This is a genomic window from Butyricicoccus pullicaecorum DSM 23266 (assembly GCF_900167005.1).
Lineage (GTDB): Bacteria > Bacillota > Clostridia > Oscillospirales > Butyricicoccaceae > Butyricicoccus > Butyricicoccus pullicaecorum.
Genome location: NZ_FUXW01000001.1, coordinates 461,374 through 516,659, shown reverse-complemented (window position 1 = coordinate 516,659; position 55,286 = coordinate 461,374). Strand labels below are relative to the sequence as shown.

Sequence of the window (55,286 nt, the reverse complement as noted above, 5' to 3'; positions counted from 1 at the left end):
GAGCCGAACCGTCGCCGCCGGCTGGATCTGGACCGGCAGCATCAGGTATTACTCACCATGCGCGCCGATCTGGCCTACGGGATCAACAGCATGAGGAGGTGTCTGCCGGATGCAGGACTGGGCAAGTAAGTTTTACCACTCACAGGCCTGGCTTGCCTGCCGGCGCTCGTATATCGCGTCGCGCATCCAGATCGATGGCGGTCTGTGCGAGCACTGCCATCGAAAACCAGGCAAGATCGTCCATCACAAGATCTACCTCACCCGGCGCAACGTGAATGACCCGACGATCACACTCAACCACCGCAATCTGGAGTACGTTTGCCAGGATTGCCACAACGATGAGCACCTGGGCGATCACTCACCGCTGCGTTATCGACTGGATGCTTGGGGTAATCCACTGCCCCTATCCGAGCCCTGAGGCCGAGGCTTTCCTGACCGTATCAGCCACCCATTTTACACTGAGTGGTTCCCACAGGAGGGGTGTAGTTTGACAGAGAGGAGGCCGAACGATGGGACGGCCAATGACCAACCCGAAAACAAGATTAAAACACGCACGCGAGGAGCTTTCTGCCGTTTTCAAGGGACTGGACGAAAAACGGCGCAAAACCGTTGACAAATTGCTGGACAATGCCGCATTTATGGCCGTCCAGCTGGAGGACTTACGGGCGGTTATTCAGGAAAACGGCGTCACGAGCGAATACCAGAATGGTGAGAACCAGTTTGGCACCAAGAAGAGTCCCGAAGTCGAGGTCTACCTCGCGATGATTAAAAATTACACGGCAATTATCAACAGCCTGTGCGCAATGCTGCCGACCGACAACCCGGCAGCCAGCAAGTTGCTGGAATTTGTCACGACTGGAGGCCGCCGAAAATGCTGATGTGTCCCAAGATGTGCCCGATGCTCAACCAGTATGGCTACTGCCGGGACACCATGCGCACGCCTGAGCGCTCGCGCGTCTGCCCTCATCAGGCAATCGATCGGGTCGTGCGCAAGCCGCAAGCATCACAATCCGAAGTGTGTCCAAATTGGACACCGGAAAGGAGGCGCACAGATGGCAACTGATCCGCGCCGAAAACGGCAAGCGCTGCTGCGGCGCATGGTGCGGGAGGCAAAAAAACAGGCTGCGCCAGAGGGCCCGCACTATCTTGAGCAATACTGTGTACTGGTGCTAACCGGCAAGCTGATCGCCTGCCAAAAGATCAAGCTGCTGTGCGCGATGCTGCTGGATAAGATCCGGCACCCAGAAAAATACACCCCTTACGTCTTTGATCTGGAGGAGGCCAACCGGCATATCACCTTTGTCGAGACCTTCTGCCGGCAGCCGCAGGGACGGCTCGGCGAGCCGATCCGGCTGGAGCTATTCCAAAAGGCGCGCTGGCAGGCGATCTTTGGTTTTGTCCATCAGGCGACCGGCCTGCGGCAGTACAAGGAGTGCATGATCGTCGAGGGTCGTAAAAACGGCAAAACGACCGAGATCGCCGCGATGGAGATCGATCTGCTGGTTAACGACGGCGAGGGGGCGCCCGAGATCTACAACATTGCGACCAAGCGCGAGCAGGCGGGCAAGGCGTTTGAGGCGTGCTGCAATATGCGGCAGCAGTCCCCTGAGCTTGCCGGTGCTATCCGCAAACGGCAAAGCGACCTGTATTTTGCTCCCAACATGGGATTTATCCGCGTGCTGGCCAGCTCGACCAACAGTCTGGATGGTCTTAACGCGCACGGCATCCTAATTGACGAGCTGGCGGCGATCAAAAACCGCCAGATCTACGACGACATGAAACAGTCGCAATCTGCGCGGCAGCAGCCGTTACTGTTTTCGATCTCGACCAATGGCTTTGTGCGCGAGGGCATTTTTGATGCCCAATACGAATACGCCGCCGGCGTGCTCGATGGCAGCATTGACGACGACACATTTTTACCGTGGATCTACGAGCTGGACAAGCGTGAAGAGTACCCCAAAGAAAAATACTGGATCAAATCCAATCCTGGCATTGACACGATCAAAAGCCGCGAATTTTTGCGGCAGATGGTCAAAAAGGCAAAACATGACCAATCATTTTTGCCAACGGTATTGGTCAAGGATTTTAACCTGAAAGAAAATGCACAGAGTGCATGGCTGACCTGGGCAGAGTGCTCCAATCCTGCAACCTTTGACATTGCGTTTGACTACTGCATCGGCGGCTTTGATGCGTCCGAAAGCATCGATCTAACCGCGGCGACCGCACTCTGTATGCGCCTAGGTGATCCGCATATCTACCGCCGGTCTATGTACTGGATCCCACAGGCCGTGCTTGACCTGGATGCCGCCAGCGGCAACCGGCGCGAGCGCGACAGCCTGGCATACTCGCAATATGTCAAGCGTGGTCTCATGCGTGCGGTGCCTGGCAACAAGATCGACAAGCAGGTAATCCTGGACTGGTTTTGTGAGCTGCGCGACGAGGGACTGTATACGCTGTACATCGGCTACGACCCTTGGCACGTTGATGACAGTCTACTCGCCAGATTTAAGGGCGAGTTTGGCGAGCGCTGCATGATCCCCGTACGGCAAGGTACCTACTCCCTGTCGCAGCCCATGAAAGACCTCAAGGCCGATCTGGGTGCCGGTCATGTGGTTGACAACAACAACCCGATCGACAAGATCTGTCTGCTCAACACCGAAGTGAAGAGCGACATCAACGGCAATATCCAACCAGTCAAGTCCAACGATCCCCGCCGCCGTATCGACGGTACAGTCGCTCTGATCTGTGCCTACAAGGTGTTGCAGGACAAAATGGACGACTACATCAGACTCAACAAGGAGGCACCTATAAATGATTGATATGCCAAAATCTGAGTTCACCCCTCCGCATCTGCGTGCATGGGCACTTCCCGGAGAGCGCATCGTTGTGCGCCTGAACAGTATAATGCGCACGGATGATCGTCGTGCGCTTGCCGCAACGCTCAGCGAGGAGTTTGGCTGTCCGGTTGTTGTTGTATGTGCAAACGTCGCCGGAGTAGATGTGTATAGGAGATAATCATGGGACTGTTTGAAAAGCTCTTTCCGCCCAAGGCACGCACGCCGACCGAACGGGAGGTACAGAGTTACTTTAAGACGCTCACCGCATACCAGCCGGTGTACACAACGTACGAGGGCGGTCTGTATGAAATGGCGCTGACACGCGCCGCGATCGCGACCTTTGCCCGGCACGCGAGCAAGCTGCACTTGGAAATCGTCGGAGATCGCCGCCCCGATCTGGCCTATACCCTCGCCCACCAGCCCAACCCTTGGCAGGATGCGAGCAAATTTCTGGCGCGGCTGGCGACCATCTACGAGATCCAAAACAACGCCTTTGTCGTCCCGTTGGAGGACGCAAACGGGCGGCTGCTCGGTTATTACCCCGTCCTGCCGCAGCAGGCCGAGGTACGTGAGTATGGCGGCGTGCCATACCTTCGGTACCGCTTTATGGGCGGCCAGACAGCGGCAGTCGAGTTCGAGCGGGCGGGCCTGCTGGTACAGCACCAGTATGAGCACGATTTTTTCGGCGAGACCAATCGCCCGCTTGTTCCCACCATGCAGGTCGCGCACACGCAGGATGAGGGCATCATCAACGGCATCAAAAATGCCACGACCATCCGATTTTTGGCGCGTCTGGCCAATCAGTTTAAGCAAAAGGACATCGACGAGGCCAGAGATCAGCTCGCAGATCACAATCTGCGCCAAAACGCTACCGGCATTTTTGTGGTTGATGCAAAATTTGCCGATGTCAAACAGCTCGAGAGCGTGGCGCAGGTTGTCAATCCCCGGCAGCAGGAGTACATCCGCGAGAGTGTGTATGAGTACTTCGGCACCAATGGCAAGATTTTGACCAACACCTACACCGAGGACGAGTGGGATGCGTACTACGAGGGCAAGATCGAGCCGTTTGCAATCCAAGTCTCTCAGGTGCTCAGTCACATGACCTTTGCGCCGTCCGATCTGGCTGCCGGCAACATGATCCTCGCTACCACCAACCGGCTGCAGTATGCCAGCAACTCAACCAAGCTACAGATCGTGACTGATCTGTTTGACCGGGGATTTCTCACCCACAATATGGGCCTTGAGATTTTCAATCTCCCGCCCGTAGAGGGCGGCGACAGATATTTTATCCGCCGCGAGTATACTGAGATTGACAAACTGGATGCGGACAAGCAGCAGCCTGTCCCGCTGGATGATAGTCAGGAGGACTGACACCATGGCAATTACACCTGAGACGCGCAACTATCGCACATTCGAGGTGCGGGCGCTGCCGGCAGAGTCCGGCAGTGAGGGCGCGAAAACCTACCGCGTAGAGGGCTACGCGGCAAAATTTGATGAGGAGACCGTCCTCTACGAGTATGACGGCATCCAGTACAAGGAAGTCATCGACCGACAGGCATTTTCGGGAGCGGAAATGTCCGATGTCGTGATGAATTTTAACCATGGCGGCAAACCTGTCGCCCGCACGCGAAACAACACGCTGTCACTGTCCGTTGACACGATCGGTCTGCGGATCAGCGCCGACTTGGGCGGCACCGAGGAGGGGCGGAGGCTCTACGAGGAGATCCAAGGCGGCTACATTGACAAGATGAGTTTCGCGTTTACCGTCAAACGGTCTGAGTACGATCGGCAGGAGCATCTGCGCCGAATCACTGCATTCCAGCGCATCTTTGATGTGGCCGCGGTCGACTTCCCCGCCTATGACGGTACCGAGATTGCAGCCAGATCCTGGGCAGCGGCGGAGGCCGCGCGGGAGCACGCACAGGCGGAGGCCATGCGGCGCAAGCTCGAGCTCAAACTCAAATTATGCGGCATCCAAAAGGAGGACAATGCCAATGCGTAAGCGTACAAACACCAGAGACTTTATCGGTCTCCAGTTTTTTGCAGCCCCGCCCGCAGGCGATCGCCTGAGTCAGATCGAGGCGCGTCTGTCGCAGATCCGTACCGAGATGGATCAGGAGGGCGCAGACCTCGAGGCGCTGAGCAACGAGGTGGACAACCTGATCGCCGAGCGTGGTCAGCTCAAGCAGGGTGCGGAAACCCGCGCCGCACTGCTGCGTAAGATCGGTACCGGCGCTGTCGGCAATCCGCTGCCGGGTATGCAGCTGCCCAGCGATCCCGAGCAGCGCAGCGAGACGTATACCATCGACTCCCCCGAATACCGCACGGCTTGGATCAAGCATCTGCGCCGTACGGTCGGTATCTCGGATCAGCTTAATCAGATGACCGAGGCCGAGCAGCGTGCATTTACGACCGTGACCGGCTCGGCAGGCGCTGTAATTCCGACTCAGACCGCCAACACCATCCTCGAAAAGGTCACCCAGTACGCTCCCTTGCTGAGCAAGATCAACCTGCTGCGTGTGCCTGGTATGGTTACCTTTGCCGTTGAGGACACCGTAAACGCCGCCGAAAAGCATACCCAGAATGCGACGATCTCGGGCAAGGAGGACAAGCTCAAGTCGATCACCCTGAGTGCGTACGAGATCACCAAGCTGGTGCAGATCTCCAAGTCGGTTGCTATGATGTCCATCCCGGCGTTCGAGACTTGGTTGACCGATATGCTGGCGCGTAAGATCGCGGACAAGATCAGCGAGACCATCCTGTTGGGTACCGGCAGCGATGAGGGTACTGGTATCGATAAGGCTGCAGTTTGGGATCAGAGCACCAACTCGGTACAGGTCGCCAACTCTGCGAGTCTGACCACGCAGGACGTTCTCAATTTGATTGCCCTGCTTCCCGGCGGCTACGATGCACGCGCAGAGTTCGTGATGAGCAAAAAGACGCTTTATATGGATTTTATGCCGCTGCAGGACAAGAGCAAAAATGACATCGTCACCATGTCCGGCTCCAATTACTATGTATTTGGCTATCCGGTACAGCTCGACGAGCGTGTCAAGCTGCATGAGGCATACCTTGGCGACCTGTACACGGTGATCGGCAATATGCCCGAGGATGTCACGGTCACCAGTGCGTTTGACATCGACACCAACTCTTACAAGTTCCTGGGCTGCGCGATGTTTGACTGCAAGCCGTCCATGTCGGATGCCATCGTGAAACTCGAAAAGGCGGATGCCATCGTGAAACTCGAAAAGGCGGATGCGTAATGGTAACGCTCGACGACTTTTGTGCCTATGCACGCATTGATGTGCAGGATGACGCTGCCACGCTGGAGGCGCTGATCGCCTCCAGTGAGCAGTACGTTATCGGCGCAACCGGCAAGGCCAGACCGCCGACCGACGATAAGCTGTACGACATTGCCGTTATGATGCTTGCCGCGCACTGGTACGACAACCGCACGCCGACCGGCAGCGATACCCGCGAGATCCCGTATACACTGACGCTGCTGCTCCATCACATTGCACTGTGCAGCCAATACCCGGAGGTGAGCACGGATGAGTCTGACCAATGACCTAACCTGCCGCGTGACGCTGTATGCAAGGCAGCAGGTAACCACTGCGCTGGGGGACACAGATTTTGACTATGTCCCCCAAGGGCAGGTCTGGGCAAAGATTTTGCCCACGGGCGGCAAGGTCGCCAATCTGTCCGGCGATATGCAGCAGGCGCAACTCTCGCACACGGTCACCATCCGCGCAAATGCCCTGCCCCACCCCGCCGAGGATATGTACCTGACATACAAAGGCCACCGGTATAACGTCGAGTACTGGCAGCCGCACTACAAACATCCCGATCGTGTGGAGCTAATCTGCATGATGGAGACCAAACCCGTGGAGGTGACAAACGATGGTATCTGACGGACTTGACCTTTCGGAGTTGTATGCATTTGCCGATGAGTTGGAAGCCGCAGCCAAACGAAACCCTAAACGAGCTAAGAAGCTTCTGCAAAAGCAAGGCAATAAATTGCGCAGCAAGACAAAGTCTCGCGCTATGCAGGTTTATGGCCGCAAACATAAAAAGCCTAAGAAGTACGCAGGCAGCGATCATTATGTTGATACCATCAAACGCGGAAAGCCCTATAATTTTCGCGCCGAGAATGTTCAGGCGATTCGAGTTTATTCTTCATCACCTCATGCGCACCTTCTGGAGAAAGGACATAACATGGTAACTCACCAACCGGGAAAAGAGCGAGTCAAGTTTGTTCCCGGTGACCACATTTTTGAGAATACAGCAAATCAATTTCGTCCTGAATTCGAGCGGGCGTGCGAGGGCTTTCTGGACGAGGTCGCGCGGGAGGTAGAGTCTTGATTGGTATTACTGACATTTACATCGCCCTGCGCGAGACGATCGAGCAGGCGTGCGCCGACGCTGGCATCACAGCGCCGGTCATTGCCGGCGATCTGACCGAGCCGATCGTGCGGCCATCCATCAAAATCGAACTGGCGAACGATCAAGCGAGCCGGGACACGACCCACATGGACGCGCGTTCCCTGACTGCGCGCATATATTATTTTGCCCCGGACGCTCACAAATGGCGCGATGCCAATTATGCCATGCAGGACGCGCTGCGCAGTGCGCTGCATGACAGTCTGATGGTTGGCACCTTTGAGATCATCAGCGAGGACGGCATTGATTTTGACACGACCGACGGCGTGCTGATCGGCACAATCCAATACGATTGGCTGGAGGAGCGCCCCAGCCATGATGATGGCGAGCTCATTGAGGAGCTGTCCGTCACAATCAACACCTGACAAGGAGGACATGATATGGCATCTATCCCCAGCATCCTTGTGGAGTTTATCCAGCGTGCAACCAGCCTGATTGCACGCAGCGAGCGCGGCATTGCCACGCTCATCATCCGGGATGACACCAACGAGGAGTTTGACATCAAAAAATATACCAGCATCCCCGAGGCCGATGCAGACAGCGCCCTGTACACCTCGGACAACCTCCAGCAGATCCGCGATGTGCTGACTTTTGCCCCGTACATGACCTATGTCGTGCGCATCGGCACCGAGGGCACGCTGGCAGACGCGCTGGCCATCATTGAGCGCAACGTCAAGACCGGCTGGATCGGCGTAGCCAACGCCAAGTCCGAGGACGCGGCGGCGCTGGTGAGCTGGATCAAGGCCAAGGAGCAACGGCAGATCTACTATCGTGCTGTCGTCTACAACGGCGCAGCACCGGACAACAAGCAGATCGTGAACTTTGCAAGCCCCAAGGTCACGTTTGCCGACGCACGCGGCGAAAAGGCCGGCGACTGGTATGTCGCCAGCCTGATCGGCATTCTGGCGAGCTGCAATATCAAGCGCGGCTCGACCAACTATCGGTGCTCCAACCTTGTCCACGTTGAAGAAATTGAAGACAGTGAGGCGGCAGTAAAGGCTGGCAAGCTCGTCCTGTACAATGCGGACGTTGACGAGGTGCGAATCCTGTCGGGCTGCAACAGCCTGACCACGACCAACGGCACGACCGCGACCGAGGATATGCAGTACATCGAGACGGTCGAGGCCATGAACCTGATCGCGGACGATATCCGTGCGGTGTTCCGCGATGTCTATCTGGGCAACTACCGCAATAATCTGGACAACCAGATGCTCTTTATCGCCTCGGTGAATGCTTACTTCCGCGAACTGGCTCAGCCGGGCACCGATGTGCTCGACCGGGAGTATGACAATCTGGCAGACATTGACGTTGAGGCGCAGCGCTCGGCATGGCTCGGCACCGGTAAGGACGAGGCTGCCGAGTGGGACGATGACAAGGTCAAAAAGATGGCCTTTAAGCGATCGGTCTTTATTGCGGCCAACATCAAGATCCTCGGCAGCATGGAAAACCTCAAATTTACGGTCAACATGGCATAAGGAGGACATTACCTATGGCAAACAACAAACTGACGCAGCAGGCGCTGAACCGCATTCTGCGCGGCTCGCACGGTCACGTCTGGTGGAGGGGCAAGGAGCTCGCCACCGTACAGAAAATCGAAAACAAAATGACCGGCGATTTTGAGGATGTAAACGTCTGCGGTGACCCTGCGACTTATGCCGTGTATAACGGCTGGTCGGGCGAGGGCACGCTGGAATACCTCAAGGTTGATACTGAGATCGCGCACGAGATCGTACAGGCGATGCTGTCTGGCGATTTCCCCGAGTGCGAGATCATCACGCTGCTGGAAAACCCGTCCACCGGCAAAAGAGAACGCTGCCGCATCGGCATGGTTACCTTTACCGAGGCAAATATTGCCAATTTCGAGAAGAAATCTATCATTACCGAGAGTATCCCCTATAAATTCTCGGATTTTGAGTTTCTGGAAGTCATTACATACTAAGGAGGACAAGCACTTATGGCACAAATCAGTTTTGACGCGCTGGTCGCAAAGCGCGCGCAGCGCGAAGCGGATCGCCTGAAGGTTGGAAAAATTCCGGTGCCCGGCACAGAAGATTATCTGCTGTGCCGCAAGCCGACCGAGGGTAAGATGATGGATCTGTATGGACGATTTCAGGCCGCTCGCAGCGGCACGGGTGATATCCTGCAGGTCGTAGACGATGGTCTGTATCACTGCTGTGAGCAGCTTCAGGACCCCAAGCTGCGCGAGGCGATCGGTGTCAAGGATCCGTTGGACACTGTCCCGGCGCTTTTTGATATTCCCACCCGCGACACGATGGGCGGCGATCTGTTCCGATTCCTCGGTTTCATCCCCTCCTCGGAGAGCGCAGAGGGTGACGCTGGAGAGGACGCAAAGGATGACTCTGGCGAGGACGTAGCACCCGAAAATCCGGCAAAAAACTGATCGCGCGTGACTGGGTGATGAACCTCGCGGCGTTTTACGCACCGCGAGGCCTCGCCCCTGCCTATGTGCTCGGCGCGTCTCCTGCCGAGCAGGCGTTTTTGCAGGCAGCACGCGAGATCTATTACAAGGAGACGTACACGCTCACACACAATGCAGTAATCGCGGCACTGTCTCCGGACGCAGCAAAGGAGGCTGGTAAACTTTATGGCTAAAGTTATCAACACAATCCTAAACCTGCGCGACAATATGTCCAAGGGACTTGTGAAGGCTGCTAAAGAAGCGCAAAAAAGCGGTGCGAATATTTCAACTGAAATGATTCGTGCTACTAGAAATGTCACAAGCTTTAAGAATAAAGCTACCAAAGCGGTTACGGATACTGTCAAAAAGCTAGGTGTGCTCAGTGTTGCTGCGGCCGGTGCATTTGGTGCGTTTGCCATTAAGTCCGGTATGGATTTTGAAGCACAAATGTCCAAAGTGCAAGCTATCAGCGGTGCAACCGCAACCGAGATTGCGACCCTCACAGCCAAAGCCAAGGAGATGGGCGCGAAAACTAAATTTTCCGCGACCGAGAGCGCACAAGCGCTCGAATACATGGCGATGGCCGGCTGGAAAGCCGACCAGATGGTCAGCGGTCTGCCCGGCATCATGAATCTAGCGGCGGCATCAGGCGAGGATCTGGCCGAAGTCTCTGACATTGTTACCGACGCGCTGACCGCATTCGGACTCAAAGCGAGCGACTCAGCACATTTTGCCGACGTGCTGGCAAAGGCGTCCTCAAGCTCCAACACCAACGTGTCCCTCATGGGCAATACGTTTCAGTATGTGGCCCCGGTCGCGGGCGCATTGGGGTATAGTATCGAAGATACTGCGGTTGCAATCGGTCTGATGGCCAACGCTGGCATCAAGGGCGAGAAAGCCGGTACCGCGCTACGTGGCGCACTGACCAACCTGGCAAAACCCAGTGACACCGTTGCTGGATACATGGATGCGCTCGGTGTATCCCTAACCGATACACGGGGCAACGTCAAGCCGCTGTCTGCGCTGATGGTCGATCTGCGACAAAAGTTTGCCGGGTTGACCGATGCACAAAAGGCCGAGTATGCTGCCGGTATTGCGGGTAAGGAAGCCATGAGCGGTCTGCTCGCAATCGTTAATGCCAGCGACGCAGATTTTAATAATCTGACGCAGGCGATTGCCGACTCGGATGGCACCGCGCAGAAGATGGCAGACACCATGAACAACAACCTCAGCGGTCAGCTGACGCTGCTCAAATCGGCTGTTGAAGGTGCCGGCATTACGTTTTATGAAGCCATTGCAGGCAAGGCGACCGGCGCGGTCACTGCGCTATCCAACAAAATCAGCCAGTGGCAGAGTGACGGCACGATCGATGCATTGGCATCCCAATTTGGAACTGTTTTTTCCGCAGCACTTGATACTGCATCCACGGCAATGCAATGGATGTTTACTCATAGTGATACGCTAAAAAACGGACTTATTGCGTTAGGTATCACATTTGGTGCTATCAAAGTGCTAGAGTTCGCCGGCAACGTGGCACGTGCAGTCAATGACCTTAGACTATTTAAGGAGACTGTGATCGCGGTTGCTGGCCCGCTGCGCACCAAGGCGGCAGCACTCGCTACCTCAACCGCTGCATGGATCAAAAACACAGCAGCGGCAGGTGCAAACCGTGCCAGCTTGATTGCACACAAGGCCGTAGGCGGTGCGACATGGCTGGCAGGTCAGACGGTTGCCCTGGCAAAATCTACGGCTGCGTGGATTAAAAACACTGCGGTCGCAACTGCCAATAAAACGGCGCTCTTGGCGCACAAGGCCGCTGCCGGTGCGGCATGGCTTGCAGGACAAACTGCTGCCTTGGCAGTATCCAGTGCCGCCTGGGTCAAAAACACCGCTGTGATGGCTGCCAACAAAATCGGCATGGCGGCTTCTACCATTGCAACCGGTGCGGTGACGGCAGCCACAACCGCTGCCACGGCTGCCCAGTGGGCGCTTAATGCTGCATTTGTCGCCACCCCGATCGGCTGGATCGTACTGGGTTTGGGTGCTCTGGTCGCTGCCGGTGTGGCTCTGTACCAAAACTGGGATACCGTCAAAGCCAAGGCAAGCGAGCTATGGGCCAAGGCGACCGAGGTATTTACCGGTATCAAAGACAGCATCGTTGGTGCATTTGACGCCGCCAAAGAAAAGGTGTCCGGATTTTTCTCATGGCTCGACAATAAAATCAGCAGCATCCCTGTCATCGGTAATATCTATGAGGGCGGTAAGGGCGCGATCAGTTGGGTTGCCGGAAAGCTCGCCGGCAATGCACTGGGCACGAGCTACTGGCGCGGTGGTCTGACCCGCGTAAACGAGCGCGGCGGCGAGATCATCAACCTGCCCAGCGGCACCCAGATCATCCCGCATGATGTCAGCACCCGTATGGTGCAGGGCGGCGGCGTGACGGTCAATGTAACGGTCATGGGCAACATGATCGGCAACGAACAGTACGCGGACGAAATGGGCGAGATCATCGTCGGCAAGATCCTGGCCGCGCACGGAAATATGTAAGGAGGGCAGCAATATGGACATGACGTTTTCGGCGGACAACCGGGCAGAAATCCTAGTGCTGCCCTTTGTCTCGGTCGATACCAGTGTAGACGAGCCGCAAAACAACGACACGTTTACGGGGCTATCACGTGACATTAACCTCATCGGCCCGATGAGGCTGCGCACGCTGACCATCAATTCCTGGTTTCCTGACCGTCGGCTGCGGTTTGGCAACCAGTCTGCGCCAATCGGCGCGCAGACCTATATCCAGTTTTTCCGGCGCTGGCGGGAGGCAAGAGTCCCGCTGCGCGTAGTCTGGACAGCCACAGACGGCAGCGAGATCCTCAATATGCCGTGTACGATCGATTCCTTCAGCTGGCAGCCTGCCAGCCGCATGGGGCGCATCAGTTACAGTCTGACCGCCCGCGAGTACAATCTGGTGACGGGGTGACGCCGCATGGATGATTACAAGGTAATTTGCAACGGCTACGATGTCACCGCACGCATCGGAGACCTGACCAGCACGGACGATATTGCGCAGCTGTCCATGTCGATCAGCTGCAAGGCCGTGCGCAATCCGCACGACAAGCTGATGCCCGCGTTTACATTTACGTCAGGCGATAAATGGCAGCTGTTTAACGGCAGTACCATGATTTTCCGGGGCATCATCACCAAAACCGGGCTGGATGGCAGCATCACCGCCAATGATTTTGGTGTTTACCTCAACAAGAGCAAGATCATTTTCCAGTGCAACGGCGTAGCGGCAGATGACGCCATCCGGCAGCTGTGCCAAAAAGCGGGTGTCAGCGTGGGCAGCGTGCCCAGTATGCCGACCACTATCACCGAGGTATACATTGCTCAGGAGCCCAGCACGATCCTGTCGGACATCCTGGACAAGGTCACCGCCGAGCGGGGCATCAAATATTTTAGCCGTGTCGAACCCGATCGCGGGCTGTGCATCTACCCCTACCCTACCACGCCGATCGCGCTCAGCGTGCAGCTGGCGCGCAATCTGCGCCCGTTTGATCCGACATGGAGTCTGGGCGCAGTCAGCGGTGAGGACAGCATGGACGATCTGCGCAATCAGGTATCGGTCTACCGCGAGGAGGGCGACACCGCCCGCATTCTGGCAACCGCGACTGACAGCGGCAGCATCAGCAAATACGGCTGGCTGCAGCACATGGAATCAGCCGACGAGGGCACGACAGCGGCGCAGGCGCAGCAGCTTGCGTCGCAAAAGCTCCGAGAGCTCAACCGGCTCACACGGACCCGCAAGGTTGATAATCTGCTGGGCGCGGACGTACGCGCCGGCACGATGCTGCGCTTTTCCAGTGACGCATTCGGTCTGACCGGTGACTGGATCATCAAACAGGTCACCCACACCTATGCGCCGCAGCACACCATGAGTCTGGAGGTAATCGCACCATGAGTTACGACAGTGATTTTGCCGACATGCTGCGACGCATGGGGCGCAAAGAGCCGCCCGCCGGGTACTATATCGGCCCGGTGGTTAGTCTGTCGCCGCTGACCATCGCGCTGATGGACGGCGAGGTTATGGCGACCGGCCCGTTTTTGCGCGTGTCTGAGACCGTGCAGCGGCTGCTCTCTCCCCTGCCCACCTGTGTTTTTAATGGCTGCGACTGCGGCGGAAACTGCGATCACCCCTGTTTTCCGTCGCCGCTCAAGGTCGGCGATCAGATGATCGTGGTCGGACAGCGCACCTTTTGCGCGATCGACCGATTAGGAGGTTGAGAGTATGCCACAAATGTTCCCGGATGACACCGGTTTTATCGCGGTCATCCCAGCAGATGATACGAGCCAGGATGCCCAAATCGGCGACACTCTGGCATTTGATTCCGACAAAAAACAATTTGTCATCGTGGACGGCACCCCAGTCCTGCGCAGCCGCGCCGCTGCGGTCAGGCAATGGATTCACCTGATGCTGATTACCCATCTGGATCGGTTTACGGTCTACGAGGGTACGGCCTTTGGGCACACCGGCGAGCAGCTCATCGGTATGCGGCAGGTGCCGCCCGGTTTTATTCATTCCGAGCTCGCCCGCGAGATCCGCGAGGCATGCGCACTCTGTCCGGCCATCGACCGGGCAGATAATTTTACATTTGATCGCCGCGATCGCCTGCTGCACATCACGTTTACCGTGACGCTCAAGACGACCGGCGAAATCTTGGAGGTGAGCGAGATTGTCGGTTGACACGCTACACAAACAGATGTTGGACGACATCCCAAACAACTACCAAAAGACTGTTGGCTTCCCGACCTATGACCTGACCCGCGCGTTTGCGATTGGCGCTGCCGATCTTGAGGACGCTATCCAGCAGGAGGCGCGCAAGCTGGATGTTGACAACCTGGTCGGTGATGAGCTGACCCGGTTTTGCCGCCAGTATCGCAATATCATCCGGCGCGCAGCGACCTATGCGCAGGGTGTGCTGACCGTCACCGGCAGCGGCACGGTACCCACTGGCGTACTATTTGCGACCGAGGGAGGCGTACAGTTTGTTGCGACCGATACGGTCAAAATCGTGGGCTCTGGCAGTGTGCCGGTGCAGGCGGTACTCCCCGGCCCTGCCGGCAACGTGCCGCAGGGGACGGTGACGCAGATCCCGGTCACCATACAGGGTATCGTGTCCGTGACCAATCCGGACGACATGACCGGCGGCTATGACGAAGAAGACGACGACACGCTGCGTGCGCGGTACTATCTGGATATCCAGCAGCCGTCCACCAGCGCCAATCGGGCAGACTATCGCAAGTGGGCGCTGGAAATCGCCGGTGTCGGCGCGGTCAAGACCTTTCCCCTCGCCCAAGGCAACTGGACGGTCGATGTCGTGATCGTCAACGACAAACACCAGCCGGCAGACGAGGAGTTGGTTGCTGCCGTGCAGGCGCACATTGATCCGGGCAGTACCGGTCTGGGCGATGGGCGCACCGCCATCGGTGCGCACTGCTATGTGTCATCGGCAACCGCGCAGACAATCACAGTCACGGCAACGCTCACGCTGGCCGCCCCGGACACGCTGGAGGCGGTCAAGGCCGCAGCGACCGATGCGCTGACTGCATATCTGTACGCTCTGCCCTTTGCGGACAAACAGACGGCGGTTGTCAGCTATGCCCGGATTGGCGCACTGCTTCTCGACATTCCGGGCGTGATCGACTACACCGGCCTCCTGCTGGGCGGCGGCACGGCCAATATCCAGATCGGCGACCGTGCAGTTGCCGTACTTGGGGAGGTGACGCTGGATGTGGCGGGATAAGCTGCTTAATATGCTGCACCGCGACTATCGCGGTGACCCGTGGCTGGGCGTACTGTATCAGGCCGCCGGCGGCTCGCTCGATCAGCTGGAGGCCGACCTGCAGGCGCTGCACGAAAACAGGTACTTTGACGGCCTGACATGGGCGCTGCCCATCTGGGAGCGTGCGCTGGGACTGATTCCGCGCAGTGGTCAGACGCTGGATGAGCGCCGTGCGGCTGTGCGCAGCAAGTGGCTGATGTCCCGTAAGGCCGACCGCAGCTTACTGCAAGAGATCTGCGACACATACAGCCTCGGCAGCGTTGCGGTCGGTTTTGCCAATGGCTATATCACGATGACGATCAACCGTGAGGACGGACTATCTAAATGGCGGATAATTGCAGACGCGATCGACGAAGCCAAGCCGGCGCATTTGCCTATTCTTCAGGCTATCCCGGTCAACACAACCCTGTACCTCGGCAGCGCACTGATTCCGTCGCCGGTGACCACCCAGCTGCCGCAATACCTGCCAGCCTATGGCGTTGTCCCGGCTTATCCGGGCGGCGTGATGTGCAGCGTAACAACCCTCAGACTACCACCGATGGAGGTGACCACTTAATATGTATGGATTTATCATTCCGGCCAAGGGTATGGAACTTTTGACCGGCCTGCTCGCCGGGGACACGCTGACCATTACCCGGTGCATGGTCGGCACCGGTCAAGTTCCGGCAGAAACCCAGCCGACAGCCTTGACCGATCTGGTCGCACCGATTGCCCAGGCCACAAGCACCCAGCCGCTTGTGCACGGCAAACAGGTTGATTTTACGATTCAATATCGCAACGACCTGCACGGCGGTTTGGAAAACGGCTTTTATTTGCGTGAGTTCGGCGTTTTTGCTCGCGATAAGAGCGGTACAGAGGTCATGATCTACTATGGAAACCTGGGCGACTATCCCCAGTGGGTGCAGCCCTACACCCAGGGCGCGGTCGAGGTCAGAAGTTTCCCAGTCGCCATTGGCGTCAGCAACGCGCCCACCGTCATCCTGGAATACAACGCAGATGCCTTTATGACCGCTGAGGACGTGGCCGATTATTGCACTGTTGTCATTCTGCCACAGTTTTTGGACGAGGCGCGACGGCTCATTGCCGAGCACAACGCCGATCCGGCAGCGCATCCATACCTGTTGGGCGTGGCCGATCAGTTAGACAGCCGCGTGTCTCTCATAGAATTGCAGTACAGCACCGATGTAAACGGAAATCCGTTTAGAGTCACGTTCGAGAATCTGGACAGCGTGGACGTTGCGGGTGTCTGGAATCAGAATGCCAAGCGGATCGAGTTTTAAGGGGGTGAACAGGTATGGCTACAAGAAAATTGGGTGATGTGGCAGTCGGTGAGATCGTCAAGTTGAAAGAAAATGGTATAGCGATCAACTATATTGTCGTGCATCAGGGAAAACCATCAAGTATTTATGATAATAGCTGTGACGGTACATGGCTTTTAAGACAAAACATTGTTGAAAAACATGTTTGGAGTGATGACAACTACAATATACTCGAGGACTCTGCCATCCATCTGTGGCTTAGTCGTAATATTTTGGGCAGATATGATACAAGAATCCAGGCTGCAATTAAACAAGTAAAGATTCCCTACATAGCAAATGGCGGAAACGGTGGAGGACAAAATGGCGCCAATGGTCTCAGTTGTAAGATATTCTTGCTGTCTGGTCAGGAAGTCGGTTTTTCCAGTTCTCATCCCCATTTTCCAGAGGACGGAGCGAAACTGAATTATTTTGACTTAGGGACTGGAACAACTGCTAATAACAAACGTATCGCGAGCCTGAATGATGAGCCTCTCGAGTGGTGGTTACGCTCGCCGTATGCAGGTGATCGCTACGCTGTGTGGTGCGTTTACCACAACGGAAACTATTCTAATATGGATTCGAGTAATTCTACTGGTATACGTCCTGCGTTAATCTTGCCCGCAACGCTCTATGCCATAGATGATGGCACTATCACCACAAATGCATCGCCTAACTCGCCAGCTACTATTACTATTCCAGAAACTATTCATGGCGGTGCAGATGCAAAGATCAGCTGGCCGGCCTCTACTGATCCCGATGGAAATCTTGACGGCTACATCGTTGAGCGTTCGTACAACGGCGGATCATCCTGGGCACAGATCTATCAGGGAAGATCGACCAGCACGACGACCACTATTCCGTTCGGCACCGAAACGGTCATGTTCCGCGTTTGCGCCTACGATACTTATGGTGAGAAGTCTGGCTGGCGGACGAGTGCCAACAAGACGGTTGTCAACAACCGCGCACCGGCGGCACCACCGTCGATCTCTGTGCCGCTCAGTCCGGCAGGTGGAGACAAACTGACTATCACTTGGACGGCTTCAACTGATGTCGACGGAAACCTTGAAGGCTACGAGCTGGAGCGCCAGTGGGACGACGCGGGCGCATTTACCCAGATTTACAAGGGCGCGGGCTTGTCCTATCAGGACAGCATTCCCAAGGGCGAGCACACCAGCGTCGCCTATCGTGTCCGGGCCTACGACTCTTTTGCAGCGTATTCGAGCTATACGACCAGCCCCAGTCGTACCATCGACAACAACACCGCGCCGGTCATTGCGTGCGATTTGTCGGGTGATCTGGGCGAGAAATCCGAGGGGTTCAGTATCCAGTATACAATTAAGGATGCTGAAAAACAGGAGGTAACGGTCGTAGAGCGCGTGGGTGATCTGGTCAAGCGTACCTACAAACCGACGCTCGATCAGCAGAACACCTTCGAGGTCACGGGCGAATACTTCCAGCGCATCTTGAACGGGCAGCAGACCGTACAGATTGTGGCCACGGATTCGGCGGGCAAGTCCTCTACGCTCGAGCTGACCTTTACGAAAAAGGTGCACAAGGCGGTCATTACGCTTTCCGAGCCGCTGGCAGTCGAGGAACAGATCACGGTCGCCGTGCTGGCCATCACTGGCAAAATCCCAGCAGATGCAACCCAGCTCGTCGAGCTGACCAACAACGGCAACGATGCCGAACCAGTCTGGGAGGACGCGACAGCCGACGTTAAGGCTGGCCGCAATCATCCGTTTACCAACAAGACCCAGACCAACGGCTGGGCTTTTAACTTCCGCGTCACCGTCGAGCGCGGTGAGAGCGGAGAGGACGGCAACATCGTATCTATCCAAGGAGGTTTTCAGTAATGGCGTTATGGTATGATGAGACAAAACAGACCCGACCCAAACCGGGCGAGAAGGACAAGACCAAGCTGGAGGAGCTTGCCGACGCTTGCAGTGCTGCGATCGACGCGGGCACGTCGGTTGATTTGCCCAGCGGCAGCCGGGAATCGTTTACCTACACCGTGGCTGACCAGGCGAACGTCTCGGAGATGTTTACCGCCTGTCTGGCTGGTGCGACTGGCTACATCTACCACGCCAACAACGGCCCCTGCAAGACCTATCCGGTCGCGGACATCGTAGCGATCTACTCTACGCTGTCCATGTACAAGACCAGCCAGCTGACCTACCATAACCAGCTCAAGCAGTATGTGCTGACGCTGGACCCGGAGGCGGCCGAGGCTGTCACCTATGGTCAGCCGTTGACCGGCACCTATTTGGAGCAGTACAACACGCTCATGGCTGAGGCACAAGAGCAGATGCAGGCGGTGCTCAGCAAGTTAGGAGACAGCGATGCAGTGCGCAGCTAAGTACATCTACCTTGCCTGGTTCGGCGGCAGCTGCTATGTCACTTTCGAGGTGTTTTGGAGAGGGCGCAGCCATTGGACCATGTTCCTACTCGCGGCGCTCCTATTCCTCATTATTGGTGGACTCAACGAAATTTGGACAAGCTGGCGGTTGTTTCCGCAGGCGGTCGCCGGTGCGCTGATCGCTACTGCTGCCGAGCTGATTACCGGCTGCATCGTTAATATCTGGCTTGGGTGGGGCATCTGGGATTACTCAGATATGCCCGGCAACCTGCTGGGGCAAATCTGCCCGCAGTTTGCGCTTCTGTGGGTGGCACTGAGCACCCTTGCCATCGTGTTGGATGATGTCATCCGCTGGAAGTTCTTCCATGAAGAGCGCCCACACTATACGATTTAGGGAGGTACATATATGATTCATTTGACGGAGACCAAGGCCGCAATCATGACTGGCGCAGGTGTGATCGGTGGTATGATTAGCCAGGCGTTTGGTGGCTGGGATGCTGCGCTCATCACGCTGCTGCTTTTTATGGCAGTAGATTACCTGTCCGGCCTGATTGTCGCAGGAGTGTTCCAGGCATCGGATAAGAGTGCATCTGGTAGTCTGAGCAGCATTGCATGTTGGCAAGGGCTCTTAAAAAAAGGTATGACGCTGATCATCGTCTTGGTGGCTGCGCGTCTGGATATCGTGCTGGGCACAGCATTTGTGCGCGACGCGGTCGTGATTGCGTACATCGTCAATGAGACTATCTCAATCATCGAGAATGCTGGACTCATGGGGCTGCCGGTGCCTGATGTGATTATGAGCGCGATCGAGCAGTTACAGGGCAAAAACGAGCAAAAATAAAACGTGTCCAATTTGGACACGAGAAAGGAGCGATGTATAGGTGAAAGGAATTGACGTCAGTAAACACAACGGCGCGGTGAACTGGACAAGTGCCGCCACCGCAATCGACTTCGCGATCATCCGCGCCGGATATGGCAAGACCTACGTTGACCCGTGGTTTGAGCGCCATCTGGCGGGCGCACAGGCAGCAGGGCTGCGCGTGGGCGTGTATCATTACAGCTACGCGCTCACGGTCGAGGATGCCCGTGTAGAGGCGCGGCACCTGCTGGATGTCATCAACGGCCGCAAGTTTGATATGCCTCTCTGGTTTGACATGGAGGACGCAGACGGCTACAAGGCAAAGCACAACTTTAAGTTTACACGTGCCAATATCTCGGCGATTACCCAAGCGTTTGTCGATGTGATCCGCGCAGCGGGCTACCAGTGCGGCGTGTACGCTTCCAAAAGCTGGTTTGATGATTACATCAATGTTGATGCCGACGCGATCTGGTTGGCACAGTGGGCGAGCAAGCCGACCTATGCAGGCCGGTTTGATGTCTGGCAGAACAGCGATAGCGGCACCGTGCCGGGCGTGACCGGTAAGGTGGACACCAATGTACTGTACACGGAATTCTGGAAAGAACAGGAGGAAGAAGAGGAAATGAAAGTGTATACCCACACCGATCAGATGCCCGACTGGGCGCAGAGCACGTTCCGGCGTCTGATCGACGCTGAGATCGTCAAGGTGGATGCCAAGGGCGAGATCGCTGTGCAGGAATGCAGCGTACAGCCGATGGTTTATCTGGACCGGCTGTGTGGCGGCCAGATCGAGCAGCTGCCCGAGGCGATCAAGGCGCTGCAGGCCAACGAATAAGCATAAAAGAAGGGCGACCGAAATGGTCGCCCTTTTCTCTTACTTATTCATCCTGCGCAGGTCCTTTTCCGAAAATATAACCAAGATACAGCGTAATCACAGGAATAATAATATCAACCAAATCCATATTGATATCTTTATCTGCACAGTAGGCATGCATACAATCCATAACCAACACTAGTACCAAAATAATGCATATAATCAATCCGATATGTATAACGGCATTACGAGTGTTCGTTCCTAGTATTTTTCCTAACCATCCACCTCCTTGCTCTTGCTGCTTTTGCTGCATTATACTATTAACGATTTCCAAGCGAGATTTCCTGTCAAGACTCAAAAAACCATCATTTCTGAGTAGCGTATTTAATTCGCTTTCTTTTCCAATCTCTGAATTTATACGGTTCGCCATACTGATTTATTTCTCCATATAAAAAGTATATGAAACTTGTTTAAGAGACTGCTGACCTAATTCAAATACCCAAAAATTAAAATACACTTTCTTATCATTAAAAGTCGCTAACTCCATAGCTTTAGGAAGCCCTGTTCCAATCGGATTATTAAAATTTGTACAGGTAAAGGTTATTATATTCTCGACTACGCTCGTCTCCAGCTTCTGCAATTTATTTTCTGCTTCCACAAAACTTAAAATAACTGTAAACCCAAATGTATCATCCATCTTAACATCAAAAGATATTTCAGAAGCATTATTATACGCAATCACTGTCCCAGAATCTAAAATCGTATGATTACCTGATGATAGCTTCAACTCCATATAATCCTCCAAATACCATAATAATTCATTCTTAATGAAATAAGACCCACAGAATACTCTGTGGGTCTTATTAACCACTATTCATCAATAGGAACAACCAAGATAAATACCGCATTTGCAATATAAAGCGTTGTTCGTACGGATGTATTTTGGTACGCCGGAAGGGATTCGAACCCCCGACCTTTTGGTTCGTAGCCAAACACTCTATCCAGCTGAGCTACCGGCGCATTTCGCAGTGCTGTTCGCTGACTGCTTATATATAATAGCACGGCAGGATAGGGTTTGTCAACAAGTTTTTTCTGCAAACTTCAAAAATTTTTTTGAGTCCATCTTAACCGATTAGGCTGCGGTAATATGCCTCGTCTCCGGTATTGCCGACCGCACAGATCGAAGCCTGATCGAAACGGAACACTTCATTTGCTAGTGCACGCACCTGATCGGCCGTGACCGCATCATAGGCTGCGACCAGTTCGTCCGAGCTGACCACATGGTCGGTGAACAGCTCATAGCGTCCCAGATGATGCATGCGAGCGTTGGTGCTCTCAAGACCCATGAGCAGGTTGCTCTTGAGCTGTTCACGGCAGCGGCTAAGCTCCTCGCGGGTCGGCCCCTCTGCACAGAAGTCACGCAGCACATTACAGATGAGCTTGGCTGCCTTGGCCTCGTCCTCCTGTCCCAATCCGACATAGATCGAGAACATGCCGGTGTCCACATGGCTAGACGGGAAAGAATAGATCGAATAGCACATGCCGTTGCGCTCACGCACGGTCTGGAACAGGCGCGAAGACATACCGCCACCGATGATTGCATTCATAAGCTGGTATGCGTAGCGCTTATCGTCCAGCAGCGGCAAGCCCGGAAATCCCAGGCACAGGTGATTCTGCTCAATCTCCTTGGAGCGGATTACGACGCGCGGTTGGTAGTGCGCAGGCTCGATCTGGTTGCGTCCACTTCCCTGCATCTCACCAAACAGCTCACAGATATAGTCCAAATCGGCATCGCTGAAGCTGCCCGACAGGGCGACGACCGTATCTTCAGGATGATAATTCTTTCTGACGTAATCGTGCAGCGCCTTGGAATCCATGCGTGCAAGGGTTTCCTCGGTGCCCAGAATGGGTCGACCAAGTGCAGTTCCCTCGTAGCAAGCCTCGAACAGCTTCTCAGTTGCGACATCCTCAGGAGTATCCTCGTACATATCGATTTCTTCCAGAACGACACCGCGCTCAAGTTCAATGTCCTCATCGGCAAAGCTGGAGCACAGGAACATATCAGCCAGCAACTCAGCTGCCGTATGTAAGTGGGTATCGAGCACCTTCATATAGTAACAGGTGCAATCCTTGGTCGTAAATGCGTTGGACTGACCACCCATCGCGTCCATCATGGACGCGATATGCCGCGCGGTGCGCTTCTCTGTGCCCTTAAAAATCATGTGCTCAATGAAGTGCGAGATGCCATTCTGCTCGGCGCTCTCAAACCGGCTGCCGTTTCCAATCCACACGCCGATCGCAGCTGACCGGACATGGCCAATGCGCTCGGCGACCACACGCACGCCGTTGCGCAGGGTAATTTTCTGATACATAATTTAAACTCCACCGTTCCAAACATCCGACCGATTCGAATGTTTTCATCTATTTTCTGTTTTTATTATAGCATATCGCACCGTAAGACGGAACAGGAATTTGTATCAGGCCTGTGCACAAACTGGTCAGAATGGAAAAGCGGCCATCCCGCAAAGGACAGCCGCTTGCAATATTGGGTCTATGCTTTACTGCGCAGTCACTGGCAGCGTAACATCGCCTACCGTCACCGATTCCACATCGTCAAGGTTATAAATGGCACTCTCATAGCATCCGCTGAGGGTGAACGACCGGTCGGACATATTAGCCGATCCGCCGGCATAGGTGCCCAGATCAACGGTCTCGCCGCTCTTCAGTGTCATCACGACCGGGACATCACGCATCCGACGGAACGGAGAATCATCCGGCTCACGTCCGCTTGCCGCTTCGTAATTGTCTGCCATCTGCTGGGTTTCCGCATTGAATGCTTCGTAATATCCGCTCACACGGAAGCCAACCGGCGACAGTCTGACCTCAGTCACAGTTGCCGTACCAGCATCGGTCACAACCTGCACAGAGTCTGTCAGCAATTCCACGCTGCTGTCTTCATACTGGACATCAAAGCGCAAGTTCCAGCTTCCCTCAATCACCTGCTGTACGTCGCCGGTCTGGCTATCGTACACGGTCAGGTCGGACATGCTCGCCTTTGCAGAGCCCATGGGAATGCTTCCATCGTCCACCGTGATCTGTTCTACGTACTGAATCTGATTGTCGTTCGGGTCTTCATCGACGAACCACGCGCCGCCATGGCTGCCGCCCAGATGGTTCAGTCTCACCGTCGCCTCACCAAACGACAACAGCTTAGCGTCCGTGACATCCCAGCTGCTACCGTCGTCCTTGGTCAAGGTAAACACAACGTTCAAATTGTGTTCATCACCCAAAATCGCATCAGCGGTGACCGTAATACCCGCATCGGTATCCGAAACGCCCAGCGGCTTGCCGATCTTATCGATGATCTCGGTCTGTTCGGTGCCAAAAATCGCAGAAAATGCATCACTCGCCAGACCACTGTACACAGCGCCTGCGCCCATGGACATCACAGCCGCAACCGCTGCGATTGCAGCAACCGTACGTCCAATCGGACGGCGGCGCTTTTTGGGCTGCACCGGCTCGAGCTGAGCGCGCATCAGACGGTCTACCATGTTTTCTTTCTGTTCTTCGGAAAAATGCAGCTTACTCAGCATGTCTTTATACTCCTTGTTCACAGGTCTTCCCTCCCAGTATGGTTCTCAGTTTGCCGCGTGCGCGGTCAATGCGGGTGTTGATGGTCGCCGGACGTTCTCCCAGCATTTCGGCAATCTCGTGGGTCTTATAGCCCTCGTAATAATGCAGATACAGTGGAATGCGGTACTTATCCGGCAAGGACTGCACCGCAGTCATCAAGCTGTCGTCCTGCATTTCGGGTGCTGCAACCTCGGCACAGGCTTCCATGTTGCACGTTCGCGTGCGCCAGCCGCTCTTGAGCACGTCCTTGCAGGCGTTGACAGCGGTGCGGATGATCCATGCCTTTTCGTGCTCCCGATCGCTGAATTTCTGCCCTGCGGTCAGGTATTTGAGAAAGACCGTCTGGCAGATATCCTCCGCGTCATGTGTGGATTTGAGGTAAGTATAACTGAGTCGCAAAATCAAGTCGGAATAGGTATAAACCAGATATTCCGCCTGCGTGCGGTCGAATGACTCCATAGGATTTGTCTCCTTCCCAGCGTGCCCGTTTGACCTAGGATCGGGCTTTTGATCGCTTTCACCTACAATACGAGCCGGAAGCGGGAATTCTCTCACAAGGAAAATAAAAATTTTGCTGCGTGTATTGGGACAAAAAAAGACCACGCGCGAAGCGTGGTCTTTGATAAACGGAATTAGAGCTTTTCCTCTTCCTTAACGTCCTTCATGGACAGGTTGATACGACCCTTGTCGTCGATCTCCATGACCTTAACATAGACCATGTCGCCGACCTGTACAGCGTCCTCAACCTTCTCGATGCGATGGTCAGCCATCTTGGAGATGTGAACCATACCATCCTTGTTTGCAGTCAGGTTAACGAATGCGCCGAAGTTCATCAGGCGAACAACCTTACCATAGTAGATCTCGCCGACCTCGGGCTCCTTAACGATCGCCTCGATCATGGACTTTGCAGCCTCACCGTCGGATGCCTTAACAGCAGCAATGGTGATCACGCCATCGTCGTTGATGTCAACCTGTGCGCCGGACTCTGCAACGATCTTCTGGATCACGCTGCCGCCCTTACCGATAACCTCACGGATCTTATCCGGATGAATCTGCATGGTGATCATCTTGGGAGCCCAAGCGGATACGTCGTCACGCGGACGGTCGATTGCCTTGAGCATGATCTCGTCGAGGATGCCCAGACGTGCAACGCGGCACTTGCGGAATGCTTCCTTGATGACTGCCGGGGACAGACCGTCAACCTTGATATCAACCTGAATTGCAGTGATACCCTTCTTGGTACCTGCTACCTTGAAGTCCATATCGCCGTAGAAGTCTTCCAGGCCCTGAATATCGGTGAAGGTGGTCTCCTGACCGTCGTCGGTGATCAGACCGCAGGAAATACCAGCAACCGGTGCCTTGATCGGAACACCAGCGTCCATCAGTGCCAGAGTCGAACCGCAGACAGAGCCCTGAGAAGTCGAACCGTTGGAGGAAACGACCTCAGAAACCAGACGCAGTGCGTAGGGGAACTCTTCCTCAGACGGGATAACCGGCAGCAGTGCGCGCTCTGCGAGTGCGCCGTGGCCGATCTCACGACGGCCGGGGCCGCGGGACGGACGGGTCTCACCGACCGAGAAGGACGGGAAGTTATAGTGATGGATATAACGCTTGGTCTTTTCGTCGAAAATAGTGTCGAGCTCCTGTGCATCGCCCAGGGTGCCCAGGGTGCAGATGGTCAGAACCTGAGTCTGGCCACGGGTGAACAGGCCGGAACCGTGTGCACGCGGCAGAACGCCAACCTCAGCAGCCAGCGGACGAACCTCTTCCATACCACGGCCGTCAACGCGCTTGCCCTGAACCAGCCAGTTACGAACGATCTTCTTCTGCAGCTTGTCGAAGCACTCGGAGATCTCTGCGCCGTGCTCAGCGACGTACTCCTCGCCCAGCTCAGCCTCGAACTCGTCGCGAACGACCTTGATGCGTGCGTCGCGAACGGTCTTGTCGTCGGTATCCAGGCAGTACTCCAGCTTGCCGCGGCACTCAGCCTCGAGCTTGTCGAAGATCTCATGGTTGAGGTCGTGGTGCTCGTACTCGAACTTGGGCTTGCCGATCTGTGCCTTGATGTCAGCGATGAAGGCAACAACCTTCTTGATCTCCTCATGTGCAACCATCAGAGCGTTGAACATGTCGTCCTCAGGTACTTCGTTTGCGCCTGCCTCGATCATAACGATCTTATCAGCGGTTGCGCAGACGGTAACGTCCATTTCGGAGCGCTTGCGCTGCTCAGCGGTCGGGTTGATGACAACCTCGCCGTCAACGATGCCGACGTTTGCGCCGCCGATGACGTAGTCGAACGGGATATCAGAGATAGAAACCGCGATAGACGCGCCCAGCAGAGCGGTTACCTCGGGAGAGTTATCAGAATCGTTCTCCAGAACGGTGCAGACGATGGAAACGTCATTGCGCAGGTCCTTGGGGAACAGCGGACGCATGGGGCGGTCGATCTGGCGGGAAGCCAGGATTGCCTTCTCAGAGGGACGGCCCTCGCGGCGCATGAAGGAACCAGGGATACGGCCAACTGCGTACAGACGCTCCTCGAAGTCAACCGAGAGCGGGAAGAAGTCGATGCCGTCGCGGGGCTTTGCCGAGGCGGTCGCGGTGACCAGAACAACGGTCTCGCCGTAGCGAACCAGGCAGGAGCCGTTTGCCAGCTGTGCCAGCTTGCCGGTCTCAACAACCAGCGGACGGCCAGCATAAGTGGTCTCAAACACGCGGTGGTCCTTAAATTCAAAGTGGTTGATGTTGCTCATTTAAGAATGCCTCCTTAATGATGGAAATTGCAGGCGGCATTGCAGCATTAGCACTTGAAGCGCATGCCAAAAATCAGCGTTTGGCCTGTCCTCCAATTGCTAAAGCCGCGGCGTTGCCGCCCTTGGGTTACATGGGAACAAGTAGCAAGCAAGGGGGGCACGGATGCCCCCCTCGATTTTGATACTTACTTACGGATGCCCAGCTTAGCGATGAGTGCACGGTAACGGTTAACGTCCTTCTTCATCAGGTAGTTGAGCATGCTGCGGCGCTGACCAACCATCTTCAGCAGACCACGGCGGGAGTGGTTGTCCTTCGGATGCTGCTTCAGGTGCTCGGTGAGCTCGCCGATGCGTGCAGTCAGGATTGCAACCTGTACTTCCGGAGAACCGGTATCGGTCGGATGGGTGCGGTTAGCTTCGATTACAGCGTTCTTGTCTTCCTTACGGATCATGGTACTTTCACCTCATAAAAAATTTTAATAGTCCCCGCAGGCTGAGTATTGGACGGTGAAACGGCACGCTCTGACGTGTCCTGTGCCCGAAATACTAAGCAAGGGGCAAACAAATTACATTTATAATACCATGAACAAGTCGATTTGTAAAGAGGTTTCCGACAAACAGCCTTCAGCAGGAAGCAACATATCCCGACAAAAAATTCACAGAAAATTTATGAATTTTTCACATTGCATCCACACAAACTTTTTTCTATAATAGAGTACATCAGTTGAGCAAGGGCGCTCAGGTAAAGCGCAGCTTATCAATTGACGGTTTACTTTGTTAGATACGCGGTGGGGGTTGTGCAAAAGCGTGGCCTGAAACCGCGTTTTCTTTTTTATCCGGTGTTTTTCGGCATTTTTGTACGCAGTCGTACAGGATGCCGTTTTTTATTTCCTCTTTTTCAAAAAAAAGCAAAGCCACGCCTGACGGCGCGGCTTTTTTCATACCTATTTTGAGCTTTCTGTGCAGTTGTTATTCCCGCGGCTGCACCATGCACGCGCCGACACCGGCGGCGAGGGTCAAAAACGCGGCAAAGAATCCGATCACGGCATAGATGGCAAAACTGCCCATGCCCAGGAAGTTTTCAAAGTAAAACAGTCCATGGAACGGTGCCAGCATAGCATTGCCCAGCGTATCGACCAGTGTATGCTTCATGTTCAGGAAGATGGCAATGTCCATCACACCCAGCACAAGCGCATACAGCATGAGCAATACTTCAAGCAAACGGCTGTGCATCGGCAGTCCCACCGGAATGATCACGAGCAGCAGCACCATATAGACGATCGAGACAATCAGATTGGTCTGAGAATTGTCCGGGTTCATCGTGAACCACACATTCAGACCGATTGTCAGTGCAGCCCACAACAGCAAAACAGTGATCGGGCCAATAAATCTCCGCATATTCGCCTCCTTATCTCTCTATACAGGACAAGAGGGCGCGGCAATGGCGCTGCGCCCCCCTTGTCCGAACATACGGAATGTTAATTTTTTACTTTACGATTTCCTTTGCAGCGTCAGCCAGTGCAGCGACCTTTGCGTCAGACTCTGCCTTGCTGTCTGCCTTAGCCATGATGTAAACCTTGACCTTGGGCTCGGTGCCGGACGGACGGATGATGAACGAAGTGCCGCCTGCCAGCTCATAGTACAGTACATTCTGGCCGGACAGCTCCATCTCCTCGGTCTTACCGCAGGAAACGCAGGTGCGCACGCCCGACTGATAATCACGGATGTACTCGACCTTATGGCCTGCAACCTCGGTCAGCGGGGTTGCACGCAGTTCAGCCATCAGTTCCTTCATGCGCTCCAGACCTGCAACACCCGGCATGGTGATCGAGATGGTCTGCTCGGTGTAATAACCGTACTTCTCGTACATGGTCTGCATTGCATCGTACAGGGTCATGCCCTTGGTGCGATAGTATGCTGCCATCTCGGCAATCAGCATGGATGCAGTGACGGCATCCTTATCGCGTGCGTAGTCGCCTGCCAGATATCCGTAAGACTCCTCGAATGCAAACAGGTACTCGTGCGAACCGGTGGTCTCGAACTGCTTGATCTTCTCAGCCAGGAACTTAAAGCCGGTGAAGGTATCGAAGCAGTCAACGCCGTTCTTCTCTGCTGCAGCGCGTGCCATCTCGGTGGTAACCAGAGACTTGAGCACAGCCGGATGCTCGGGCATAGTGCCGGTCAGCTTCTTAGCCGTGATGACATAGTCGATGAGCAGGACGCCAACCTGGTTGCCCGACAGAGTCACATACTCGCCTTCGCCGTTCTTGAGCACGATACCAGTACGGTCTGCGTCGGGATCGGTGCCGATGATGAGGTCAACGCCGTTGGCCTTTGCCAGATCGATCGCCAGATGGAAGCCTTCCTTGTTCTCCGGGTTGGGGGACTTTACGGTCGGGAAGTCGCCGTCAATGACCATCTGCTCGGGCACACAGATAATGTGCTTGTAGCCGATGCGCTTCAAAATCTCGGGTACCAGACGGTAGCCTGCGCCGTGGAACGGGGTGTAGACCAGCTTAAAGTCGTCGGCAACCTGCTTTACGCAGTCGGGATTGATGGCAACCTTGAGCACTTCCTTGAGGTATGCTTCGTCGGTCTGCCAGTCCATCATCTTGACCAGGCCCTGTGCCTTCGCCTCTTCAAAGTCCATGGTCTTGACATCAGCAAAGAAATCCAGTGCGCCCATTTCCTTGGCAACAACGTCGGCTTCCTTGGGCGGCAGCTGTGCGCCGTCTTCCCAGTATACCTTATAACCGTTGTACTCCTTGGGGTTGTGGGACGCAGTGATGTTGATGCCGGCGATGGTGCCATAGTAACGGATGGCAAAGGACAGCTCAGGGGTCGGGCGCAGCTCGTCGTAGAGCTTGACGCTGATACCGTTGGCAGCCAGGATGCAGGCAGCCAGCTGTGCGAACTCGGGCGAGAAGTGACGGGAATCATAGGCGATTGCCACGCCGCGTGCACAGGCTTCCGGACCGTTCTGGACGATCAGATTGGCCAGACCCTGAGTTGCCGCACCGACCGTAAAGCGGTTCATGCGATACAGACCAACGCCCAGTACGCCGCGCAGACCAGCCGTACCAAAGGACAGCGGAGCAAAGAAACGATCCTTGATCGCATCCTCATCGCCGCGGATTGCCTCCAGCTCAGCGCGCTCATCTGCGGTCAGTGCCGGAGATGCAAGCCAGCGCTCATACTCAGCCATATAATTCATAATCCATTCACCTCATAAACGTTTTGTATCAAAATCCTTGTGGGAAATACTCCCTTATATAAATTATACAATAAACTTGGTCGTTTGCAAGGTAGTTTTTTGTAAATTTTGATACTGTTCGGTTTTCTCCTGCCAAAATGGTGCGTGGATTTTCTCACAAAATGCACAAAAGCGCGTCCCGGAATTCACATTCCGAAACGCGCTTGTTTCATTCTTGCATCAACGCTCGTCGATTTTCAGAAACCGTTCGGCTTACAGATTTTCGATCGAACGTACACGAATCATGCCGTCAACCGCACGGATTGCATCCAGCACTGCGTCGGTCGGTACGCCGTTTACATCCACGATGGTGTATGCGTAATCGCCGCGCGAACGGTTGCCCATGTTCTCGATGTTCATGCCCTGTGCGGACAGCGTCGAGGTGATCTGTGCGATCATGTTGGGTACGTTCTTATGAATCAGGCACAGACGGTGACCGCCCTCATAGGGTACCTTGAGGTTGGGGAAGTTGACCGAATTGCGGATGGTGCCGTACTCGAGGAACTCGCGGATCTCGGCTGCTGCCATCTTTGCACAGTTGTCCTCGCTCTCCGGGGTAGAAGCGCCGAGGTGGGGCATGATGACTGCATTCTTCTGTGCCAGCATAGCATCGGAAGCGAAGTCGGATACGTAGCGTGCAACCTTACCGCATGCCAGTGCTGCCGCCATGACATCCTCGTCAACCAGCTCGCCGCGTGCGATGTTGATGATGCGCACGCCGTCCTTCATCTTGGCAACTGCGTCCTCGTTAATGATGTACTTGGTGTCCGGGGTGAGCGGTACATGCAGGGTGATGTAATCGCAGTTTGCGAAGATCTCATTGACATCGGTGATGTGCTTGACTGCACGGGACAGCTTGAGTGCGCCGTCAACCGACAGGTAGGGGTCGTAGCCCCAGACTTCCATATCCAGACCGACCGCAGCGTTTGCAACCTGTACGCCGATGGCACCCAGACCGATAACGCCCAGACGCTTGCCCATGATCTCCGGGCCTGCGAACTTGGACTTGCCCTTCTCGGCAGCCGGACCGATGTCCGGGGTACCTGCCAGGGACTTGGTCCACTCGATGCCGCCCACGATATCACGAGAAGCCAGCATCAGACCGCAGACAACCAGTTCCTTAACTGCGTTTGCGTTTGCGCCGGGGGTATTGAATACGACAATACCTTCCTCTGCGCAGCGGTCGAGCGGAATGTTGTTGACACCAGCGCCTGCACGTGCGATGCACTTGAGGTTCTCCGGGAACTTGGTGTCATGCAGCTTGGCCGAGCGCACCAGCACGGCGTCGTACTGGTCGAAGTCCTCGCTGCACGTATAGTTAGCCGGGTCCAGACGATCCAGACCGACCTTGGAAATCTTGTTAAACAGTTTGACCTGATACATTGTCCTGATTCTCCCTTAGCCGTTTTCCTTGGCAAACTTCTGCATGAAGTCAACCAGCTTTTCGACACCCTCGTAGGGCATTGCATTGTAGATGGAAGCACGCATACCGCCAACCGAACGGTGACCCTTCAGGTTGGACATACCGTTCTCGATCGAAGCCTTGACAAACTTCGCGTCCAGATCGGCGTCGCCAGTGCGGAAGGTTACGTTCATCATGGAACGGGAATCGGCACGTGCTGCCGGCTGATAGAAGGACTGGCTGTCCAGATAGTCATAGAGCAGCTTTGCCTTGACCTCGTTGCGCTTCTGCATCTCGGTCAGACCGCCGATCTCGTTCTCGATCCAGTCAAGTACCAGACCCAGAACATAGATTGCGTAGGTCGGAGGCGTATTGTACATGCTCTCCTTGTCAGCCATCAGCTTCCAATCGAGCAGTACCGGCATCTTGTCCTGCGGGTAGTAGCCCAGCAGATCGTCGCGCACGATGACGACGGTCAGGCCGGCCGGTCCCATGTTCTTCTGCGCGCCAGCCATGATGACACCGTACTTAGATACATCAATGGGCTTAGACAGAATGTTCGAGGACATATCGGCTACAACCGGTACAGAACCGGTCTCGGGGCAATACTTCCACTCGGTGCCGAAGATGGTGTTGTTGGCACAGTGGTAGAAATAGTCTGCGTCCGGGGACAGATCGAGTTCTGCCTGGGACGGGATGTAAGAGAAGTTATCCGCCTCGGAGGATGCCGCGACATGGATCTCGCCAAACTTCTTGGCCTCCTTGTACGCGTTCTTCGCGAAGTTACCGGTCAGCGCATAGTCTGCCTTACCGGTACGCATCAGGTTGAGCGGAATGGCGGAGAACTGCATGGTTGCACCGCCCTGTAAAAAGAGGACCTTATAGTTGTCCGGAATACCCATCACGCGACGCAGAGAGGCTTCCGTAGACTTGATAATGGAGTCGTACACCTTAGATCGGTGACTCATCTCCATCACTGACATGCCGGAACCCTGATAGTTGAGCATCTCAGCGGCTGCGCGCTCCAGCACGGGAACGGGCAGCATCGAAGGGCCTGCGGAAAAGTTGAAGATTCTTTCTGTCATCGCTTGTGACCTGCCTTTCATTACGTAATACTTTATAGGGATAAAGTATGAATGAGTCTATTATAGTCCCCCGCCGTGCCGCACGCAAGTGTTTCTTTGGCAAAACCTTTATGCTATAATGTAGAAAAACCCGTCGAAGGAGAAGGAATTTTGAACATTGTCGATAGATTGTCCGTGTCAGGCGGACTCTGTGCATGTGGTGTGTGTGCGATGGGCACTCTGCTTTCCCACATGGACGACCGGCAGCGGCTCGGTCTGTCCCGTCTGATCGACTCTCCCCGCAGCGTCCTCGTTGCCCTCTTCCCCTACCTCACCGGCGCACCTTCCGGCAACCTGTCGCTGTACGCCCGAGGCCGGGACTATCACGCGGTCATTGCCGACCGGTTAGGTGCAGTCGCCAAGGCGTTCCAAGCCGAATACCCAGACAACCACTTTGTCGTGCTGGCCGACGACTCCCCCTTGCCCGAGGTCTACGCCGCCGCCTGCGCCGGTCTGGGCTGTATCGGGGATAACGGACTGCTCATCCATCCCGACTACGGCAGCTATGTCTTTATCGGCACCATTGTGACCGATCTCGACCTGCCGGCAACCGAACAAACACCCCAAGGCTGTCTGCACTGCGGCGCGTGCCGCCGTGCCTGCCCGGTCGAACTGGACAAAGAACGCTGTCTGTCCGCACTCACCCAGCAGGGCGGCACCCTGACCGAAGAGCAGGCCGCGCTCGTGCGCGAGCACCCGCTCGTGTGGGGCTGTGATACCTGCCAGCTGGTCTGCCCGATGAACAAACACGCCAAACAGACCGACATCCCGGATTTCAGACAGTCCCCGATTGATACGCTGACGCTGGCCGATGTGGACGGTCTGACCCGCCGCCAATTCTGTGAAAAATACCCCGACCGCGCATTCACCTGGCGCGGCCCCGCGCCGCTCCGGCGCAATCTGAGCCTCAAAGAAGGAGACAATCCATGAATACCCCTCTGTATCATGCGCTGCGCGCCCTGTCGCAAAAGCATACCGCACGCTTTCACATGCCCGGGCACAAGGGCAAGGATGTTCTGCCCGATTTCGGTCCCATTCTGCCGCTGGACTTCACCGAGGTCTACGAGACCGGCAACCTGTACACGGGAGAAGGTCCCATCCGGCAGGCCGAGGAACAGGCCGCACGCTTCTACCACGCTCCCGACTGCCATTTTCTGACCGGCGGTTCGACTCAGGGCATCCACACCATGCTGTACGCGGCTGCCGGTGCCGGTGCCGACGTGCTGTTTGACCGCAACTGCCACAAATCCGCCGCGCACGCGGCCGCCATGCTCGATCTGTCCCCGGCTTTCGTCTTTCCCAAAACCATCGAGCCGTTCGGCATTCCCGGTCTGCTCTGTCCGGACGACATTGACCGGGCACTGAGTCAAAATCCATCCATCCGTGCCGTACTCGTCACCTCCCCCAACTATTACGGCGTGCGGCAGGATATCCCGGCGATCGCAGCGGTCTGCCATGCGCACGGCGCCAAGTTACTGGTCGACGCCGCGCACGGTGCGCACTTTCCCGCGGTCGGCCTGCCCTCGCCCATCCAGGAGGGTGCAGACCTCGCGACGCTGAGTGCGCACAAGACACTCTATGCGCTCGGCCAGTCGGCTATGCTGCTGTCGAGCGGCACAATAGACAGCGACCGCCTGCGTGAGGGTGCGTCCCTGTTCGGCACGTCCAGCCCGTCCTATGCCATGATGGTCAGTCTGGATCTGGCACGCGATGCGCTCGAGCAGGATGACAGCTATCAGAAAGCAGCCGAGGCCGTTCACGCCCTGCGCCTGCATCTGGCCGAGCACACCAAGTTCCGACCGCTGACCGGAAACGATCTCGATCCCTGCCGTCTGACCGTCTCGACCGCCGGTACCGACTGGACGGGGGATCAGCTGGCCGACACGCTGTATGAGCGGTTTGGGGTGGCATGCGAGATGAGCGACGCGCGTAATATGGTATGTATCGTCACGCCAGCCGATCTGGACGACAATCTGGATCGCCTGCGCGAGGCGTTGGACACCCTATCGCGTGAAGTACAGCAGACCGCGCTGCCCGCACCCTTGCCGCCCTTACCCGTTCCCCGTCCGGCTCTATCCGTGCGCCGCGCTCTGCTCGGCAATGCCTCCACGCTGTTTCTGGACGATGTACAGCCCGGTATGGTCTGCGCCCGTCCGGTTACCCCGTATCCGCCCGGCGTTCCCGTGCTCTGGCCGGGTGAAGAAATCACCGCCGAACACATTGTATTTCTCAGAAATCAATGTTATAATACGATTGACCGCATCTCTGTATATCAGCCGTGATTTTTTTACGGTGAGAGGCGGAAAAGGAGGGTTTCCCTATGAAAATGCTGCTTGCAATCATCAATTCCGATGACGCGCATAGTGTAATGAATCACCTCATGGAGGCCGGATTCCAGATCACCAAGCTCGCCACCACCGGCGGCTTTCTGCGTGCCGGTAACGTCACCATCCTGATCGGTCTGGAAGACTCCCGCCTGGACGAGGCGATGGATCTCATCCGCAAATATTCCAACACCCGCAAACAGATCATCCCGACGACGGCAAATCTGGGCGTTGGCTTCCATCCGGCAATGCCGGTCGAGGTCACGGTCGGCGGTGCGACCGTATTCGTGCTGAACGTCGAGCAGTTTGAGAAACTGTAATGCCTGGATTTGACGCTCTGCCCGGCAATACCGCACTCAAAGCTAGCCTGCGGACTGCGCTTGATCGCCGTTTTCCGCAGGCTGTTCTGTTATCCGGCCCGGATGGCAGCGGAAAAACCGATTTCGCTCAAACCATCGCAGCTGCACTCCTGTGCACCGGTGCTTCGCCCCGTCCGTGCGGCGCGTGCGCCTCGTGCCACAAGGTCGCGCACGGTACGCATCCCGATTTAATTGTCATTGATGAGGGAGATGGCGAAATCAAGGTCGAGACCGCACGCAATATCCGTGATGAGGCGGCTATTCTGCCGAACGACGGTGACCGCAAGGTCTTCATCATCCACAACGCCGACCGCATGAATCTGAGTGCACAGAATGCCCTGCTCAAGGTGCTCGAAGAGCCGCCGCGCTATGTCTTTTTTATCCTGCTCTCGTCCCAACCCGGTGTCCTGCTCCAGACCATCCGCTCGCGCTGCGCCATCTACCAGCTCGAGCCGCCGCATGTGTCCGCTGACCAGAACCCCGAGCTGCTCGAGCCATCCCGCGCGTTCCTGCGCGCCATGGCCAAGGGAGACGAATACGGCATGCTGCTGGGTGCAAATGGATTTGCCAAACTGAACAAGGCCGCTTTTCAGCAGGCCATGACCCTGCTCGGGACTGCGCTGCGCGATGCCGCTCTGGTATCGGTCGGTGCTGCCCCGCTCGTCCCGGCACTCTCCGCCGAGACCCGCGCCCTCGCCGGCGCACTGACCGCGGAAAAAATCCTCGCGGTCTACAATCACCTCACGCTGCTGTCCCGCCGCGCTGAGGTCAACGCAAGCGCACCCATCCAGTGCGCTGTCCTTGCGGCAGGTGCTTACGCCATCTGCCATCCGCCGCAATCATCCAAATAATATCCGCGGCATACTGAAACGGAGGAACATTTAGATTGCTGACTGTCATTGGTGTCCGATTCAAACGAGTCGGCAAAGTATACTATTTTGACCCCTGCGGCATCACGGTCAAGCGCGGACAAAGCGTTATCGTGGAGACCGCACGCGGTGTCGAGTGCGGCGAGTGCGCCATGGGCAACACCGAAGTGTCCGAGCGTGAAGTCGTCTCGCCGCTCAAGAAAATCATCCGCATCGCGACCGAACGCGATCTGGAAGTCGCCCGCGAAAACGAGCGTCAGGCCAAGGAAGCCTACCAGATCGCACGGCGCAAGATCGAGGAACACAAGCTGGACATGCGTCTGGTCGCTGTCGAGTGCACCTTCGATCTCAACAAGATCCTGTTCTACTTCACGGCAGATGGCCGTGTAGACTTCCGCGGCTTGGTCAAGGATCTGGCTGCCATCTTCCGCACCCGCATCGAGCTGCGCCAGATCGGCGTACGCGATGAGGCCAAGATGATCGGTGGTCTGGGCATCTGTGGCCGCGAACTGTGCTGCGCGTCCTATCTGGGCGACTTTCAGCCGGTGTCCATCAACATGGCAAAGGAACAGAACCTGTCACTCAACCCGGCTAAAATTTCGGGTACCTGCGGCCGCCTGATGTGCTGCCTCAAGTACGAGCACGAGGTCTATTCCGAGCTGCAAAAGGTCACGCCCAAGACCGACAGTCTGGTTGAGACCCCGGAGGGTCGCGGCACTGTCCTGTCTACCCAGATGCTGCGCGGTACATGCAAGGTGCAGCTCGAGGATGCACCGGACGAGCCTCGCGTTTTCGCGTGCACCGACTGCCAGATGATTCGTTCGGGTCGCGCCAAGAAGAACAACAACAATAATAATAACGGCAATAATCACGGCGGCGAGTGCTGCCAGAACTGCGCAAAACAGCAAAAGCAGCCCGAGATCGACCCCATGCAGGAGCAGGAGCCGGTCGCAGTCGCACAGCCGCCCGTCCGTCCGCGTAACGAAAAGCCGCGCCGTGTCAAGGCTGCGCCGCAAAGCACCGAGGACAAGCCCGCAGCGCCCGCGCGCAAGCCGCGCCGTGAAGCGCCCGACGGTTCTGACCGTCCCCGTCTGGTCAAGGCTGCACCGCCCAAGGATGCCGTCGAACAGCCCGCGCAGGAGACTGGCGAGAACACTGAGTCCGGTGAGGTGGTACGCCGTCGCCGTCGCCGCCGCGGTGGTGCCAAGCGCCGCCGTTCGTCCGGTGAGGGTAACGCTACGCCGTCCGCTGAATAAGGGTTCTTCAAGAGGCCGTCTGTCAGACGGTCTCTTTTTTCGTCCTCTTTTCGACAAAAATCCGTTTTTTTCACCTTCATCTTGTCTTTCCCACAGGGGTATGCTATACTTAGTTTGCCAAATTAACTATTTTTGCAGATTGGAGGGTCTCATGTCGGACTTTGATTCCATCAATAATTTTCTGGTCGATATTTGGAGTCGCATCAACAAAATCGAGGAGCGCACCCTGACAGCCGGCATCGGCGATAATATCTCGCTGACCGAGATCCATATTATCGAAAAGATCGCTGCCGAGCAACCCAGCCGTATGTCCACCATTGCAAAGTCTGTCGGTGTCACGCTGGCCACCTTCACGGTTGCCTGTGACAAACTCGAGAGCAAGGGACTGATTCAGCGCACACGTGATACTGCGGACAAACGCGTGGTCAATATCTCACTGACACCGCGCGGCGAAGCCATCCATGCGTACCACAAGGAGTTTCATGAGCGCATGATCTCGGCCGCACTGAGCGAGCTGTCGGACAGTGAAACCGCGCTTTTGGCGAGCAGTCTGCAAAAGCTGCAATCCTTCTTTGAACAGCAAGACCAATAACGACCATACCGGGGCACCGATCACGCACGATCGGTGCCTTTTTGACTTGACTTTACCGCGCAAAACGGCTATTCTGAACTCATATTATCTGCGGAGGCTGGATGTATGCTGACCTATCACCTCGATCACACTGCAAAAATGCCGCTCTACGAGCAGCTATACCGCGCCATCCGCGCCGACATTATGAACGGCGTGCTCGCTGGCGGCGACCGGCTGCCCGCCAAGCGTCCACTCGCTGAGCACCTCAAGGTCAGTCAGATCACGGTCGAGACCGCCTATGGCCAGCTGACCGCCGAGGGTTATCTGCGTGCCGTGCCCAGAAGCGGATATTTCGTGCAGCAGCTCGATGCCCTGCCGCGCACGGCTTGTGCACAGGCTGCACCGGAAAAGCAGCAGGAAAAGACCGAACAGACCGCGGATTTTGATTTTAAAACCAACGTCGTTGATACCGATTGCTTTCCGTTTTCCACCTGGGCAAAGCTTTCCCGCGCGGTACTGACCGATTACGACCGCAGTCTGCTGCTGGCCGCTGCACCGCAAGGTGTACCCGCACTGCGCAAGCAGATTCGGCAATATCTGTACGCCTTTCGCGGTATCTCGGTGGACACCGACCAGATTGTCGTCGGTGCAGGTTCGGAATATCTGGTCACCCTGCTTATCCAGCTTTTAGGACGCACACGCACCTATGCCATCGAAACCCCAGGTTATCCCAAATTGACCCAGATTTTTCGGGCAAACGATGCGGAGACTGCACCCATTCCGCTGGATGATGAGGGTTTGTCCATAGAAGCACTGCGGCAGAGTGCGGCATCGGTTGCCTACCTGACCCCATCCCATCACTTTCCCCTCGGCATTGTCACCCCGGCTGCCCGCCGCGCTTCCCTGCTGCGCTGGGCAAGCGAGGGCGAAGACCGGTATTTGATCGAGGACGATTACGATTCCGAGTTTCGCTTTACTTCCCGTCCCATTCCGGCACTCAAAGAGCTTGACCACGAAGATCGAGTCATCTACCTCAACACCTTCGCCAAGAGTCTGGCACCCTCGCTGCGTATCGGCTATCTGGTTCTTCCGCGCCGTCTGCTGCCCGCCTATCAGGCAAAGTTCGGCGGCTATGCCTCCACCGTCCCGGTGTTTGAACAATACACGCTCGCGCGGTTTCTCGAGACCGGCAGCTTTGAACGGCATGTCAACCGCATTCGTATTCAATATAAAGCCCGTCTGGAAAGTCTGCTGGATGCACTGTCACAGTCTGAACTGCGCGGAATGTATACGGTATCGGGTGCGGAGGCCGGTCTGCATATCCTGCTGCATGTGGAAAATGGTATGGATGAAAAGGAATTGATCGCATCGGCGGCGAAACGGGGCGTTCGAGTGTATGGATTGTCTGGGTATTATGTGGATACCGCAGTAGCCTGTCCACCCGCAACGGTGATTTTGGGCTATGCCGGTATTCCGTCGGAAAAATTACCTGATGCGGTGAACGCTTTGGGAAAGGCCTGGAAAAAATAAAGCCGCACTCTTTTCCCGCCCGCAGGCGTAATAAAAGTTTCGCCAGCCTTTTCAAAGGCTGCAGGTTCTCAGGGCGGCGCCCTGAGTCGCGGCTCGCAAGCCGCGAAATCCCCTTTTTGATTCCGGTCAAAGACCGGAATCAACCAAAATAAAAATAAAAGCGCACTCCGCAGAGTGCGCAATCTCCCTGCGTGCAAAGCACGCTCATAAGAAAGACCACCCAAACGGGTGGTCTTTCCCTTTTTGTTTGTTTCAGTTGAAACCCGGGTCGGACACCGGGTTTCAATCAGAGCATTTCGAGCCTGCGGGCTCGACCAGGTTCCACCTGGACGGGCTCAAGGGACTCGTCCCTTGAGAATCCCGATTGTCGCCTGCGGGCGGGCTTGTCTTACTTCTTATAGTAGACTGTTTGTACCAATCCATCCACAACCGACACTGCGCCAGCCTTATACTCATCGCCAGTCGAGCACAGACCAGCTGTGCGCTTGGAATACATATCCACCGCAATGGCCTCGCAATCGGCTGCGACCTGCATGACCTCGCCGTTAACGCTCAAATTGGTGCCATCCCAGACGATCTGATCGTCGATCGACTGCGACTGTCCCAAAGTGATCGAATAGCCATCTTCGTCCTTTGTCATCTGCGTCAGCTCATACAGACCGGCATAGAACGTACCCGACTGATAATTCTCGATCTCAACGTCAGGATAAATGGTACTGCCGACGCAGACCAGACGAACAGCTGGGCGGGTCTCATAGAACGCCACGCCATCTACTGTCTGCAAGTGCAGCGCACGGTACAGCATAACCGCCATTTCCGCACGGGTCACCGGCGCGGTCGGGTTAAGTTTACCATCCGAGCCGCCGATGATACCGGCCTTGACCAGCGCGCCAACCGAATCGACCGCATAATCTGCAACCTGTGCCGCGTCCGTAAAGCCGGACAGATCACCTTCCGCAAATTGCAGTCCGGTGCGGTCCAGGGTACGCTTGAGCAGAACCATTGCGTCCTGACGAGTCAGTGTCTGGGACGGGTTAAAGTTGTTGTTCTCATCGCCTGCGGCAATGCCGATTGCACGCGCGGCAAGTACAGCGTCGGCATAGTAAGCGTCAGCCGATACATCGGCGAAGTTTTCGCCCTCGGCATACTTTTCCATATCGTATGCACGGTACAGCATGAGTACAAAGTCCGCACGGGACAGCGACTTACCCGGGCTGTAAATCAGATTGCCTGTACCCGACACCACGCCGGTGTTGGCGAGGTAATCAATGGCATGAAAGCCCCAGCTGTAATTTGTATCGACATCGGCAAAATAGACCGATCGTTCCGGGATGAACGCCATGCCGCCTTCGCGCACAACTTCAGCCTGTGCGGCGATGTCTTCGGACTGCTCGCTCATGTCCGCGGCGCATGCCGAGCTCATGAGCACAGCCGCGCTCATGAGTGCGGCCAACACGGTACGAATCCATTTTTTTCGCATGTAAAAACCTCCTATTTTCAAAAATATCAGATTTTCCAAACAATTATAGCACATTGCACGGAAAATGTATATCTGTATTTTGCTGGTTCATTCGCCAGAAACAACAAATATCTGTAAGATTTCTACAAAAAATATGCAAAAAAACACCGTCAAACCACAATGGTCTGACGGTGTTGTGTTCTCAAAACGGATTACTGTGCGTTGTTGAGCTTGAGGGTCATCGCGCTCTTCTTGTGAGCAGCGTTGTTCTTGTGCATCAGATGCTTTGCAGCAGCCTGATCAACAGCCTTTACAGCAACCTTGTAAGCAGCCTCAGCGGCAGACTTATCGCCAGCAGCCACAGCCGCGTCAAACTTCTTCAGAACGGTCTTCAGCGCGGACTTAGCCATCTGGTTCTGCAGATTCTTGGTCTTGGTTACCTTTACGCGCTTCTTAGCGGACTTGATATTCGGCATTGGGTTCCACCTCCTTCGGCTTCTAGTCATCAGTAGTTTTACTATACCACTAGTTCCACGAAATTGCAAGCTTTTTTTTTATTTTTTCGCATATCGGCTAAATTTTTTTCACAGTCTAGGAGCAATGCACAAATGCAAAAGAAAGGAACGATGTACACATGGCATTTCGCACAGATTTGGCGCGTGAGGCGCTCAACCACAGCAAAAATTTACGGAATACTGCCGGGATTCGGCAGACGCAGCGCACGATCGACGGGTTTACGGTCGACTGCGTGGAGGTTTTGAGCCGTGAGGCTGCCGAGGAGCTGGGCAAGCCGTGCGGGGCGTACTGTACCATGACGCTCGCACCGCTCACCCGACGGGAATCCGAGGCGTTTCCGCACGCGGTCGAGGTGCTGTCCGGTCTGCTGACCGAGCTGTTGCCAAACATGGACGATGACGCATCTGTGCTGGTCATCGGTCTGGGCAACCGTGCGATTACGCCCGACGCAGTCGGGCCGCTATGCATCGAGCACATTCTTGCCACCCGTCACCTACGCAGCGCACTGCCCGAACAGTTCGGTTCGTGGCGTGCAGTCTCAGCGGCAGCCGTCGGCGTCCTGGGACAGACCGGTGTAGAGGCCGCCGAGTTCACCCGTGGCCTGTGCGATACCGTCAAACCCTGTGCTGTCATCGTGGTCGATGCGCTGGCTGCCGGTTCCCTCCCCCATCTGGCGCGCACCATTCAGGTGACCGATGCGGGTATCGTACCCGGTTCGGGCGTTGAGAATGCACGGCAGGCGTTCAACCGTGAGGCGTTCGGGGTTCCGGTGATTGCAGTCGGTCTGCCCACGGTTGTAGACGGTGCCAGCCTGCTCTGGCACGCCAAACAGCAGGGCGCGGTATGTCCCGAACTGGAAGAGCTATCCGGTCCGGTCTTTGTGACCCCGCGCGAGATCGATCAGCAAGTGCACGACGCGGCCAAGGTGATCGGCTACGCGATCAACCGCGCACTTCAGCCCCATCTGTCCATCGGTGACCTGGATTTGCTGCTCAGTTAAACTTGTCTGCATACCTTTCCCTTTGGGCACATAGGTTAGACCGAGATCGAAAAAAGGAGTGACTGCCCTATGTCCCGTCGTCCATCCCGCAAGTCGACCGGCATCTTTGTGCCCGCAGCCGTCGCCCTGCTGTGCGCCGCCCTGCTGCTCATCGGTCACCGCATGGGTGGGGATGCGCAGGTGGACGCACTGCTCGATGCGATTGCGAACAATCGCACCTTTATCACCTCGTCGATCGCACTCGAGACCGGCGTCTCCGTCCCGGAAGCTGCCGCACCTGCGGCACAACCGCAGGCGGAGACCCCGGCGGTCGCGGTCGAGAGTGCTCCGCCCCCTGTGGACGAAGCGGACACCGCACAAACGAATACCGACACGCTTCCGTCCCCGCAGGACAAGCGTGATACTAGCATCAGCGTGCGCAATGATGCTGGATTGTCGGTCGATGTCGATGCCATGCTCAATGACCCGATTGACATTTCGGTGACTGCCGACGGCAGCCCGCAAGTGCTCATCTATCACACCCACTCGACCGAAGCGTACACGCCGGAAGGCAGCGATACATACACGGCATCGGGCGACTACCGCACGCGCGACACCAACCAGAATGTCGTGCGTGTAGGCACCGAGCTGACCAAGGTACTGGAATCACGCGGGATTGGTGTCATTCACATCACCGATATCTTTGACGATCCGGCATACAATGGCTCGTATGGACGCTCACTGACTGCCGCCGAGCAGGTACTTGAACAGTATCCCGACATTGCGGTCACCATCGACCTGCACCGCGATGCGATTTTGAACAACGACGGGTCGCAGTACCGCGTCGCTACCACCTTAGACGGTCAGGAAGTTGCTCAGCTCATGCTGGTCATCGGCACCGACGCGAGCGGTCTGGCACATCCCAACTGGTGGGACAACATGAACTTTGCCGTCAATCTGCAAGCCGATCTGAACGGCGCGTATCCAGACCTCATGCGCGATGTCAATCTGCGTTCCCAGCGATTCAACACCCATTTGCGATCGGGTTCCATCCTGCTCGAGTGCGGCTCGTCGGGAAATACCTTGCAGGAGGCCATCCGTGCAGTCAAATTATTCGGCAATGTGCTAGCCGACCGTCTGCTTGCATAAGATGGCAATTCCCGCGCAAACTATCCCCCGAAAGGGGGTTTTTCCTTGTCTGTCCAGTTTACGGATGATCTGTCCGAAAATATCAAGGTCATGCAGACGGTATTTTCCGGTGACAATACCTTTATTACGCGCCGCGTGCGCAGTCCGGCCGGTCTGTCCTGCGCGGTCTTTTTCTTCGACGGCATGGTCAATAACACCGCCATCAACGAGTCGGTCATCCGCCCGCTCGTGCATGGGCAAACCGCCGGCATGACTGCCGAGGCCGTCGCGCAGGGCCTTCTGCAAATCAACGACTGTAAGGTGGTTCCGGATACCGATGCCATGCTGTCTGCGCTGCTCTACGGTGACACGGTGATTTTAGTCGACGGCGACTGTCGCCCCATCGTGGTCAACACCAAGGGGTTTTCTCTGCGCTCACCGTCCGAACCCGAGAGCGAAAAAGTCCTGCGCGGCCCGCGCGAGGGCTTTACCGAGTCCTTTATGATGAATCTGTCCATGCTGCGCCGACGGGTGAACGACCCACGCCTGACCTTCTCCTTTGCCCGCTACGCCGGGCAGACCAACACGGTGATCTGCGTGTGCTGGATGAAGGGCATCACCCCGCCCACACTGGTGTATGAGATGCAGCGCCGCATTGAGCAGATTTCGCTCGACGGCATTCTGGATGCAAACTATGTGTCCGAGTGCGTGCGTGATGCACCAGAGTCACCCTTTCCGACGTTGGGAACGACCGAGCGCCCGGATGTTGCCGTCGCCCGTCTGCTCGAAGGCCGTGTGGTCGTACTGACCGACGGCAGCCCGGTTGCCCTGTCTGCTCCCTGCATCCTGCAAGAATGTTTTCAGGCCAACGACGACTACTATATCGCCGTGCGGCAGGCTGCCGTGTCCCGTGCCCTGCGTGCGATTGGATTCGTGTTATCCATCGTGATTCCGGCACTGTACGTCGCGCTGCTGGTCTTCCATCAGGAGCTTTTGCCCACCCGCCTGCTGCTCGCCATCGCTGCCGCGCAAAAGGGTGTGCCGCTGCCGCCATTCTGGGAGATTCTACTGCTGCTTTTGGTGTTCGAGACGCTCAAGGAAGCCGGAACGCGCACGCCGAGCGTCATGGGCTCGACCATGTCCATCGTTGGCGGTCTGGTACTCGGACAAGCCGCCGTTTCGGCTCGTTTTCTGTCTGCTCCTTCGGTTATCATTGTTGCCATCGCGGCAGTCACCGGTCTGACCGTACCCAAATTACAATCGGCGGCGCTGGTGCTACGGTTTTCCCTGCTGGCCGCCGGTGCACTGGGCGGGATTTACGGTCTGGTGTTCGGCCTTGCACTGGCCGTCGCCCATCTGTGCACGCTGCGCTCGTTTGGCACCCCCTATCTGCTCAACCTCATCCCGCGTGTCGCTGCTCGCACCGACGATACCTGGCTGCGCGCCTCTTGGCGTAAGATGCCGCGGCATCGCTTTCTTGCGCGTGAGGAGGACAAGCCATGAAGCGGATGTTAATTTTGATTGTGGCCGTTCTGCTGGCGTGTGTGGGCGGAAAAGGCCGTGGTGCGGGCGATCGTCTGCCCATCCTGAGTGCAGGCGTGAGTGCATCGTCCGACGGTCAGCTGGTTCTGACCGCCGAAGCCGTACGACAGGACAGTCTGGAAGGCAGCGCGGCCTCGCTCTATCTGACCACGTCCGGGAGCGATCCAGCGGCGCTATTCACAGGAGCGGAACAGCTGCTCGCCGGACAGCTCTACCTCAGCCATGCACGCACCTTTGTCATCGACGAGGCGGTCGCGCGGCAAGGCATCGCGCCGCTGATACAGACGCTGCTGGCACAGGATGACGTACGCCTGACGCTGCGGCTGGCCGTCGCGCGGGACGTGACCGCCGACGAGATCGTCCGCGCCCAAGCGGTGGTCGAGGAAATCCCGGGAGAAGCGCTAGGTGCCCTGCTCGACGCCCACGCCGTGCAGGGCGGTCTGCCCGACCTGCCCCTCTGTCGGGTATCCGACCGCATTCTGTCGGGCGCAGACTTTTCTCTGCCTGCTTTGACGCTGACCGAGGACGGGCGCGTCATCCCTGCCGGACAGGCAGATTTTCGGCTGGGCCGCATGACCGGTTTTTCGGGAGGTGAAGGGCTTGCCTGACAAGATTTTTCCCCGTGGGCGGGGCGCTCTGTTCTTTCTGGTGCTTTTGGCGCATGTGCTATTTGTCCCGGCGATTTCGTGGCCGAGCGTGCTGCTTGCAGGACTTTTCGCACTGGGACTGAGCATGCTCTGGCTGACAGCGGCTAAGAGGTGGCAGTTTCAGGACTTCTGGACGCTGCTGCGGCGCGTGCCGGGCTGGGCAAAGAAAGGAATTGGAGCGGGACTAATCTTATTTGCTGCATGGGTTGCCGTGCACACAGCTTGGGACAGTGCGAGATTTTTATACGACACGGCGTTGCCTGAGTGGTCACCCTGGGCGGGAATGATTGTCCTGTTAGTATTGTGCTGGCTGATCGCGTCCCGCGGTGCGCCTGCGCTGTGTTTATGGGCGGTACCGATGGCGTGGCTGGCTGGCGGAATCATCGTGCTGTCGCTGGTGCTGTCTCTCCCCGACTGGCAGTTCGATGCCTCGCTTGGTGTGTTTTCGCTCGGCGGGCTATTTCGTCCGCTGCGTATGATTTTACCGGTGACTGTGCTGGCATTGCTGTTTACAGGATATGACGAGCAGTTACCGCAGAGCGGGGCGGTTTTGGTCGGTACCGGCTGTGCAGCGGTGCTAGCCGGACTGACCGTTTTACGCGCGGGCGCGGTACTTGGTGCCGCCGGTGCGCGCACCATTTCCTATGCGGTGTATGAGGCAGCCGGTGTGTTTGAGACCGGTATTTTACAGCGCAGCGAGGTTATTTTTGGCGCAGCGTTTGCCATCTGCATGCTGGCACGGATTGCGCTGGCATGCTGTGTTATCCGACGGGCATGGCAGCTGCTCAGAGAGTCAAAATAAAGTTTTCGCCGGCCTTTTTCAAAAGGCCGCGGGTTCTTAGGGCAGAGCCCTGAGTCGGACTCCGCAGAGTCCGAAACTCTCTTTTGATTCCCGGTGTCCGGCCCGGGAATCAATTAAAACAAACAAAAAAGAAAGACCGTCCCTTTCGGACGGTCTTTCCCATGAGCGCACTTTGTGCGCAAAGAGTATTTCGCTCGCTGCGGCGAGCGATGATTTTTTATTTTAGTTGATTTTCGCATGCGCGAAAATCAAAAGGGGATTTCGTGTCCTGCGGGACACGACTCAGGGCTCTGCCCTGAGAACCCGCAGCCTTTGAAAAGGCTGGCGAAACTTTCATTACGCACACTCATTTTATTCGCGCTCAGCGCGAGAACAAGGATAGTGGCCTACGGGCTGCGGGCGGATTTTAGTTCTTCAGGCTATGGATCGGAGCCGGGATACGGCCGCCGCGATGAATGAACTTGGCCGGGGACTTGGTCGAGATCGGCATAATAGGTGCCGAGCCGAGCAAGCCGCCAAACTCAACAACCTCGCCGACCTTCTTACCAACTGCCGGAATGACGCGGACAGCGGTGGTCTTATTATTGACAACGCCGATTGCGATTTCGTCTGCGATCAGACCAGAAATAACCTCTGCGGTAGTGTCGCCGGGAACGGCAACCATATCGATACCAACCGAGCAGACAGCGGTCATTGCTTCCAGCTTTTCCATGCACAGTGCGCCCTGCTGAACGGCAGCGATCATACCCTCGTCCTCGGAAACCGGGATGAAAGCGCCCGACAGGCCGCCGACGCTCGAGGAAGCCATAACGCCGCCCTTCTTGACTGCGTCATTGAGCATTGCCAGAATGGCAGTCGTGCCGCAGCCGCCGCATGTCTCCAGACCGACTTCTTCCAGAATACGGGCAACCGAGTCACCGATTGCCGGAGTCGGTGCGAGCGACAGATCGACGATGCCGAAGGGCACGCCCAGACGCTCGGATGCAATCGAGCCGACCAGCTGACCCATACGGGTGATCTTAAATGCGGTCTTCTTGATGATCTCTGCGACCTCACCGATCGAGCAGTCACCTGCACGCTTGATTGCTGCCTGAACAACGCCCGGGCCGGAAACGCCGACGTTGATAACAGTCTCAGGCTCACCGATACCGTGGAATGCACCAGCCATGAACGGGTTGTCATCGACTGCGTTTGCGAATACGACCAGCTTTGCACAGCCCATCGAGCCGTTATCCTTGGTGATCTCAGCGGTATCCTTGATGATGCGGCCCATCAGTTCGATCGCGTCGAGGTTGATACCAGCCTTGGTGGATGCAACGTTGACCGAAGAACATACACAGTTAGTGGTTGCGAGTGCTTCCGGAATGGACTGAATCAGTACCTCGTCGCCCTTGGCAAAGCCCTTCTGGACGAGTGCCGAGAAACCGCCGACGAAGTTGACGCCGGTGGTCGAAGCCGCACGGTCAAGTGCCTGTGCGATCGGCACATAGCTTGTCGCATTGGTGGTCGCACCAATCATGGCGATCGGGGTAACCGAGATACGCTTGTGGATGATCGGAATACCCAGCTCACGCTCGATCTGCTCACCGGTTGCGACCAGATGCTCGGCACGGCGGGTCACCTTGTCGTAAATCTTGTCGCTGAGCACCTTGATATCATCCGAAGCCAGATCACGGAGCGAAATACCCATGGTGATGGTTCGAATGTCCAGATGCTCTTCCTCGATCATCTTGATCGTCTCTACAATATCGCTTGTGTTAATCATTGCCATTTATCTGCACCTCAAACTGATTTCCGATTAAATGCGGTGCATCGCATTGAAGATATCCTCATGCATACAGTGCACCTTCATACCCATCTCGGTACCGACACCGTCCAGCTCTGCGCAGAGCGCGTCAAACGGAACCGTACAAGCAGTGATATCCACGAACATAACCATGGCGAACATTTCGTCCATGACGTTCTGGGAGATATCCTGAATGTTTACCTTATGGTCGGATAACTTCTGGGAGATCGCGGCAATGATACCCGTTCTGTCCTTACCTACGACTGTGATGACTGCACGCATGTTTCATATCCTCCAAATACATGAAAAAGTGTGGGCGTCGACGGAAAAAATAACCGTCGCTTATTCTATATCATCGACGCTGAGCACGTCGGTGATGATGAGATTGGAAACCAGAAAACCGGCTTTGGTCAGCCGCCATCCGGTTTGGGTCTTTTCGGTCAGACCCGGTTTTTGCAGAGCTGCAAGGTGCGCTTCATAGGGTGCAAAGTCCCGTCCAAAACGCGCGGCAAAGTCCTGCACGTCCACGCCCGCGGCAGTGCGCAGGCGCAGCATGATATATTCGCTGTGCGGGGAAAAATCCGGGATATCCTCCTCATCCACAACCTGTGCATGATCGCAGAATGCGGTGAGCGAGGACGGTTCGGCAAAGCGCCGGCCGGCAACATAAGAGTGTGCTCCCGGCCCAAGGCCGAGATAGTCGGACAGCGTCCAATAGCGGCTGTTATGCCGGGATGCACGGCCGGGCTGCGCCCAGTTGGAAATCTCATAATGATCGAATCCGGCTTGCCGCAGGCGGTCACACAAGGCAAGATACAGATCTGCCTGTGCGTCCCCATCGGGTAAGACCGGATTTTCCCGTCCCATCGGTGTACCCGGTTCCAGCTTCAGGCTGTAACAGGACAGATGCGCCGGAGACAGCGCGAGCAGCGCCTCGACCGACTGCATAAAGTATTCCTGAGTCTGTCCGGGCAGACCGTACATCAGGTCTAAGCTGATGTTGTCAAATCCTGCGTCCTGCGCGCGGCGGATGGCCTCCTGTGCCTCGGCAAAGGTATGCCGTCTGCCCAGCATGCGCAGTTCGTCATCGTGTGCCGACTGCACGCCGACCGACAGGCGATTCACGCCCGCGCTTTTGAGCATGCTCAAAAGCTCATCGGTCATCGAGTCCGGATTGCATTCTACCGTGATCTCGGCATCAGGCAGGATGGCAAACCGCTCGCGCAGACCGTTCAGCATGCGCGTCAGGCGCTCTCCTCCCAAAAGCGAAGGCGTACCGCCGCCGAAATAGACGGTATCGGCCTGCCGTCCGGCAAACTGCGGCGCAAACTTGTCCGCATGCCAAAACAGTGCCTCGATATAGTCATCCATCTGGCTTTGCTTTCCTGCGAAGGAATAAAAATCGCAGTAACGGCACTTGGACGCGCAGAACGGGACATGGATATAAAGTCCGAAATTATTCTTCATCCAGCTTGAGCACGGCCATAAACGCCTCGCTCGGTACCTGTACGGTACCCAGTGTGCGCATACGCTTCTTGCCTTCCTTCTGCTTTTCAAGCAGCTTCTTCTTTCGGGTGATATCGCCGCCGTAGCACTTGGCCAGTACGTCCTTGCGCACGGCCTTGACGGTCTCGCGGGCGATGACCTTGCCGCCGATGGCTGCCTGGATCGGGATCTCGAACAGCTGGCGCGGGATATTCTCCTTGAGCTTTTCGCAGATGCGGCGTGCGCGTCCGTAAGCCTTCTCGCGGTGCGCAATGAAGGACAGAGCATCGACCTGATCGCCGTTTAACAGCATGTCAACCTTGACCAGATCGCTCTTGCGGTAATCGCTCAGCTCATAGTCCAGCGAAGCGTAACCCTTGGTACGCGCCTTGAGGGCGTCGAAGAAATCATAGATGATCTCGTTGATGGGCATTTCGTAGTGCAGCTCGACCAGATTGGTGTCCAGATACTGCATATCCTTAAATACGCTGCGGCGCTCCTGACACATGGGCATGATGTTGCCGACGAACTCCTGCGGGGTGATGATGGAAGCCTTGACGAAGGGCTCACGCGCCTCGTCGATGACTGCCGGGTCGGGATACTCATGCGGATTGTCGATCATAACGGTCGTGCCGTCGGTCTTGACGATCTCGTAGACAACCGAAGGCAGCGTGGTGACCAGATCGAGGTCAAACTCGCGTTCCAGACGTTCCTGGATGATCTCCATGTGCAGCATACCCAAGAAGCCGCAGCGGAAACCAAAGCCCAGTGCAACCGAGGACTCGGGCTCAAAGGACAGTGCCGCGTCGTTGAGCTGGAGCTTTTCCAGCGCGTCGCGCAGATCAGGATACTTGGAACCATCCTCGGTGTAAATACCACAGTAGACCATGGGCTGTGCCTTGCGGTAGCCGGGCAGCGCCTCAGGAGTCGGATTCTCCACGCCGGTGACCGTATCACCAACACGGGTATCTGCTACATTTTTAATCGATGCCGTGAAATAGCCAACCTCGCCGGCCGACAGTCCCTGCGTCGGGGACAGACCCAGCGGGTGCATATAACCACACTCAATGACCTGGAACTCGGCGCCGGTCGCCATCATGCGCACCTTCATGCCCGGTTCCATGTGACCGTCCATCAAGCGCATATAGACGATAACTCCCTTGTACGGGTCGTACTGACTGTCAAAGACCAGCGCACGCAGCGGCGCGTCCGGGTCGCCGGTCGGTGCCGGGATGTCGGATACGATGCGCTCGAGCACCTCATGAATATTCAGGCCAACCTTTGCCGAAATCTCCGGTGCATCTTCGGCCGGAATGCCGATAATGTCCTCGATTTCCTGCTTGACGCGCCCCGGGTCGGCTGCGGGCAGGTCAATCTTGTTGATAACCGGTACGATCTCCAGATTGTCCTCAAGGGCAAGGTAGGTATTGCCCAGCGTCTGCGCCTCGATGCCCTGTGCAGCATCTACGACCAGCAGTGCGCCCTCGCACGCGGCGAGCGAACGCGAAACCTCATAGTTAAAGTCGACGTGACCCGGGGTATCAATGAGGTTCATGTGATAGATCTCGCCGTCGTCCGCCTGGTAATCCATGCGCACCGCGCGTGCCTTAATCGTAATGCCGCGCTCTCGCTCGAGATCCATATTATCGAGCAGCTGCTCCTCCATCTCACGCTGGGTGACAGCCTTGCACTGTTCGAGCAGGCGGTCGGCCAGGGTGGATTTACCGTGGTCGATGTGCGCGATAATGGAAAAATTGCGGATATTTTCTTGTTTCTTCACACAAATACTCCTTCATGTAAAGTGATCGGGCGCAAAGATACGCGCCCTGATGTTCTTCTTTATTAGATAGGATACATTATATCAGAAAAAAACGCCTCTCACAAGAATTTCTCACCTTTACCCACTGCCCGGAATGCCGAATTTGCGGCTTTTCGGGCCGGTTTTTTTGGTATTTTCCGCAGGAAAATGGTATTACCTTTGTGCAGGGCATACAAGTTTCCCGTCCGGGTTTGTCTGAAATCCCGATGGTTTAGCGCGGTGAAATATGCTATGATAGGTGTCGTAAATCGTCGATTTCAGTGAGGTGATACATACAAATGATTGCATATTTGATTCTGACCATCGTATATTTCCTCTGGACGCGCGCACTGATCCCCCGTCTGCCCGCCGATCTTGCTGGGTTGGCTGCGGTCGGTGTATTCAAATGGGTTCTGCTGTTCTTCATCGGTCTGACCTTCGCCCGTGCATTCTGCCGTTACTACCGTCTGCGCCGTCTGCCTGCGCTCATGCTGGTTGTGCTGGCATTGCTGTTCATCGTGTGCACGGCGTTCACTGCTGCACAGATCTTGCAGCCCTTCCTGTCCACCCTGCCCGCATGGCTCGTCCATCAGCCCGCGGCGCTCACCATTCCGGTCGCTCTGTGCGCCGGTGCGAGCGTGAGCATGCTCTGGTGTGGTGCGACCTCGCCCAAGTACGTGTCCAAGCACGGCAGAGGCCATTAAAGCGCGTTGTCCACGAATTTTATCAGACCCATACCGCCGTCCGGTTCCCCGGACGGTGGTTTTTTCGCAATTTAAGATCTGCACTATATTATTTGTGCAAAGCGGTCAAAAAAACCGTGTCAAAACAGCATCTTCTTCCTCACTCTCTTAATACCTACTTGATCGTATAACGCATGCTGCCTCTGCGCTGATTGGCAATGACATGCGTCGTCCGCTAATTTTCCCCGCCGCCGTCCGGTTCTGCCGAACGGCGGTCTTTTTTGACCTTTTCCTTATTATTTCGGTGCTTCGTGCGATCATTTACGATTTGTCCATATAGATTCACAAATAATTCACATAATACCCTTGACAGGAAGGGGCGGCAGTGGTAAATTAAGTTTAGCACTCAGAGATACCGAGTGCTAACAAGAACATCAGACATAAAGGAGCATTGGCAAAGTGGAGCTTTCCGAACGCAAACAGCAAATTCTCAAAGCGATCATTGCCGAATATATCCGCACGGCCGAGCCGGTCGGCTCCAAGGCGCTTGCCGCCCTTCCCGAGCTGTCCTTCTCCTCCGCCACCATCCGAAATGAGATGAGTGAGCTCGAGGAAATGGGCTACCTCGAAAAGCCGCACACCTCCGCCGGACGCGTCCCTTCCCACAAGGGCTACCGCTTCTACGTCGATCATCTGATGCGCCGCCCTGAGGTCTTCCCCGCCGGTCTGAGCGATCAAACCGCGCTGATGACCCTCAAGGAAAAAGAACTCGACCGCCTGATTCAGGAGGCCGGACGGCTCATCTCCTCGCTGACCGATTACGCCGCCGTCGCGGTCACTCCGCACCTATCGCGTGTGACCATTCGGCAGTTTGAGCTCATCCCGGTCAACGACACCACCTACGTCATCGTCATCCTCACCGACGCCAACGTGGTCAAGAACAAACTCGTCCACACAGCCGCGCCGGTCACCAAGGAACAGGCTGAGCTTTTAACCTACGTGCTCAACCAGACGCTGACCGCCATCCCCATGGCGCAGATCACCGCCGAGCGCTTCGACGTCGTCCGCCGCGCCGCAGGGCTGACCGCTCTGCTCGCACCGGTTGCCGAGTTCATTTCCGAACTGATCGAAGACTTGGGCAGTCAGAAGGTATTCCTCGAGGGCGCAAACAAGCTGCTGCGCTTCCCCGAATACCACGACACCAGCAAGGCGCAGACGCTGCTCGCCTACATGAGCGATGACAAAAAGCACCTCATTCCCTTACAGAAAGAGATCGACGGCGTTCAGATCTTCATCGGTGCGGAAAACGGCGAAAACCCGCTGTCCGACACCAGCATGATCTACGCCAAGTATGGAATCGGCGACATTGGTCAGGGCATCATCGGCATCGTCGGCCCCACCCGTATGGATTACGCATCGCTGTCCGCACGGCTGTCCGGCTTCGCCAAGGGCTTAAACCGCCTGATCGCTGAAACATTCTACGACGAAAATAAATAACCGAGGTATTGCAATGGCAAACGAAAAGGAAAATCTCCAGACCGAAGAGGAAGTGGAGACCGTTCAGACCGAAGCGGCAGATGAAACCGCTGAGACCCAGGCAGGAACGGAAGAGAGCGCACTGAGCGCACTGCAGGCGCAGTACGACGAGCTGAATGATCGCTACCTGCGTATGGCTGCCGAGTATGACAACTTCCGCAAGCGCAGCCGTGCCGAGCGCGACAGCGTACATGCAGAGGCCGTCGCTTACGCCGTCAAGGCGCTGCTGGCAACCGTCGACAACCTGTCCCGCGCATTGGCACAGCCCACCGAGGACGCTGCCTACAAGCAGGGCATCGAGATGACGTACAATCAGATGATGGAGAGCTTCCAGTCTCTGGGCGTCACCGAGATCGTCTCCGAGCCGGGCACGGTTTTCGATCCCAACCTGCACAATGCAGTCATGCACATCGATGACGACTCGTTCGGTGAGAACGTCATTGCGGAAGTCTTCCAGAAGGGCTTCCAGCTTGGCGACAAGGTCATCCGTCACGCGATGGTCAAGGTTGCAAACTAAAATTTGTTAAAAAAACATCTGTTTTTATTAGATAAGGAGTCTTGAATTATGGGCAAGATTATTGGTATTGACTTAGGTACCACCAACAGCTGCGTCGCCGTTATGGAAGGCGGCGAGCCGACTGTTATCGCAAACGCTGAAGGCGCACGTACCACCCCGTCGGTCGTCGCTTTCTCCAAGACTGGCGAGCGCATGGTTGGCCAGGTTGCAAAGCGTCAGGCTGTTACCAACGCTGACCGCACTATCAGCTCGATCAAGCGTCACATGGGCTCGGATTACCGTGTTTCCATCGACGACAAGCAGTATTCTCCCCAGGAGATCTCGGCAATGGTTCTGCAGAAGCTGAAGGCTGACGCAGAGGCTTACATCGGTTCTCCGGTTACCCAGGCTGTCATCACCGTTCCGGCATACTTCACCGACTCGCAGCGTCAGGCAACCAAGGACGCTGGTAAGATCGCAGGTCTGGAAGTTCTG

Annotated in this window: 63 protein-coding genes, 1 tRNA gene and 1 pseudogene (2 of these 65 only partly in view); 45 read left to right on the top strand and 20 right to left on the bottom strand. The window is 56.0% G+C overall.

Going from position 1 to position 55,286, the window contains the following annotated elements:
* Nucleotides 1-129, top strand: partial view of a hypothetical protein gene (locus tag B5D52_RS02610; protein WP_016147500.1) — the 3' portion only. Its footprint begins 93 nt before the window's first position; only the last 129 of its 222 coding nucleotides appear in the window; its start codon lies off the left edge, out of view; the stop codon is at nt 127-129.
* A 10-nt stretch (nt 130-139) separates the two neighbouring features.
* Here the strand turns inward: B5D52_RS02610 and B5D52_RS16010 are convergent, their stop codons facing one another.
* Complete coding sequence (locus tag B5D52_RS16010) at nt 140-334, bottom strand: hypothetical protein (protein WP_159446498.1); 195 nt, start codon at nt 332-334, stop codon at nt 140-142.
* Nucleotides 335-509: 175 nt separating this feature from the next.
* Here B5D52_RS16010 and B5D52_RS02600 point away from each other — a divergent pair, with 175 nt between their 5' ends.
* From B5D52_RS02600 to B5D52_RS02465, 28 genes are read left to right on the top strand one after another with little or no spacing between them, the layout of a single operon-like run.
* Nucleotides 510-878 carry a hypothetical protein gene (locus B5D52_RS02600; protein WP_016147502.1) on the top strand — a complete coding sequence of 123 codons (369 nt, stop codon included), beginning with the start codon at nt 510-512 and terminating at the stop codon, nt 876-878.
* Nucleotides 872-1,063, top strand: coding sequence for a hypothetical protein (locus tag B5D52_RS15860; RefSeq protein ID WP_016147503.1), 192 nt, complete (start codon nt 872-874; stop codon nt 1,061-1,063). Before B5D52_RS02600 ends, B5D52_RS15860 begins: the two co-directional genes overlap by 7 nt.
* A complete protein-coding gene (locus B5D52_RS02595; protein ID WP_016147504.1) occupies nt 1,053-2,819 on the top strand; it encodes a terminase large subunit in 1,767 nt (588 codons plus the stop codon). Before B5D52_RS15860 ends, B5D52_RS02595 begins: the two co-directional genes overlap by 11 nt.
* Entirely contained in the window at nt 2,812-3,015 is a 204-nt protein-coding gene (locus B5D52_RS02590; protein WP_016147505.1) for a hypothetical protein, read from the top strand. Before B5D52_RS02595 ends, B5D52_RS02590 begins: the two co-directional genes overlap by 8 nt.
* A 2-nt stretch (nt 3,016-3,017) precedes the next feature.
* Nucleotides 3,018-4,208: a phage portal protein gene (locus B5D52_RS02585; RefSeq protein ID WP_016147506.1), complete on the top strand. Its 1,191-nt coding sequence runs from the start codon at nt 3,018-3,020 to the stop codon at nt 4,206-4,208.
* Between the two features lie 4 nt (nt 4,209-4,212).
* Nucleotides 4,213-4,839, top strand: coding sequence for an HK97 family phage prohead protease (locus tag B5D52_RS02580; protein ID WP_016147507.1), 627 nt, complete (start codon nt 4,213-4,215; stop codon nt 4,837-4,839).
* On the top strand, nt 4,832-6,100 hold the full coding sequence (locus B5D52_RS02575; RefSeq protein WP_016147508.1) for a phage major capsid protein: 1,269 nt from the start codon (nt 4,832-4,834) through the stop codon (nt 6,098-6,100). The genes B5D52_RS02580 and B5D52_RS02575 overlap by 8 nt, the downstream gene beginning before the upstream one ends.
* Nucleotides 6,100-6,405 carry a head-tail connector protein gene (locus B5D52_RS02570; RefSeq protein ID WP_016147509.1) on the top strand — a complete coding sequence of 102 codons (306 nt, stop codon included), beginning with the start codon at nt 6,100-6,102 and terminating at the stop codon, nt 6,403-6,405. Before B5D52_RS02575 ends, B5D52_RS02570 begins: the two co-directional genes overlap by 1 nt.
* Nucleotides 6,389-6,748 carry a head-tail adaptor protein gene (locus B5D52_RS02565; protein WP_016147510.1) on the top strand — a complete coding sequence of 120 codons (360 nt, stop codon included), beginning with the start codon at nt 6,389-6,391 and terminating at the stop codon, nt 6,746-6,748. The genes B5D52_RS02570 and B5D52_RS02565 overlap by 17 nt, the downstream gene beginning before the upstream one ends.
* On the top strand, nt 6,738-7,199 hold the full coding sequence (locus B5D52_RS02560; RefSeq protein ID WP_016147511.1) for an HK97 gp10 family phage protein: 462 nt from the start codon (nt 6,738-6,740) through the stop codon (nt 7,197-7,199). Before B5D52_RS02565 ends, B5D52_RS02560 begins: the two co-directional genes overlap by 11 nt.
* Nucleotides 7,196-7,642 (top strand): phage tail terminator family protein, encoded by a 447-nt coding sequence (locus tag B5D52_RS02555; protein WP_016147512.1) that lies wholly within the window; start codon nt 7,196-7,198, stop codon nt 7,640-7,642. Before B5D52_RS02560 ends, B5D52_RS02555 begins: the two co-directional genes overlap by 4 nt.
* A gap of 15 nt (nt 7,643-7,657) precedes the next feature.
* A complete protein-coding gene (locus B5D52_RS02550) occupies nt 7,658-8,752 on the top strand; it encodes a phage tail sheath C-terminal domain-containing protein (protein ID WP_016147513.1) in 1,095 nt (364 codons plus the stop codon).
* A gap of 14 nt (nt 8,753-8,766) precedes the next feature.
* On the top strand, nt 8,767-9,216 hold the full coding sequence (locus tag B5D52_RS02545) for a phage tail tube protein (protein ID WP_016147514.1): 450 nt from the start codon (nt 8,767-8,769) through the stop codon (nt 9,214-9,216).
* Between the two features lie 15 nt (nt 9,217-9,231).
* Nucleotides 9,232-9,678, top strand: a complete 447-nt coding sequence (locus tag B5D52_RS02540; RefSeq protein ID WP_016147515.1) for a hypothetical protein — start codon at nt 9,232-9,234, stop codon at nt 9,676-9,678.
* A gap of 14 nt (nt 9,679-9,692) precedes the next feature.
* Nucleotides 9,693-9,890: a hypothetical protein gene (locus B5D52_RS02535; RefSeq protein WP_147535104.1), complete on the top strand. Its 198-nt coding sequence runs from the start codon at nt 9,693-9,695 to the stop codon at nt 9,888-9,890.
* On the top strand, nt 9,883-12,243 hold the full coding sequence (locus B5D52_RS02530; protein WP_016147517.1) for a phage tail tape measure protein: 2,361 nt from the start codon (nt 9,883-9,885) through the stop codon (nt 12,241-12,243). The genes B5D52_RS02535 and B5D52_RS02530 overlap by 8 nt, the downstream gene beginning before the upstream one ends.
* Nucleotides 12,244-12,256: 13 nt before the next feature.
* Entirely contained in the window at nt 12,257-12,673 is a 417-nt protein-coding gene (locus B5D52_RS02525; RefSeq protein ID WP_016147518.1) for a hypothetical protein, read from the top strand.
* Between the two features lie 6 nt (nt 12,674-12,679).
* Nucleotides 12,680-13,651 carry an XkdQ/YqbQ family protein gene (locus B5D52_RS02520; RefSeq protein ID WP_016147519.1) on the top strand — a complete coding sequence of 324 codons (972 nt, stop codon included), beginning with the start codon at nt 12,680-12,682 and terminating at the stop codon, nt 13,649-13,651.
* Nucleotides 13,648-13,974: a hypothetical protein gene (locus B5D52_RS02515; protein WP_016147520.1), complete on the top strand. Its 327-nt coding sequence runs from the start codon at nt 13,648-13,650 to the stop codon at nt 13,972-13,974. The genes B5D52_RS02520 and B5D52_RS02515 overlap by 4 nt, the downstream gene beginning before the upstream one ends.
* Before the next feature lie 4 nt (nt 13,975-13,978).
* Nucleotides 13,979-14,434: a DUF2634 domain-containing protein gene (locus B5D52_RS02510; protein WP_016147521.1), complete on the top strand. Its 456-nt coding sequence runs from the start codon at nt 13,979-13,981 to the stop codon at nt 14,432-14,434.
* Between the two features lie 16 nt (nt 14,435-14,450).
* On the top strand, nt 14,451-15,494 hold the full coding sequence (locus tag B5D52_RS02505; protein ID WP_040332774.1) for a baseplate J/gp47 family protein: 1,044 nt from the start codon (nt 14,451-14,453) through the stop codon (nt 15,492-15,494).
* Entirely contained in the window at nt 15,481-16,089 is a 609-nt protein-coding gene (locus tag B5D52_RS02500; protein WP_016147523.1) for a putative phage tail protein, read from the top strand. Before B5D52_RS02505 ends, B5D52_RS02500 begins: the two co-directional genes overlap by 14 nt.
* A 1-nt stretch (nt 16,090) precedes the next feature.
* Complete coding sequence (locus B5D52_RS02495) at nt 16,091-16,813, top strand: hypothetical protein (protein WP_016147524.1); 723 nt, start codon at nt 16,091-16,093, stop codon at nt 16,811-16,813.
* A 14-nt stretch (nt 16,814-16,827) separates the two neighbouring features.
* Complete coding sequence (locus tag B5D52_RS02485; protein ID WP_016147525.1) at nt 16,828-18,684, top strand: DUF6273 domain-containing protein; 1,857 nt, start codon at nt 16,828-16,830, stop codon at nt 18,682-18,684.
* Nucleotides 18,684-19,187 carry a DUF4376 domain-containing protein gene (locus B5D52_RS02480; RefSeq protein ID WP_016147526.1) on the top strand — a complete coding sequence of 168 codons (504 nt, stop codon included), beginning with the start codon at nt 18,684-18,686 and terminating at the stop codon, nt 19,185-19,187. The genes B5D52_RS02485 and B5D52_RS02480 overlap by 1 nt, the downstream gene beginning before the upstream one ends.
* Nucleotides 19,171-19,581 carry a putative ABC transporter permease gene (locus B5D52_RS02475; RefSeq protein WP_016147527.1) on the top strand — a complete coding sequence of 137 codons (411 nt, stop codon included), beginning with the start codon at nt 19,171-19,173 and terminating at the stop codon, nt 19,579-19,581. Before B5D52_RS02480 ends, B5D52_RS02475 begins: the two co-directional genes overlap by 17 nt.
* Nucleotides 19,582-19,593: 12 nt before the next feature.
* Nucleotides 19,594-20,028, top strand: a complete 435-nt coding sequence (locus tag B5D52_RS02470; RefSeq protein WP_016147528.1) for a phage holin family protein — start codon at nt 19,594-19,596, stop codon at nt 20,026-20,028.
* A gap of 40 nt (nt 20,029-20,068) precedes the next feature.
* On the top strand, nt 20,069-20,881 hold the full coding sequence (locus tag B5D52_RS02465) for a glycoside hydrolase family 25 protein (protein ID WP_016147529.1): 813 nt from the start codon (nt 20,069-20,071) through the stop codon (nt 20,879-20,881).
* 43 nt (nt 20,882-20,924) lie between these two features.
* Here B5D52_RS02465 and B5D52_RS02460 read toward each other — a convergent pair whose 3' ends face one another.
* The 13 genes from B5D52_RS02460 to serC form a co-directional block, all read right to left on the bottom strand.
* Nucleotides 20,925-21,290, bottom strand: coding sequence for a hypothetical protein (locus B5D52_RS02460; protein WP_040332524.1), 366 nt, complete (start codon nt 21,288-21,290; stop codon nt 20,925-20,927).
* Between the two features lie 6 nt (nt 21,291-21,296).
* On the bottom strand, nt 21,297-21,653 hold the full coding sequence (locus tag B5D52_RS02455; RefSeq protein WP_016147531.1) for a DUF6864 domain-containing function: 357 nt from the start codon (nt 21,651-21,653) through the stop codon (nt 21,297-21,299).
* Between the two features lie 150 nt (nt 21,654-21,803).
* Nucleotides 21,804-21,880, bottom strand: a tRNA-Arg gene (locus tag B5D52_RS02450).
* A 104-nt stretch (nt 21,881-21,984) separates the two neighbouring features.
* The gene (locus tag B5D52_RS02445) at nt 21,985-23,232 is read right to left on the bottom strand and encodes a M16 family metallopeptidase (RefSeq protein ID WP_016147532.1); all 1,248 of its coding nucleotides are present in this window, start codon (nt 23,230-23,232) and stop codon (nt 21,985-21,987) included.
* A 186-nt stretch (nt 23,233-23,418) separates the two neighbouring features.
* The gene (locus B5D52_RS02440) at nt 23,419-24,453 is read right to left on the bottom strand and encodes a DUF4179 domain-containing protein (RefSeq protein WP_016147533.1); all 1,035 of its coding nucleotides are present in this window, start codon (nt 24,451-24,453) and stop codon (nt 23,419-23,421) included.
* A gap of 4 nt (nt 24,454-24,457) precedes the next feature.
* Entirely contained in the window at nt 24,458-24,952 is a 495-nt protein-coding gene (locus B5D52_RS02435) for an RNA polymerase sigma factor (protein WP_016147534.1), read from the bottom strand.
* A 173-nt stretch (nt 24,953-25,125) separates the two neighbouring features.
* The gene (locus B5D52_RS02430; protein ID WP_016147535.1) at nt 25,126-27,246 is read right to left on the bottom strand and encodes a polyribonucleotide nucleotidyltransferase; all 2,121 of its coding nucleotides are present in this window, start codon (nt 27,244-27,246) and stop codon (nt 25,126-25,128) included.
* Nucleotides 27,247-27,431: 185 nt separating this feature from the next.
* Nucleotides 27,432-27,698 carry a 30S ribosomal protein S15 gene (gene rpsO / locus B5D52_RS02425; RefSeq protein ID WP_016147536.1) on the bottom strand — a complete coding sequence of 89 codons (267 nt, stop codon included), beginning with the start codon at nt 27,696-27,698 and terminating at the stop codon, nt 27,432-27,434.
* A gap of 325 nt (nt 27,699-28,023) precedes the next feature.
* Nucleotides 28,024-28,188 carry a hypothetical protein gene (locus B5D52_RS16005; RefSeq protein WP_155827639.1) on the bottom strand — a complete coding sequence of 55 codons (165 nt, stop codon included), beginning with the start codon at nt 28,186-28,188 and terminating at the stop codon, nt 28,024-28,026.
* A 27-nt stretch (nt 28,189-28,215) separates the two neighbouring features.
* The gene (locus B5D52_RS02420) at nt 28,216-28,644 is read right to left on the bottom strand and encodes a hypothetical protein (RefSeq protein WP_016147537.1); all 429 of its coding nucleotides are present in this window, start codon (nt 28,642-28,644) and stop codon (nt 28,216-28,218) included.
* Between the two features lie 88 nt (nt 28,645-28,732).
* A complete protein-coding gene (locus B5D52_RS02415) occupies nt 28,733-30,460 on the bottom strand; it encodes a phospho-sugar mutase (protein ID WP_016147538.1) in 1,728 nt (575 codons plus the stop codon).
* 252 nt (nt 30,461-30,712) lie between these two features.
* Nucleotides 30,713-31,882, bottom strand: coding sequence for a phosphoglycerate dehydrogenase (locus tag B5D52_RS02410; protein WP_016147539.1), 1,170 nt, complete (start codon nt 31,880-31,882; stop codon nt 30,713-30,715).
* A gap of 15 nt (nt 31,883-31,897) precedes the next feature.
* On the bottom strand, nt 31,898-32,986 hold the full coding sequence (gene serC, locus B5D52_RS02405; RefSeq protein ID WP_016147540.1) for a 3-phosphoserine/phosphohydroxythreonine transaminase: 1,089 nt from the start codon (nt 32,984-32,986) through the stop codon (nt 31,898-31,900).
* Nucleotides 32,987-33,136: 150 nt separating this feature from the next.
* Here serC and B5D52_RS02400 point away from each other — a divergent pair, with 150 nt between their 5' ends.
* The 7 genes and pseudogenes from B5D52_RS02400 (at nt 33,137) to pdxR (ending at nt 39,934) form a co-directional block, all read left to right on the top strand.
* Nucleotides 33,137-33,955, top strand: coding sequence for an epoxyqueuosine reductase (locus tag B5D52_RS02400; protein WP_016147541.1), 819 nt, complete (start codon nt 33,137-33,139; stop codon nt 33,953-33,955).
* Nucleotides 33,952-35,307, top strand: a complete 1,356-nt coding sequence (locus tag B5D52_RS02395; protein ID WP_016147542.1) for an aminotransferase class I/II-fold pyridoxal phosphate-dependent enzyme — start codon at nt 33,952-33,954, stop codon at nt 35,305-35,307. The genes B5D52_RS02400 and B5D52_RS02395 overlap by 4 nt, the downstream gene beginning before the upstream one ends.
* 38 nt (nt 35,308-35,345) lie before the next feature.
* Nucleotides 35,346-35,669 (top strand): cyclic-di-AMP receptor, encoded by a 324-nt coding sequence (locus B5D52_RS02390; protein ID WP_016147543.1) that lies wholly within the window; start codon nt 35,346-35,348, stop codon nt 35,667-35,669.
* Nucleotides 35,669-36,559 (top strand): DNA polymerase III subunit, encoded by an 891-nt coding sequence (locus tag B5D52_RS02385; RefSeq protein WP_016147544.1) that lies wholly within the window; start codon nt 35,669-35,671, stop codon nt 36,557-36,559. The genes B5D52_RS02390 and B5D52_RS02385 overlap by 1 nt, the downstream gene beginning before the upstream one ends.
* Before the next feature lie 35 nt (nt 36,560-36,594).
* Nucleotides 36,595-37,359, top strand: a pseudogene (locus tag B5D52_RS16460) (PSP1 domain-containing protein); the annotation flags it as partial.
* Between the two features lie 625 nt (nt 37,360-37,984).
* Nucleotides 37,985-38,425, top strand: a complete 441-nt coding sequence (locus tag B5D52_RS16000; RefSeq protein WP_016147546.1) for a MarR family winged helix-turn-helix transcriptional regulator — start codon at nt 37,985-37,987, stop codon at nt 38,423-38,425.
* 105 nt (nt 38,426-38,530) lie between these two features.
* Nucleotides 38,531-39,934, top strand: a complete 1,404-nt coding sequence (pdxR, locus tag B5D52_RS02370; protein ID WP_016147547.1) for a MocR-like pyridoxine biosynthesis transcription factor PdxR — start codon at nt 38,531-38,533, stop codon at nt 39,932-39,934.
* Between the two features lie 388 nt (nt 39,935-40,322).
* Here the strand turns inward: pdxR and B5D52_RS02365 are convergent, their stop codons facing one another.
* Nucleotides 40,323-41,414 carry an S-layer homology domain-containing protein gene (locus tag B5D52_RS02365; protein WP_016147548.1) on the bottom strand — a complete coding sequence of 364 codons (1,092 nt, stop codon included), beginning with the start codon at nt 41,412-41,414 and terminating at the stop codon, nt 40,323-40,325.
* Between the two features lie 191 nt (nt 41,415-41,605).
* Nucleotides 41,606-41,869 carry a 30S ribosomal protein S20 gene (gene rpsT / locus B5D52_RS02360; protein ID WP_016147549.1) on the bottom strand — a complete coding sequence of 88 codons (264 nt, stop codon included), beginning with the start codon at nt 41,867-41,869 and terminating at the stop codon, nt 41,606-41,608.
* A 158-nt stretch (nt 41,870-42,027) separates the two neighbouring features.
* Here rpsT and gpr point away from each other — a divergent pair, with 158 nt between their 5' ends.
* The 5 genes from gpr (at nt 42,028) to B5D52_RS02335 (ending at nt 47,007) form a co-directional block, all read left to right on the top strand.
* Nucleotides 42,028-42,909, top strand: coding sequence for a GPR endopeptidase (gene gpr / locus B5D52_RS02355; RefSeq protein WP_016147550.1), 882 nt, complete (start codon nt 42,028-42,030; stop codon nt 42,907-42,909).
* A gap of 69 nt (nt 42,910-42,978) precedes the next feature.
* Nucleotides 42,979-44,037, top strand: a complete 1,059-nt coding sequence (spoIIP, locus tag B5D52_RS02350) for a stage II sporulation protein P (RefSeq protein WP_016147551.1) — start codon at nt 42,979-42,981, stop codon at nt 44,035-44,037.
* 45 nt (nt 44,038-44,082) lie between these two features.
* Nucleotides 44,083-45,519: a spore germination protein gene (locus B5D52_RS02345; RefSeq protein WP_016147552.1), complete on the top strand. Its 1,437-nt coding sequence runs from the start codon at nt 44,083-44,085 to the stop codon at nt 45,517-45,519.
* Nucleotides 45,516-46,166 (top strand): Ger(x)C family spore germination protein, encoded by a 651-nt coding sequence (locus B5D52_RS02340; RefSeq protein WP_016147553.1) that lies wholly within the window; start codon nt 45,516-45,518, stop codon nt 46,164-46,166. Before B5D52_RS02345 ends, B5D52_RS02340 begins: the two co-directional genes overlap by 4 nt.
* Complete coding sequence (locus B5D52_RS02335; protein WP_016147554.1) at nt 46,159-47,007, top strand: hypothetical protein; 849 nt, start codon at nt 46,159-46,161, stop codon at nt 47,005-47,007. The genes B5D52_RS02340 and B5D52_RS02335 overlap by 8 nt, the downstream gene beginning before the upstream one ends.
* A 406-nt stretch (nt 47,008-47,413) precedes the next feature.
* Here the strand turns inward: B5D52_RS02335 and B5D52_RS02330 are convergent, their stop codons facing one another.
* Genes B5D52_RS02330 through lepA form a run of 4 tightly spaced genes read right to left on the bottom strand, consistent with a single transcriptional unit; the run spans nt 47,414 to nt 52,058 of the window.
* A complete protein-coding gene (locus tag B5D52_RS02330; RefSeq protein ID WP_040332782.1) occupies nt 47,414-48,772 on the bottom strand; it encodes a PFL family protein in 1,359 nt (452 codons plus the stop codon).
* A 33-nt stretch (nt 48,773-48,805) separates the two neighbouring features.
* Entirely contained in the window at nt 48,806-49,075 is a 270-nt protein-coding gene (locus B5D52_RS02325; RefSeq protein WP_016147556.1) for an ACT domain-containing protein, read from the bottom strand.
* Nucleotides 49,076-49,135: 60 nt separating this feature from the next.
* Nucleotides 49,136-50,260: a radical SAM family heme chaperone HemW gene (gene hemW / locus B5D52_RS02320; protein ID WP_040332526.1), complete on the bottom strand. Its 1,125-nt coding sequence runs from the start codon at nt 50,258-50,260 to the stop codon at nt 49,136-49,138.
* Complete coding sequence (lepA, locus tag B5D52_RS02315) at nt 50,250-52,058, bottom strand: translation elongation factor 4 (RefSeq protein ID WP_016147558.1); 1,809 nt, start codon at nt 52,056-52,058, stop codon at nt 50,250-50,252. The genes hemW and lepA overlap by 11 nt, the downstream gene beginning before the upstream one ends.
* 317 nt (nt 52,059-52,375) lie before the next feature.
* Between lepA and B5D52_RS02310 the strand changes: the two genes are divergently transcribed.
* From B5D52_RS02310 to dnaK, 4 genes are all read left to right on the top strand, one after another.
* Nucleotides 52,376-52,780 carry a hypothetical protein gene (locus B5D52_RS02310; protein WP_016147559.1) on the top strand — a complete coding sequence of 135 codons (405 nt, stop codon included), beginning with the start codon at nt 52,376-52,378 and terminating at the stop codon, nt 52,778-52,780.
* A gap of 438 nt (nt 52,781-53,218) precedes the next feature.
* On the top strand, nt 53,219-54,256 hold the full coding sequence (gene hrcA, locus B5D52_RS02305; RefSeq protein ID WP_016147560.1) for a heat-inducible transcriptional repressor HrcA: 1,038 nt from the start codon (nt 53,219-53,221) through the stop codon (nt 54,254-54,256).
* A 13-nt stretch (nt 54,257-54,269) separates the two neighbouring features.
* A complete protein-coding gene (gene grpE, locus B5D52_RS02300; protein ID WP_016147561.1) occupies nt 54,270-54,812 on the top strand; it encodes a nucleotide exchange factor GrpE in 543 nt (180 codons plus the stop codon).
* Nucleotides 54,813-54,860: 48 nt separating this feature from the next.
* Nucleotides 54,861-55,286 carry the 5' end (the start) of a molecular chaperone DnaK gene (gene dnaK / locus B5D52_RS02295; protein WP_016147562.1) on the top strand. The gene runs 1,413 nt beyond the window's last position, so only the first 426 of its 1,839 coding nucleotides appear in the window; the start codon lies at nt 54,861-54,863; its stop codon lies off the right edge, out of view.

Excerpts from the sequence above, each read along its gene's own strand:
- B5D52_RS02600 (WP_016147502.1), top strand. The coding sequence starts at position 510 with ATGGGACGGCCAATGACCAACCCGAAAACAAGATTAAAACACGCACGC.
- B5D52_RS15860 (WP_016147503.1), top strand. The coding sequence starts at position 872 with ATGCTGATGTGTCCCAAGATGTGCCCGATGCTCAACCAGTATGGCTAC.
- B5D52_RS02595 (WP_016147504.1), top strand. The coding sequence starts at position 1,053 with ATGGCAACTGATCCGCGCCGAAAACGGCAAGCGCTGCTGCGGCGCATG.
- B5D52_RS02590 (WP_016147505.1), top strand. The coding sequence starts at position 2,812 with ATGATTGATATGCCAAAATCTGAGTTCACCCCTCCGCATCTGCGTGCA.
- B5D52_RS02585 (WP_016147506.1), top strand. The coding sequence starts at position 3,018 with ATGGGACTGTTTGAAAAGCTCTTTCCGCCCAAGGCACGCACGCCGACC.
- B5D52_RS02580 (WP_016147507.1), top strand. The coding sequence starts at position 4,213 with ATGGCAATTACACCTGAGACGCGCAACTATCGCACATTCGAGGTGCGG.
- B5D52_RS02575 (WP_016147508.1), top strand. The coding sequence starts at position 4,832 with ATGCGTAAGCGTACAAACACCAGAGACTTTATCGGTCTCCAGTTTTTT.
- B5D52_RS02570 (WP_016147509.1), top strand. The coding sequence starts at position 6,100 with ATGGTAACGCTCGACGACTTTTGTGCCTATGCACGCATTGATGTGCAG.
- B5D52_RS02565 (WP_016147510.1), top strand. The coding sequence starts at position 6,389 with ATGAGTCTGACCAATGACCTAACCTGCCGCGTGACGCTGTATGCAAGG.
- B5D52_RS02560 (WP_016147511.1), top strand. The coding sequence starts at position 6,738 with ATGGTATCTGACGGACTTGACCTTTCGGAGTTGTATGCATTTGCCGAT.
- B5D52_RS02550 (WP_016147513.1), top strand. The coding sequence starts at position 7,658 with ATGGCATCTATCCCCAGCATCCTTGTGGAGTTTATCCAGCGTGCAACC.
- B5D52_RS02545 (WP_016147514.1), top strand. The coding sequence starts at position 8,767 with ATGGCAAACAACAAACTGACGCAGCAGGCGCTGAACCGCATTCTGCGC.
- B5D52_RS02540 (WP_016147515.1), top strand. The coding sequence starts at position 9,232 with ATGGCACAAATCAGTTTTGACGCGCTGGTCGCAAAGCGCGCGCAGCGC.
- B5D52_RS02530 (WP_016147517.1), top strand. The coding sequence starts at position 9,883 with ATGGCTAAAGTTATCAACACAATCCTAAACCTGCGCGACAATATGTCC.
- B5D52_RS02525 (WP_016147518.1), top strand. The coding sequence starts at position 12,257 with ATGGACATGACGTTTTCGGCGGACAACCGGGCAGAAATCCTAGTGCTG.
- B5D52_RS02520 (WP_016147519.1), top strand. The coding sequence starts at position 12,680 with ATGGATGATTACAAGGTAATTTGCAACGGCTACGATGTCACCGCACGC.
- B5D52_RS02515 (WP_016147520.1), top strand. The coding sequence starts at position 13,648 with ATGAGTTACGACAGTGATTTTGCCGACATGCTGCGACGCATGGGGCGC.
- B5D52_RS02510 (WP_016147521.1), top strand. The coding sequence starts at position 13,979 with ATGCCACAAATGTTCCCGGATGACACCGGTTTTATCGCGGTCATCCCA.
- B5D52_RS02505 (WP_040332774.1), top strand. The coding sequence starts at position 14,451 with ATGTTGGACGACATCCCAAACAACTACCAAAAGACTGTTGGCTTCCCG.
- B5D52_RS02500 (WP_016147523.1), top strand. The coding sequence starts at position 15,481 with ATGTGGCGGGATAAGCTGCTTAATATGCTGCACCGCGACTATCGCGGT.
- B5D52_RS02495 (WP_016147524.1), top strand. The coding sequence starts at position 16,091 with ATGTATGGATTTATCATTCCGGCCAAGGGTATGGAACTTTTGACCGGC.
- B5D52_RS02485 (WP_016147525.1), top strand. The coding sequence starts at position 16,828 with ATGGCTACAAGAAAATTGGGTGATGTGGCAGTCGGTGAGATCGTCAAG.
- B5D52_RS02480 (WP_016147526.1), top strand. The coding sequence starts at position 18,684 with ATGGCGTTATGGTATGATGAGACAAAACAGACCCGACCCAAACCGGGC.
- B5D52_RS02475 (WP_016147527.1), top strand. The coding sequence starts at position 19,171 with ATGCAGTGCGCAGCTAAGTACATCTACCTTGCCTGGTTCGGCGGCAGC.
- B5D52_RS02470 (WP_016147528.1), top strand. The coding sequence starts at position 19,594 with ATGATTCATTTGACGGAGACCAAGGCCGCAATCATGACTGGCGCAGGT.
- B5D52_RS02460 (WP_040332524.1), bottom strand. The coding sequence starts at position 21,290 with ATGGCGAACCGTATAAATTCAGAGATTGGAAAAGAAAGCGAATTAAAT.
- B5D52_RS02455 (WP_016147531.1), bottom strand. The coding sequence starts at position 21,653 with ATGGAGTTGAAGCTATCATCAGGTAATCATACGATTTTAGATTCTGGG.
- B5D52_RS02445 (WP_016147532.1), bottom strand. The coding sequence starts at position 23,232 with ATGTATCAGAAAATTACCCTGCGCAACGGCGTGCGTGTGGTCGCCGAG.
- B5D52_RS02440 (WP_016147533.1), bottom strand. The coding sequence starts at position 24,453 with ATGCTGAGTAAGCTGCATTTTTCCGAAGAACAGAAAGAAAACATGGTA.
- B5D52_RS02435 (WP_016147534.1), bottom strand. The coding sequence starts at position 24,952 with ATGGAGTCATTCGACCGCACGCAGGCGGAATATCTGGTTTATACCTAT.
- B5D52_RS02430 (WP_016147535.1), bottom strand. The coding sequence starts at position 27,246 with ATGAGCAACATCAACCACTTTGAATTTAAGGACCACCGCGTGTTTGAG.
- rpsO (WP_016147536.1), bottom strand. The coding sequence starts at position 27,698 with ATGATCCGTAAGGAAGACAAGAACGCTGTAATCGAAGCTAACCGCACC.
- B5D52_RS16005 (WP_155827639.1), bottom strand. The coding sequence starts at position 28,188 with ATGAAAAAAGCCGCGCCGTCAGGCGTGGCTTTGCTTTTTTTTGAAAAA.
- B5D52_RS02420 (WP_016147537.1), bottom strand. The coding sequence starts at position 28,644 with ATGCGGAGATTTATTGGCCCGATCACTGTTTTGCTGTTGTGGGCTGCA.
- B5D52_RS02415 (WP_016147538.1), bottom strand. The coding sequence starts at position 30,460 with ATGAATTATATGGCTGAGTATGAGCGCTGGCTTGCATCTCCGGCACTG.
- B5D52_RS02410 (WP_016147539.1), bottom strand. The coding sequence starts at position 31,882 with ATGTATCAGGTCAAACTGTTTAACAAGATTTCCAAGGTCGGTCTGGAT.
- serC (WP_016147540.1), bottom strand. The coding sequence starts at position 32,986 with ATGACAGAAAGAATCTTCAACTTTTCCGCAGGCCCTTCGATGCTGCCC.
- B5D52_RS02395 (WP_016147542.1), top strand. The coding sequence starts at position 33,952 with ATGAATACCCCTCTGTATCATGCGCTGCGCGCCCTGTCGCAAAAGCAT.
- B5D52_RS02390 (WP_016147543.1), top strand. The coding sequence starts at position 35,346 with ATGAAAATGCTGCTTGCAATCATCAATTCCGATGACGCGCATAGTGTA.
- B5D52_RS02385 (WP_016147544.1), top strand. The coding sequence starts at position 35,669 with ATGCCTGGATTTGACGCTCTGCCCGGCAATACCGCACTCAAAGCTAGC.
- B5D52_RS16000 (WP_016147546.1), top strand. The coding sequence starts at position 37,985 with ATGTCGGACTTTGATTCCATCAATAATTTTCTGGTCGATATTTGGAGT.
- pdxR (WP_016147547.1), top strand. The coding sequence starts at position 38,531 with ATGCTGACCTATCACCTCGATCACACTGCAAAAATGCCGCTCTACGAG.
- B5D52_RS02365 (WP_016147548.1), bottom strand. The coding sequence starts at position 41,414 with ATGCGAAAAAAATGGATTCGTACCGTGTTGGCCGCACTCATGAGCGCG.
- rpsT (WP_016147549.1), bottom strand. The coding sequence starts at position 41,869 with ATGCCGAATATCAAGTCCGCTAAGAAGCGCGTAAAGGTAACCAAGACC.
- gpr (WP_016147550.1), top strand. The coding sequence starts at position 42,028 with ATGGCATTTCGCACAGATTTGGCGCGTGAGGCGCTCAACCACAGCAAA.
- spoIIP (WP_016147551.1), top strand. The coding sequence starts at position 42,979 with ATGTCCCGTCGTCCATCCCGCAAGTCGACCGGCATCTTTGTGCCCGCA.
- B5D52_RS02340 (WP_016147553.1), top strand. The coding sequence starts at position 45,516 with ATGAAGCGGATGTTAATTTTGATTGTGGCCGTTCTGCTGGCGTGTGTG.
- B5D52_RS02330 (WP_040332782.1), bottom strand. The coding sequence starts at position 48,772 with ATGATTAACACAAGCGATATTGTAGAGACGATCAAGATGATCGAGGAA.
- B5D52_RS02325 (WP_016147556.1), bottom strand. The coding sequence starts at position 49,075 with ATGCGTGCAGTCATCACAGTCGTAGGTAAGGACAGAACGGGTATCATT.
- hemW (WP_040332526.1), bottom strand. The coding sequence starts at position 50,260 with ATGAAGAATAATTTCGGACTTTATATCCATGTCCCGTTCTGCGCGTCC.
- B5D52_RS02310 (WP_016147559.1), top strand. The coding sequence starts at position 52,376 with ATGATTGCATATTTGATTCTGACCATCGTATATTTCCTCTGGACGCGC.
- grpE (WP_016147561.1), top strand. The coding sequence starts at position 54,270 with ATGGCAAACGAAAAGGAAAATCTCCAGACCGAAGAGGAAGTGGAGACC.